A 57,181-nucleotide genomic window follows, 5' to 3' on the forward strand; every position below is an offset into this window, starting at 1 on the left:
TGCGGCGCCCAGCGCGGTAAGCCGGTTCGCGAAGCCGCGGGCGGTGCGGCCCGAGATGGCCTGCGTGAAGGTGGTCGGGCGCGGCTGTTCGGCGGTAAGTGCGGCAGCCAATGCGGCGCGATAAGCGGCATCGGCGGACGATTCCTGGGTGCCGACGAATGCCGTGCCAAGTTGCGCGGCCTGCGCGCCCAGCGCCAGTACCGCCGCGATGCCCGCGCCGTCCATGATGCCGCCCGCCGCAATGATGGGCAGGCTGGTGCGCTCGACCAGTACGCGCACCAGTGCCAGTGTCCCCAGTCCCTCGTCTTCGCCATATGCATCGAATACGCCGCGATGGCCGCCGGCTTCGATACCTTGCGCCACGATCGCATCGATGCCCGCCGCTTCGATCAGTCGCGCCTCCCGCAACGATGTGGCGCTGGCCAGCAGCACGATGCCCGCCGCGCGCAGCGCGTCGATCTTCTCCTGCGCGGGAAGCCCGAAGTGGAAGCTGACCACGGCAGGCTTTTCCTCGAGCAGCATCTGGAACATGGCCTCGTCGGTCAGGAATGTCTTGTAGATCTCGTTCAGGCTGGCAGGCGCGGCGGCGCCGAACTTCTTGAATTCCGGCGCGAGGTATTCGAGCCAGGCGCGCTCGCGCGCCGCATCGGGCGCGTCGGGGACATGGCAGAACAGGTTGATGTTGAACGGCTTGCTGGTCAGCGCGCGGGTTTCGCGGATCGCCTTGCGCGCGCCGTCCACGTTCATCGCGCCGACACCCAGCGAGCCCAGGCCGCCCGCTTCGGAAACGGCGGCCGCCATCGCTGGCGTGCTGACGCCGGCCATGGGCGCCTGAATGATCGGTGTGGAGAGGTTGAGCCGCGCGAGCAGGTTCTGACGCGGGCTGCGGGAGGTGGTGTTCATGGCGGATTCCCCGGTTGGAGTGTCGAGCTTACGAATGGGTCTGGTGGGTCTGGCGGGTCTGGCTGGGCTGGCTGGGCTGGCTGGGCTGGCGGATCTCGCAGATGCCGGCGGCGATCAGCAGGGCGGCGGAGGCGATCTCCATCGCGCCGTTGAAGCTGCCGCCGTGAGACATCAGGGCCGAGGCCATCAGCGGTCCCGCGATCTGGCCCACGCCGTAGGCGGCGGTCATGGCCGCCACCAGATTGAATCGGACCAGATGCGCCGCGTGTCGGGCGGCGGGTACGGCGATGGTCACGGTGCCGACGAACGTGCCGCCAACCAGCACCGCGCTCGCCAGATAGGCGGCCGCAGAGTGATTGATGGCCGGCAGCGCCACACCTACCGCCTGGACCACGAGGTTCCATTGCATGGCACGCCGCGTGCCCAGCCGTTCGTGCACCGTGTGCCACAGGAAGCAGGAGGGCACCGCTGCCAGCCCGAACATGGCCCAGATGTGAAGTGGATTGACGTCGTGGAGCGCGCCGTGGATCAGCAGTGGCAGATAGGTTGCGGTGATGATGTAGCCAAGACCTGCCAGGCCATAGCTGGCGACCAGCGGCCACGCGCCCAGCGCGTGCCGGGGCCGATGCTGGTGCGCCGCCGAAGCCGTGGCGGCTTGTGCCGAAGGCTGGCGGATCGGCCGCCATGCCAGTACCGACAGCGCTAGCGCGCCGACTGTCAGCACCAGCCACAGCACGCTGCTACCCGGTGTCGACAGATTGCCGATCGCGATCAGCTCGGCCGAAACCGCGATGCCCGTGCCCACGCCAGCAAAGAGCAGCGGGGCGCCATTGTGCCGGCCCACGACGTGCAATAGCCAGACCGAGGCGCAGACAAGGCCCACGGCGCTGGCCACGCCCGCAAGAAAGCGCAGCGCCACGAAAACGGCAGGCGGAATGGGCGCGGCGAGCACGAGGATGCACAGGACGGTGGCAACGAGCGCGGCGCGCGTCCAGTCGCTGGCGGTGCGCGCCGGGATCTTCGTGGCAAGCAGCGCGCCGGCCAGATAGCCCGCGTAGTTGGCGGAGGCCGCGAGCGAGCCGGTGCCAACGGACATGGCTCCTTCCTGGACCATCAGCGGATACATGCCGGTGAACGCGAAGCGGCCGAAGCCCATGACCACGGCCAACGCCAGCGCGGCGGCGACGGGTTCCTGCCACGATGCCGGCGTGGCGTGGCTACTGCCGCGCGCAACCGAAGACGGGTGCGGGGAATGCAGGCAATCAGACATGACGCAACTCCCGCTGGAATGCTTCAAAGGCCGACGTGGTGAATCCGGCGCGCTTGACCAGGAACGTGTGGGCGGGCCTGACCGGTACGGTCTGGAATTCGGCATGGTCGGGATGCAATGCCAGCAACGCGCGAGGCACGATCCCCACCGCCGACCCGGCGGCCACGGACGCGAGGATCGCGTGGTAGGACGGCATCTCCATGACCGACAGCGAGCGGCGTACCTCGTCGCCGCCTTCCTCCAGCCATTCCTCGGCGCAGCGGCGGTATGTGCAGCCACGCGCGAACGCGGCGAGGTGGCGCAACGTTACGTCCTGCGGACCGCGCACCTTCGGATGCGTGGCCGGCAGCACGAGCACCAGTTCCTCGGTCCGGATGAACGTGCCTTCCAGTCCGGCACCCATCTCCGCGATATCGAGATCGCGCGCGGCGCCCTTGCCAGGGTGCGCTACCACCGCGCAGTCCAGACGGCGATCCAGCACGGCGTCGACAAGGCTTTGCGTGGTGCCCGTCGTCAGATCGAGTTCGACGTCGGGCCAGGCGGCGTGATAGCGCCCGAGTGGCTTCGGCAGCAGGGTGGCGGCGGAACTCTCCATGGACCCCACGCGAAGCGTGCCGCTCGGCGTATCGGCCCGCATCGATTGGCGGGCTTCCTCGGCCAGCGCGAGCATCTGTTCGGCATAGCCAAGCAGCCGCTGGCCTTCAGGCGTCAAGGTCATCTTCTTGCTGTCACGCTGGAACAGCGCGACGCCGAGGCTTTCCTCGAGCTGCTTCACGCGCGTGGTGACGTTGGATTGCACCCTGTCCAGCACGCGCGCCGCCCGGGTGATGCTCTGTTCCCGGGCCACCGCGCGAAAGATCTCCAGTTCGGCCAGTTCCACGTTGCCTTCACATCGCACGCGCGATGTTCTCCTTTTGAGAATAAATATGAGATAAGTATTGTAAAAAGAGAATGACGTGTCAAGGTCTGCTTTTGGTGCCCAGTGACGAGGAAGCCAGTTCGTGCAGGCGCCTCGACCCACAGAATCGGACAGGCAAGCGGCACCTTTGGAGCCAGGGCGACGATATCCATCGCCTGCGCGTCACATTTCCACATGGTTTTGTATCGCTGTGTATCTGGCGCCGGCGCAGATACGTGCGGTCACTGAAACCCCACATTTGCGCTACGGGCGCGATACATCGGTCTCCTTGAATACGTTGCGTGGCCCACGGCGAACCGCAACGAAGCGATCCCGGGGCACGCAGTTACCAACCCGATCCCGCTACTTCAAGGAGCATCATCATGACCTCGACCACCACCAAGCGTTTTGTTTTCGCGATCGCCCTGGCCGCTGCCGCCGCAGGCGCCCAGGCAGCTGGGCTTTCCCATGCCGGCGCGCGCGACCCGTTCACGGACGGTGCCCGTTCCGTGCAAGACGCGCGTGACGTGTACAGCGAGGGCGCGCACGGCGTGCAGGACCCGCGCAGCCCGTACACCGACGGCGCCCGCAACGTCGACACTTTCACCGACGGCGCCCGCACGCTGGCAGGTCTGGACCGCACCGGCGTATCCGCCGATCCGGCACGCTCGGTCGATCCGTACCTCGACGGTGCCCGCACGCTGGCAGGTCTGGACCGCACCGGCGTATCCGCCGATCCGGCGCGCTCGGTCGATCCGTACCTCGACGGTGCCCGCAGACTGGCAGGTCTGGATCGCACCGGTGTGTCCGCCGATCCGGCACGCTCGATCGATCCGTACCTCGATGGCGCCCGCACGCTGGCAGGTCTGGACCGCACCGGTGTATCTGCTGCTCCGGCGCGCTCGATCGATCCGTACCTCGACGGCGCCAATGCCTGAGCGACGGAGGCCCGCAGGCGCATCCCCGGGGCCTCGTCGACGCCGGCCCCCTGAGCTATCAGCATGGCGCGGGCGGCCGGCAGATTTGCAACGATTCCTGTATAAGACGGCTCCAGATAGAGAGCGATACAACGCGTCGCCTAAAGTGCTACACAAAGGCGCTGCACAATGGGCGGCATGGGGATGAATGCCGACTGTACCGAGGGGAGCCAGGAATGATCCGGCCTGACCATATTCTGATCGTCGATGACGACCGCGAGATCCGTGAGCTTGTTGCGACCTATCTCGATCGCAACGAAATGCGTGTCACGCTTGCGGCGAACGGGCGAGAAATGCGCACCGCGCTGGAGAAGGGGTCGGTCGACCTCATCGTGCTGGACCTGATGATGCCAGGCGAAGACGGCCTGGCCCTGTGCCGCGACTTGCGCGCCGGGCCACACAAGACCACTCCCGTACTGATGCTGACGGCCCGCAATGAGGAAGCCGATCGCATCCTCGGGCTGGAAATGGGCGCCGACGACTACCTCGTCAAGCCATTCGCCGCGCGCGAGCTGCTGGCGCGGATCCGTTCCGTGCTGCGGCGCACGCGCATGTTGCCGCCGAACCTGCAGATCACCGAGGCCGCCACGCTGCTGGCATTCGGTGACTGGCGGCTCGATACCACGGCACGCCATCTGCTCGACGAGAACGATGTGCTGGTGGCGCTGAGCGGCGCGGAATACCGGCTGCTGCGGGTCTTTCTCGACAACCCGCAGCGTGTGCTCAGCCGCGACCAGCTATTGAATCTCACACAGGGGCGCGACGCCGAACTGTTCGACCGTTCGATCGACCTGATGGTCAGCCGGTTGCGCCAGCGGCTGCGCGACGACGCCCGCGAGGCGCGTTACATCAAGACCGTGCGCAATGGCGGCTATGTGTTCACGGCGATCGTCGAGGTACGCGAGGAGCGGACGTGACTCACGCGAGCGCGCTGCGCGCATGGCCGCGCTCCCTGTTTGCCCGGCTGATGGTGATCCTGCTGGTCGGATTGGCGTTGGCGCAGGGGCTTTCCTTCGCGCTCGTGCTGAAAGAGCGCGAAGGCGCGGCCGATCGGCTGATGCTCTCGAACCTGGAGCAGGATGTGGCGAGTTCAGTGTCGATTCTCGACATGATGCCGGCGGCCGAGCGGCCGCGCTGGCTCGGCAAGCTCGAGCGCAAGAACTACAGCTACCAGCTCAACGCGGGCGTCAGCGGTGACGAGCCGCCGCGCGAGGCCCTGTCGCGGCAGGCGGTGGACACCATCACGCATGCGCTGCAAGGCCGCTACACGGTGCATGCGAATGCCGTGTCGGGCGACGCGGAGCACTTCCAGGTGCATATCCACCTGAGTGACGGCAGCCCGCTCACCATCGACATTCACCCGGCGCCCAAGCCACTGGCCATGTGGCTGCCCGCATTGCTCGCGGTGCAGCTTGTATTGCTGGGCGTCTGCGCCTGGCTCGCGGTGCGGGTGGTGACGCACCCGCTGAAGCAACTGGCCAGCGCGGCCGAAAACCTCGGTCCCGATCTCAAGGCCGAGCAGATTCCCGAATCAGGGCCGATGGAAGTGGCACATGCCGCGGCGGCTTTCAACGCCATGCAGCAGCGTATTGCTGGATACCTTGCCGAGCGGGTGCAGATCCTCGCCGCTATTTCGCACGACCTGCAGACCCCGATCACGCGAATGCGACTGCGACTGGACTTGATGGAGCCATCGGACACGCAGGAGCGCTTTCTTCAGGATCTGCGCGAGATGGAGCAGCTTGTGCGCGAAGGTGTGACCTATGCGCGCACGTTGCACGGCAGCTCGGAAACGCCGGTGCGCGTGGACGTCGATGCCTTCCTGGACAGCCTTGCGTTCGACTATCGCGATGGCGGGCAAGCGATCGAGGTGGAGGGCAAGGTCGGGGCGCCCATCGAGACGCGGCCGCAGGCATTGCGGCGCATCCTGATGAACCTGATCGACAACGCGCTCAAGTTCGGCAACGAGGTGCGTGTCGCTGTCTCGCGCGAGGCAGGCGGCAATCTGGCGATTGCGGTGCAGGACCGGGGTCCGGGCATTCCCGAAGCCGATCTCGAACGGGTCATGCAGCCGTTCTATCGCGTCGAGACGTCGCGCAACCGGGGTACCGGCGGCACCGGGCTGGGTTTGGCGATTGCCCAGCAACTGGCGCGTGCCATGGGTGGGCATCTGGTGCTGTCCAATCGCGAGGGCGGTGGCTTGCAGGCGACGCTTACGTTGCCACTTGCATCATCGGCCCCGGCGCAGCCTGCCGCGCGTCACTGACGCGACTGGTGACGGTGCGGCCATTGCCGCGCCGTCTCACCGCTTTCCCGCTATACCGCTCCACTGTTTTGTATCTCTCTGTATCGCAATGCCACGCCGATACGTGCGCACACGAAACCGGCCGATCCTGGCTACGGCGCTGATACATCCACCCGCTTAAATGCTCCTGTACGCAGCACGGCACGCATCGCAAACCGTGCAGGCGGCACCTTCGACATCAACCTATATGGCCCGGCAGCAATCCGGGTCAGAACGTTCATCCGATACCAGGAGCCCAGCATGACCAAGATCGAAAAAGTCCTCTACACCGGCAAGACCCACACCACTGGCGGCCGTGACGGCGCCGCGCGCAGCGACGACGGCAGGCTCGATATCCGCCTGACGCCCCCGGGCGCGGCAGGTCACGGCACCAACCCCGAGCAACTGTTCGCGGCCGGCTGGTCGGCCTGCTTCATCGGCGCGCTCGGCAAGGCGGCACAGGCGCGGAAGATTGCACTGCCCGCTGGCGTGGCCGTCGATGCGGAAGTCGACCTCGGCATGGCTGGCGATCAATATTTCCTGCAGGCACGGCTCAACGTGAACCTGCCGGGGTTCGACCGGGCCACCGCCCAGGCGCTGGCCGAGGATGCGCATCAGCGTTGCCCGTACTCGAAGGCCACACGCGGCAATATCGATGTCGTGATCAATGTGGTGTGAATGGCGTGGTGTGACTGGCGTGGCGGGCCGGGTTAGCCACCCGGCCCGCGCTCCAGAATCTTGTACAGGTGGGAGCGCGAGATCCGCAGTTGCTCGGCGGCGCGCTTCTTGTTGCCGCCGTGGCGTGAAATGGCCTCAAGCACCGCCGCATAGGCGAGTTCGCTCATGCCGGCGGACAACGCGCCGGATGGCGGGGCTGCAGGCAGCGACGATGCGTAGGACACTGGCGGTTCGATCCCAGCACTGCTCTGCGCACTGTTCCCCGCACCTGGCGGCAGCGGTGCCTCATCCGGCTGGGCACTGGCGGCCACCGGCACGATTGCTGATTCCCCGCGCGAGAAGTCCGTCACGCGCAGCGTGCGGCCATCGCAGAACACCAGTGCTTCCTCGATGCGTTGCCGCAACTGGCGCACATTGCCGGGCCACGGCTGGCTGGCGATATGCCGGGCCACGTCCTGGTCGATCGCGGGGGCGGGGATGTTGTTGCGCTGGCAGAACGCGTTGACGAAGTGATGCAGCAGCGCGGGAATGTCCTCGCGCCGCTGGCGCAGTGAAGGAATACGCAGCACCACGCCGCTCAGCCGGTAGTAGAGGTCGAGGCGGAAACGCCCGGCGTCGATCAGCGCGGGTATATCGCGGTTGGTGGCGGAGATCAGGCGGAAATCCACCCGTTCCGGTCGATGGCTGCCCAGCCGTTCGACCATGTGGTCCTCCAGCACGCGCAGCAGCTTGACCTGCACCTCCATCGGCACGTCGGCCACTTCATCGAGAAACACGGTGCCGCCGGCTGCAGTCGCCAGCTTCCCGGCCTGTCCTTTGCGCTGGCTCCCCGTGAAGGCACCCGGCACATGGCCGAACAGTTCCGATTCGATCAGCGTGGCGGGCAGGGCGGCCAGGTTCAGGCTGACCAGCGGCCGTTCGCGCGCGGGCTCGCTGCCTGCAGCGTGAATGGCGCGGGCCACCAGTTCCTTGCCGGTGCCGCTTTCGCCCAGGATCAGCACTGGCACGTCCAGACGTGCCACGGTCTCGATCTCGCGGCGCAGTCGCTGCATCGGCGCGCTTTCCCCGATCAAGCCGTATGGCGATGGGCTTTCACGCAAGCCATCCAGTTCGCGCCGGTAACGCACGACCTGAGAGCGCAGCTCCGACAGTTCTTCGTGCATTCGCGTAATGGCTTCCGGTCCCTTGAACATGATCTGCCCGATGGCGCCAACCACTTCGCCGGCCTCGCGGATAGGGATGCGGTTGACCACGCGTGTCACGCCGTTCATCTGCTGCAGTTGCCCGATTTCGGCCTTGCCACTGGCCGCTACCTGGGGCAGCCGCGAATTCGGGATGACGTTCGCGGCCGGACGCCCAATGCCTTCGCCGGTGTTCAGGCCGAGGAATTTCTCGTGGACCGGGCTGACGTAGCGCACCTGTCCGGCGCGGTCCGCCACGACGATGGCTTCGTATGGGCTGGTCAGGAAGTGGTCGAGGATCGCACCAGCGAACGGCACCGAGCCCAGGAAATCGAACAGCGCCGTGCTCGCGTCCGCGCGATGCAGAAGGATCAGTCGATGCTGGTCGTCTTCCTGGCACAGGCCGATGTAGCGGTGGAGGCCCGTCTCGACGGGGAAGAGCCGCCGCCCGGTTTCCCGGTCCGCCGACTGCGCCCATGCCTGCTCGGCCGCATCCGCGATGTTGCTGTCGGCGCACACGCCGACAGCGGCCACCCGGCCGCCGTCGCGGGATAGCACCAGTGCGCCGAGCGCGACGGCTTCGGTGGCCGGACGCTGTGTGTTCTCTGAGGACACTGCCTGTCTCCATGTGTGTCCTCGTTGAGGACGCGAGCTGTCGTTATGGCGGACATGATAGTGGCGACTGAGAAAATCCTCAATGAAATCATGGTGCTGGCGAGTGTCTTCGGGGTGGCATGGATCGTGCGCTAGTGGAGTCAATGCGTACGCCGCCAAAGAGGAAACACGCCGTGACCTGGCAACCAGAGATTGATGAACTTGCCTACCGGAGGCGACTGGCCGCCCGCATGGGCGGTGAGGAAAAGGTGGCGCGCCATAAGGCGGCCGGCAAGCTTTCCGTGCGGGAGCGGATTGCCGGTATCGCCGATCCCGGTACGTTCCGGGAGGTTGGCGGACTGAGCGGCAGCGGCCGCTACGACAGCAACGGCCGGCTCGTGGACCTGGTGCCGTCCAACCTGGTGATGGGCCGGGCGAATGTCGGCGGGCGCCCGGTGGTGCTCGTGGGCGATGACTTCACCGTGCGTGGTGGCGCCAATGACGGCGCGGTGGGCGACAAGCTGATCCACGCGGAGAAGATGGCCCATGACCTGCGCCTGCCGATGGTGCGGCTGGTCGATGGCACGGGCGGTGGCGGCTCGGTGCGCAATGTCGAGATCAAGGGCCATACGCTGATCCCCACCATGAAGGTGTGGGAGCACGTGGTCGAGAACATGGCCGTGGTGCCCGTAGTGTCGCTTGCACTGGGGTCGGTGGCGGGCATGGGCGCGGCGCGCGTGGCAGCCAGCCACTACTCGGTGATGGTCCGCGAGACGTCGCAGCTCTTTTATGCCGGCCCGCCAGCGGCGGCGCCCAATGAGCAGGGGCTGACGAAGAACGAACTGGGTGGCAGTCACATCCACAGCCGCAATGGCGTGGTCGATGACGAGGTGGCCACCGAGCAGGAGGCGTTCGCGCGGGCGCGTGATTTTCTGTCTTACCTGCCGGCATCGGTGCACGAACTGCCGCCGCGTGTGACACCAGCAGACGACCCCGCCCGCCGTGATGAATGGCTGCTGGCCGCCATCCCGCGTGATGGCCGGGCGACGTACGAGATCCGTCCGATCCTGGAAGCACTGGTCGACGCTGGCTCCTTCTTCGAGATCGGCAGGCACTGGGGCTGCGCCATCGTTACGGGCCTGGCCCGGCTCGATGGTTGGCCGGTGGCGGTGGTTGCCAGCGATCCGCGCGTGCAGGGTGGCAGTTGGGATAGCGATACCGCCGAGAAATTTACGCGCATTGTCGATCTGGCCCAGGCGTTCCACCTGCCCGTGGTGAATCTGGTGGACACCCCCGGATTCCAGTCCGGCCTGGACGCTGAGCGAGCCGGTACCACACGGCGCGGTGTACGCGCGCTGGCGGCGGTCTATCAGGCCACCGTGCCGTGGTGCTCGATCATCCTGCGCCGCGCGTATGGCGTGGCGGCCGCCGCGCATCAGCACATGGGGCGCTTCAATTTCCGCTACGCCTGGCCATCAGCCAACTGGGGCGAGGTGCCGATCGAAGGCGGGCTGGAAGTTGCCTACAAGTCCGAGATCGAAGGGGCGGACGACCCGGTGCAGAAACGCGCCGAGATCATGTTGCGCGTGCGCAGCCTGACCTCGCCGTTCCGCAGCGCGGAGGCCTTTGTCATCGAAGACATCATCGATCCGCGTGAAACACGTGCGCTGCTGTGCGAGTTCGCCAATCTGGCGGCGCCGCTGCGCGAGGCAGGCGTGAGCCGGTTCGGCATCCGGCCCTGATTGACGTACGAACTGAATTCCCAAGACAGAAGCAGAAACGAGGAGACTGAATTGAAGAAGCTGTTGATCGCCAACCGCGGAGAGATCGCATTGCGCGTCCAGCGCGCCGCACGCGACCTGGATATCGGCACCGTCGCGGTGTACTCGCAGGACGACGCGGGCTGCCGGCATCGGATGCTGGCCGACGAGGCCATTGCGCTGGACGGTGCAGGCCCGGCTGCGTACATCGACATCGCGGGAATCATCGCTGTCGCGAAGGCATCGGGCAGCGATGCCGTACACCCGGGCTACGGTTTTCTGAGTGAGCGGGCCGATTTTGCGCAGGCGTGCATCGATGCCGGCATCCGGTTCGTCGGACCGACGGTCGAGCATCTCGCTCTGTTTGGCGACAAGGGCCGCGCGCTGCAACTGGCGGCCGAGTGCGACGTGCCGGTCATGCCCGCCACGCATGGCGGCGCGTCTCTGGAGGAGATCGAACGCTTCTTCGATGCCCAGGGCGACGCCGGCATCGTCATCAAGGCGGTTGGCGGTGGCGGCGGGCGCGGTATGCGCGTGGTGCGCAGACGCGAGGATCTGGCGGAGGCTTATGCGCGCTGCCGGTCCGAGGCCAGTTCCGCGTTTGGCGTGGATGCGCTGTACGCCGAGCGGCTGGTCAGCCGGGCACGCCATATCGAAGTGCAGATCGCTGGCGACGGCCAGCACGTTATCGCGCTCGGCGAGCGGGACTGCACGCTGCAGCGCCGTTTCCAGAAACTGGTGGAGATTGCCCCGAGCCCGGTGCTCAAGCCGGAGCTGCGCGCGGAGATTATCAAGGCCGCGCTGCGGCTGGCGCGTCGCGTCAACTACCAGAGCCTGGGCACGTTCGAATTTCTGGTCGAGGAAAGCGAGTCGGGCGAGCAGAAGCGCTTCGTCTTTATCGAAGCCAATCCCCGGCTGCAGGTGGAGCACACCATCACCGAGCAGGTGACCGGCGTGGATCTCGTGGCGCTGCAGATCGGGCTGGCCTCGGGGCGGACGCTTGCCGAGCTTGGACTCGATCCGGCTTCGCCGCCGCAACCCCGGGGCTATGCGATCCAGGTGCGCGTCAATGCCGAAATGACCGATGCGCAAGGGCTGGCGCGTCCAGCATTTGGCCGTCTGGAGCGTTTCGAGCCGCCCGCCGGTCCTGATGTACGGGTGGACTCCCACGGCTACGCTGGCTACGAGCCGTCGCCGAACTTCGACACCCTGCTGGCCAAGCTGATCGTGAGCAGCGCCGCACCCGGGTTCGAAGCTGCCGTGCGCCGGCTGCAGCGCAGCCTCGCGGAATTCCGCATTGTTGGCGTGCCGACCAACCTCAACCTGCTGCGGGCGCTTGCCCAGCGCGAGGACTTCCTGACGCAGGACGTCCACACGCGGCTTTTCGAGTCGATCCTGCCGGCGTTGATGGCGTCGGCGGAAACCATCGCCGAAGCCGAGCGCGCGCAGGACGCGCGTTTCGGCGGCGCATCCCATGCAACGCCCGCCCACGCGACCCGCGCGCCGGAGGCCGAAGAGGAATTGGAAGAAGGGCTCGTGGCGATCCGTGCGCCGCTGACTGGCCGCGTGGTCGACATCCCGGTGCAACTGGACGAGATCGTCAAGCCGGGGCAGACGGTGGCCGTGCTCGATGCGATGAAGATGGAGCACGCGATTGTCGCGCCGTGCGCGGGCCGTGTGGTCGATCTGCGCCCGGAGAAGGGTGCGCTGGTGTCCGAAGGCCACATGCTGATCGTGCTCGAGCAGGCAGAGGCCGACGGCGTGGCCGTGGATGCCGCGCGGAATGTCGATCCGAATGCGATCCGAGCGGATCTGCAGCGTGTGCTGGACCGGCACGCCTATCTGTATGACGCGGCGCGTCCCGATGCCGTCGCCAAACGCCGTTCGCGCGGGCAGCGCACGGCGCGGGAGAACATCGCCGACCTGTGCGATGGCGACTCCTTCGTGGAATATGGCGCGCTCGCGCTGGCCGCGCAGGCATCCCGCCGCAGCAAGGAAGACCTGATCGTCAACACGCCCGCGGATGGCCTGATCACCGGTATCGGCGAGATCAACCGCGAGCTGGTTGCGAAGGAACGGGCACGCAGCGCGGTGATGGCGTACGACGCCACGGTGCTGGCCGGCACGCAGGGCAAGCGCAATCACATCAAGACGGACCGTATCGTCGAGGTGGCGCTCCGTGATGAATTGCCGCTCGTGCTGTTTGCCGAGGGTGGCGGCGGGCGGCCTGGTGACGTGGATTTCCCGTCCGTCTCCGGCCTGTATCAGCCGTCGTTCGCGGCGTTCGCCGAACTCAGCGGACACGTGCCGGTGGTCGGCATCGTGTCGGGCCGTTGCTTTGCCGGCAATGCGGCGTTCCTGGGCTGCTGCGATGTGATCATCGCCGATCGCTCGGCGAACATCGGCATGGCCGGGCCGGCGATGATCGAGGGCGGCGGCCTTGGCATCTTCCGTCCGGAAGACGTGGGTCCCGCGTCGGTGCAGTTCGCCAATGGCGTGGTCGACGTGCTGGTCGAGAACGAGGCCGAGGCGGTGGTGGTCGCCAAGCACTACCTGTCGATGTTCCAGGGCCGCGTGGCGCACTGGAGCGCGCCTGACGCGCTGGCGTTGCGCCAGGTCGTGCCCGAGAACCGCCTGCGCGTGTACGACACCCGCAAGGCCATCGAAGGCATCGCCGACGTCGGCAGCGTGCTGATGCTGCGCGGCGGGTTCGGCGCGGGCATTCACACCGCGCTGGCCCGTGTGGAGGGGCAGCCGGTCGGCATCATGGCCAACAACCCGTATCACCTTGGTGGCGCGATCGACGCGGATGCCGCGGACAAGGCAACGCGCTTCATGCAACTCTGCGATGCGCATGGCTTGCCGATCATCTCGCTGATCGATACCCCGGGGTTCATGGTCGGACCCGAGATCGAGGCCCAGGCCCAGGTGCGTCACGTGTCACGGATGTTCCTGGCTGCCGCCAAGCTGCGCGTGGCGCTGCTGGCCGTCACGCTGCGCAAGGGCTACGGCCTCGGCGCGATGGCGATGGCAGGCGGTGGTTTCCGCTCGGCAAACTTCACGATCTCGTGGCCCACCGGCGAATTCGGTCCGATGGGGCTGGAGGGTGCGGTCAGGCTCGGCTTCAAGAAGGAACTTGAAGCGGTGCCCGATGGCCCGGAGCGCAAGGCGCTGTTCGACAAGCTGGTGGCGCAGTCCTACGAGCGTGGCCACGCGATCAACACGGCCGCAGCGGTGGAGATCGATGCCGTGATCGACCCAGCCGAGACGCGCAAATGGATCGCCCAGGGCATTGCCTCGGCTGATGTCCGCAGCCGCAGGGCGCGCCAGTCGTTCGTCGATGCATGGTGAGCGTGGTGATTGTCACTGTGATGAGTGAAACGCGGGCACTGTTCGGCAGGCCCGATCCACGTCCACACGCGAGGGATTCAAGATGAAGGATGCTGCTGCCCCGGCGCCGCTTGCGCTGGGTGGGCTGCGCGTACTCGAGGTCGGCACCGGTCCGGCGCTTGCGTACGCGGGCAAGTTGTTCGCCGATTTCGGCGCCGAAGTCATCAAGGTCGAGCGCCCGGAGGGCGATGTCTGGCGGCAGATGCCGCCGCTGGTTTCCGGTGCCGAAGCGCAGCCGGAAAGCGCGCTCTTCGCCTGGCTGAACACCAACAAGCGCAGCGTGACCGCTGATTCGGCAGATGCCGCTGACCGCGCGTGGCTTGCCCGGCTGGCAAGAACCTGCGACGTTGTTCTCGATGCCCGCGCGCTGATCGAAGGCGTGGGCGTGCTGTCCGCACCCGTCTGGGCCGCGGCCGCAGACGCAGAGGGCAACGGGGGGCACGAGCCAATCGAGGTCGCGCTCACGTGGTTCGGCGAAAGCGGACCATATAGCGAGTTCGCGGGTTCGGAAGCCGTGTGCCGCTGCCTGGCTGGCGCCGTGCACGGAAGCGGTCCGGTGGACGGGCCGCCGCACATGCCGCACGACGTGCAGACCGCGATCGTGGGTGGGCTGATGGCGTACTCGGCTGCGGTGGCCGCCCTGATCGGCGGTGCGCAAGGCAGCCGTCGCTATGTGCTGAGCCTGCATGAAGCGGTGTTCAGCGTGGTCGAGATGGAAGCCGGCATGGTGCCCGACAAGCGGCACCCGCTGCGCCGTCTGGGCGTCAACCGTTTCTGCGGCACGCATCCGGCCGGTATCTACGAGACCGCATCGGGCTGGATCGGCATCTTCACGCACACGCTGCCACAGTGGACGGCGCTGTGCGAAGCCATCGGACGGCCCGAACTGGCCCGCGACCCGCGTTTCGCGAACGGCCAGGAGCGCATGAACCGGGCCGACGAGATCGACGCCATCCTGATCCCGGCGTTCCGCACGCGCACGGCGCAGGCGTGGTTCGAGCTGCTCGGGGACATGAAGCATCCCACCGTGCTGGTGCCAACGATGCAGGAACTGCTCGGCCAGGCGGTGCACCGGGAACGTGGGGCGTTCGTGCCGGTGCGAATCGACGGGACGACGTTCGAAGGTCCCGTGGTGCCACTCCGGCTCGACGCAGCGGGTCCGCTGGCCGGTGGCGACGCGCCGCTGAAGGGCGCGGACGATGCGTTCTATCGCGCGTCGGGTCTCGATCATCGACCGCTGCGCCAGCTTCAGCGCGCCACCACGGCCAAGGGTCCGCTGGAAGGCATCCGTGTCATCGACCTGACGATGGGCTGGGCCGGGCCGCTTGCATCGCGCACGCTGGCCGATTTCGGCGCCGAGGTCATCAAGGTCGAGAGCACGAGCTACCCCGACTGGTGGCGCGGCGCGAACTTCACCGAGGAGTTCTATCGGGAGCGGTTGTACGAGAAGAACTCGAACTTCAACCTGATGAACCGCAACAAGCAGGGCATCACGCTCGACCTGACGCGCGAGGAGGGCAAGCGGCTGTTGCTCGAACTGGTGGAGGGCGCGGACGCCGTCATCGAGAACTACTCGGCGGAGGTGTTGCCGAAGCTCGGGCTTGACTACGAGGCCTTGCGCGCCCGGAACAAGCGGTTGGTCATGGTGTCGATGCCGGCCTTCGGGCTCGGCAACGCGTGGAGCAATACCCGGGCCTACGGCGGCACGCTCGAACAGGCCAGCGGGCTGCCGCTCTACACCGGGCACCCGGATGGGCCGCCCGCCATGACCTCCTATGCCTACGGCGACCCGATTGGCGGGCTGAACGCGGGTGCGGCGATGCTGCTGGCGCTGTTCGCGCAGCAGACCACGGGCGAGGGGCGGCACGTCAACCTGTCGCAGGTGGAGGCCATGCTGCCGATGGCCGCGCCGTTCATGATCGAGCAGTCGATCTCCGGAGCGGTATCGCCGCGACAGGGTAATCGTCATCCGATGCTGTTTCCGCACGGGTGCTTCCGCTGCGACGGGGACGATGCGTGGGTCGTCCTGTCCGCCACGGACGCGCACTGGCCCGCCCTTTGTCGCGTCATTGGGCGGGACGATCTCGCCGCTGACGCGCACCTCGCCAGCGTGTCTGGCCGACGCGCGCGGGGGAATGAGATCGACGCGGCAATCAGCGCCTGGTGCGCGGGCCGCGATCCGGAGGCAGCGATGCAGACGCTGCAGCAGGCCGGTATCCCGGCGGGCGTGGTGCGTCCCATGTCGCAGGTACTTCAGGATGCCCATCTGCACGTACGCGGATTCTGGCGCGACATTGACCGTGCCCATAGCGGGCCGTACAGGGCCACGACCGCCTGGTTCCGCGCGGGCAGCGAGCCGCAGGCAATCCGATACGCCGCCCCAACGCTTGGAGAGCACACCGAATCGGTGCTGGCGCGCGTGCTCGCGCTCGGCCCGGCTCAGATCGCGGAACTGGAGCGTATCGGCGTGACAGGGAAAACCGCGCAGCCCAAGGTATCGAAGGGGCGCGCATGACGCAGGAACTCAGCAGGACCACCGAGAACGACATCGAGAACGACAAGGAGACACACATGAAAGAACGCGAAATCACCGCACGCCGCCGCGCCATCAAGGGCGGGATGAAGCTGGTGGCAGCGGCGCTGGCCGTCATGGCAGGGACGATGGCGGCGCCGGCTGGCGCGCAGACGGCCACACAGACGGCCAACTGGCCCAACAAGCCGATCCGGATCGTCGTGCCGTTCCCGGCAGGGTCCACCACCGATACCGTCGCGCGCGTGCTGTCGGAGCAGCTCAGCAAGTCGCTGGGGCAGCCGGTCATCGTCGAGAACAAGCCGGGCGCGAACGGCCTGATCGGCGTTGCCGAAGTCGCCAAGTCGCCCGCGGACGGTTATACGCTGCTGGTCACGAACTCGAGCAGCATCACCATCAACCCGCAGGTGTACAAGCGGAGCAACTACAAGCCCAAGGATCTGGCGCCGGTCGCGCTGGTAGTGGAGGCGCCGTTCGTGCTGGTGGCGAACCCCGAGTGGGCAAAGAAGAACAGTATCGGTTCGGTTGGCGATCTGGTTCGCTATGCCACGCGCAATCCGGGCAAGCTCAGCTATGGCTCGGCGGGGCCGGGCAACATCGCGCATCTGAGCTTCGCCATGCTGAACAACCGCGAGAAGATCCAGACCACGCACGTGCCGTACAAATCGGCCTCGCAGGCGGAGATGGCTGTGATCAGCGGTGAACTGGAGACTGCCTTCGACGCGTGGAACGGGCTGCCGCAGATCAAGGCTGGCAAGCTGAAGCCGCTTGCAGTGACGTCGCCCAAGCGGATGCCGCAGTTGCCAGACGTGCCGTCGCTGGAGGAAGCCGGTGTCAAGCCGTTCGATGTCAGCTTCTGGCTCGGCATGCTGGCGCCGGCCGGCACGCCGCCGCAGATCGTGCAGAAGCTGTATGAGATCACCAAGGGTCTGGCCAACGATGCCCGTGCAAAGTCTGTCCTGAGTCAGCAGGGTGAAGTCGTCATGATCGACCCGGCGAACTTTGCCAAGCGCATCGAGAAGGAAGATGCCAACTGGGCAGTGGTGATTCAGCGCGAGGGCATCACCCTGGACTGACGCGCCGTTGATGTACTGCTGACGCACTATGGGTGACGGGCCAGCCGGGTATGCCAATCGTTCGGCGACGATGGGCATGTCCGACTGGCTGCGGCGCATCGGGATGAAATCGAGCCCGATTTGATATGTGTCGTACCCGTTCGTTTCATCCTCCAAAGCGGTTGATAGCTATCAACACCTGGATGGAACCAAAAGTGCCTAATCCGGCTTGCGGACCGCGCTGCGCGGTCCGACCCACAAGACGGAGTCCCCATGAAATCCAGCCGAAGCAGAGTCCTGTCGACGTTTTCGACGGCGACGTTTATGACGGTGCTGTTTGCCGCCGCCGTATCCAGTGCGCACGCCGCCGAGCCGCAAGCCGAACCTATCCAGCCCATTGCGCCTGCCAAGGTCCAGCACCCGGAACGCGTGGCGCTGGGCGAAAAGCTCTGGTTCGATCCTCGTCTTTCGCGCTCTGGCTTTATCTCGTGCAACTCGTGCCACAACCTCAGCATGGGTGGCTCGGATAACCTCAAGACGTCCATCGGCGACAAGTGGAAGCAGGGCGGCATCAATTCGCCGACCGTCCTGAATTCCAGCCTGAATTTCGTGCAGTTCTGGGATGGCCGCGCGAAGGATTTGCCAGAGCAGGCGCGCGGGCCGATTGCCAACCCAATCGAGATGGCCTTCACGCACGAGTTGGCGGTCGACACGCTCCGATCCATCCCCGGGTACGTCGATGAGTTCCGCAAGGTCTTCAAGTCGGACAAGCTGACGATATCCGAAATCACACTGGCCATTGCCGCGTTCGAGGAAACGCTGGTCACGCCGAACGCGCGCTTCGACAAATGGCTGAAGGGTGACAAGAAGGCCATCAACGCGCAGGAGTTGCGCGGCTACCAGTTGTTCAAGGGCTCTGGCTGCGTTGCCTGCCACAACGGCCAGAACATCGGCGGCAACTCGTTCCAGAAGATGGGTCTCGTGGAGCCGTACAAGACCAGGAATCCGTCGGAGGGCCGGGCAGGCGTGACGGGCAAGGACGCTGACCGGTTCAATTTCAAGGTGCCGACCCTGCGTAATGTTGCGCTGACTTATCCGTACTTCCACGATGGCGAGGCGGCCACGCTGAGTCAGGCGGTGGATACGATGGGGCGCCTGCAACTGGCGCGCAAGTTCACGCCGGAAGAGAACGCCGATATCGTGGCGTTCCTGAAGACGCTGACCGGCGATCAGCCGAAGATAGTGCTGCCTATGCTGCCGCCGTCGAGCGACAAGACGCCGAAGCCGAAGCCTTTCGAGTAAGGCGCCGCTGACGGCGCCCGCGCGCGTTGGGGCCCCGTCCCGTCCCCGTCCGCTTTCCCCCTTGGGGGCCCCGCGTCAACGTGCTTGCGCCTCGGCGGGTTTGGCCGCTGCGTCGGACCCCTTGCCGAACCGCGCGGCGATCTGATCCTGGACCTTGGCCAGCGCGTCGGCCTGAGCCTTGGCGTCTTGAGCCTCCTTGGCCTTCCTGGCTTCGGCCGCCTGCTGTTGTTCCGGCGTTGGCGGCGGGAGTTTGGCGATGGCCGGTGCGGCCAGCAGGCAGCCGAGAGACAGCGCGAGCGCGCGCAGCGAAGCAGGAACGGACGCGGATTCGTGTTTCATGTGTTTCGTCTCCCAGAGGTGGTTGGGACGCTATCCAGCAGCTTGCGCGCGCGGGTCAGTGTCTGCCGTACTCCATTGTAGCCATCCCATGGATCATGGCGGGCGAGCTCCTCAAGCCGCGCGCCGCGACATGACGAGGCATCAGCCCTGGCTCGCCGTGGCAGCGGCCTCGTCGATGAACGCTGCGATCTCCGCGGGCCGGGAGGCCAGCGATGCATGACTGGCGTCCAGCGTGATGACCTTCCTGGCATTGAGCCGGGTGGACATCATGGCTTGGTTGTCCGGCGCAATCATCCTGTCCTCGCTGGAGATCTGGTACCACGATGGTTTGGTCTTCCATGCCGGCACGGCGATGGTGTCGCCAAAGGTGCTGGCAACGGGCGCCTTCTGGGTGACGGCCATGACCAGGGCCTCGTCGGCGGAAAGATCCTGGCAGAAGCTCTCATGAAACTTGTCGGCCTTCAGCCACAGATACCCGTCGCTGTCGGGCGCAAGGTTGGGCGCTGCGGCCGGCAGGCATTGCTGTGTGATGCCGCTGGGACTTTCTCCGGCATCCGGCGCGAATGCCGCGATATAGACGAGCCCCACCACATTCGGCTGATTGCCCACCTGTGTGATCACGGCGCCACCGTACGAGTGGCCCACCAGCAGCACGGGGCCCGCCTGCTGCGCAATCATCTTTCGGGTACGTTCGGCATCGTCGGCCAGCGAGGTCAGCGGCATTTCGACGGCGTGAAGGGACGTATGCCCTTTGCGTGCAAGCTCGACGATGACTTTGCCCCAGTGGGCGGCGCCTCCCCAGAACCCATGTACCAGAATGATGGTGGGCTTGTTGCTCATGATGCGACTCCTGTCTGTCTACGGTCTTGCTGGTCACCGAGGTCTTTCGACGCGCGCGGCCCTTCGGCGGGGGCGAACCGCGCTCGCATCCGGTCCGCGAAGTCGGATCCGGAATGCCGGAACAACTATAGAAGCCGGTTACCGATGCATGCCAGCCATCTGCATGAGCAGGCGGAGCACCAGGGCCGCCACGCCCAGCCCGGCCACGCTGCAGGTCCAGATGAGCAGAAGCCAGCCAGTCCGGCGCGCCCAGTCAGGTAAGTGCGACATGTCGGGTCTCCTAGTGGTAGCCATCGCCGACGCGGACCTTGCCGCGGAACACGTAGTAGGACCACACCGTGTACATCAGGATGAACGGAATCACGAACAGCGCGCCGACCAGCGCGAAGCCCTGGCTTTGCGGCGGCGCGGCGGCGGCCCAGATCGAGACCGATGGCGGCACGATGTTGGGCCACACACTGATGGCCAGGCCGCTGTATCCCAGAAAAACCAGCCCGAGCGTGAAGAGGAACGGTTGCGCATGGGTGTCTCGGCGCAACGCACGCAGCAGGAGCACGGCGCACAGCAGCACAAGCAGGGGGACCGGCGCGAACCAGAAGAGGTTGGGCAGGCTGAACCAGCGTTCGGCGATGCGTGGCTGGGCAATCGGCGTCCAGATGCTGATGACCGCGATGATCGCGAGCAGCGCCCACACCAGCCGGGACGTCAGGGCTTTCATCCGGTCGTGCAGCGGGCCCTCGGTCTTCAGGATCAGCCACGTGCCACCCAACAGCGTGTAGGCGACGACCACGCCGACGCCGCAGAACAGCGGGAACGGGGCGAGCCAGCCCATGGAACTGCCCACGAAGGCGCCGTCCTTGACGGGCAGGCCATCGACGTAGGCCCCCAGCGCCACCCCCTGGAAGAACGCGGCCACCAGTGATCCGCCCATGAACGACAGATCCCATACCGGGCGTTCGCGGTCGTTGGCCTTGAAGCGGAATTCGAACGCCACGCCACGAAAGATCAGCCCCAGCAGCATCAGGACGATCGGCAGGTAGAGCGCGGACAGGACCACGGAATAGGCCAGCGGGAACGCCGCCAGCAGGCCCGCGCCGCCCAGCACCAGCCAGGTCTCGTTGCCGTCCCAGACGGGCGCCACGGTGTTCATCATCACATCGCGGTCATGCCGGGCGGGCACGAACGGAAACAGGATGCCGATGCCGAGATCGAAGCCGTCCATCACGACGTACATCATCACGCCGAAAAAGATGATCAGAATCCAGAGCAGAGAGAGATCGATACCCATGATGTCAGCTCCTTGCTTCCGCGGGGTTCAGGCGCGTGTCGTCGTCGATGGCCGATAGCGGCCGCGCGGGTTTGTGGTCCGTTGGCGGTTCGGCATCGGATTCGAACACGTCGCCCTCGGACGGCTTCGGCCCCTTGCGTACCAGCCGCAACATGTAGGCAATGCCCACGCCGAAGACGAAGAAGTACGTAATGACGAACAGCGCCAGCGAGATCGTCAGTTGCGTGACGCTGTGCGGCGTCGCGGCATCGGCCGTCCGCATCAGGCCATACACCACCCAGGGCTGGCGGCCGATCTCCGTGGTGAACCACCCCGCGAGCAGGGCGACCAATCCTGTGGGGCCCATCCAGAGCGCCATGCGCAGGAAGCCGCGATGTTCATACAGCCGCCCGCGCCAGCGTAGCCATTGACTCCAGAGGCCGAGCAGGATCATCAGCAGGCCCAGGCCAACCATCACGCGGAAGCTCCAGAACAGGATCGCGGCATTGGGTCGGTCTTGCGGCGGGAAGGATTTCAGGCCCTTGATCTGCCCGTCCAGCGTGTGCGTCAGGATCAGGCTGCCCAGGCGAGGGATGCCGACTGCGAAGCGAGTTTCCTCCCGCTCCATATCCGGCCAGCCGAATACCAGCAACGGCAGCGGCTCGTCGCCGTGCGATTCCCAATGGCCTTCCAGCGCGGCGATCTTCGCGGGCTGATGCTCAAGCGTGTTCAGGCCGTGCATGTCACCCACCACGGCCTGGATGGGCGCGACGATCAGCAGCATTCCCATCGCCATCGACAGCATCTTGCGAATGGCTGGATTGTCGTTGCCGCGCAGCAGATGCCATGCGGCCGATGCAGCGACGAACAGCGCCGTGGAGAGGAAGGCCGCGATGCTCATATGCACCAGGCGATAGGGGAACGACGGATTGAAGATCACGGCGAGCCAGTCGGTCGGCACCACGCGGCCATCGATGATCTCGAATCCCTGCGGGGTCTGCATCCAGCTATTGGACGCCAGAATCCACGTGGCCGAGATCAGCGTGCCCAGTGCCACCATCAGCGTGGCGAAGAAGTGCAGCCCCGGGCCGACCCGCTTCCAGCCGAACAGCATGACGCCGAGGAAGCCCGCTTCGAGGAAGAAGGCCGTCAGCACCTCGTACGCCAGCAGGGGCCCGGTAATGCTGCCCGCGAATTCGGAGAAGAAACTCCAGTTGGTACCGAACTGGTAGGCCATCACCAGTCCGGAGACCACGCCCATGCCGAAGTTCAGCGCGAAGATCTTGGACCAGAAATGGTAGAGGTCGCGATAGACGGTGTTCCCGGTGCGTAGCCAGCACCCTTCCAGCACGGCCAGGTAGGACGCCATCCCGATCGTGATGGCCGGAAAAATGATGTGGAACGAGACGGTGAAGGCAAACTGAAACCGCGCCAGATCAAGGGCTTCGAATGCAGACATGGACAAATTCTCCTGGGCTCATCCCGATCCGCGCCTCGCCTGTCTGGCGGCTTGCGACACCGTGAGCCCGTGGCAAATACTCCATACAGTGATAAACTGTATGTGTTTGTGTATGGACTGTATGCGTATACTATGCCTCGGGTTCCGGGTTTGCAATGGACGATTGAAGGATGTCGACGATGAGTGACACGAAAGCCGAACGCCATGTGGAATGGCTGCGCCCGCTGACGCCGGGCGCCGGGCCGCGCTATGTGCAGATCGCGGACCTGATTGCGCGGGCGGTGCAGACGGGCGAACTCGCCGTGGGCGACCAGATCCCGTCGCAGCGGTGGCTGGCGACGCAGCTCGGGGTGGATCTCACCACGGTGACGCGTGCCTATACGGAGGCACGCAATCGCGGCCTGATCTCGTCGTTCAGCGGGCGTGGCTCGTTCGTCGCGGGCGTTGGCGAGGCGGGCGATGAGATGCGTATCGACCTGTCGATGAACACCCCACCGCAGCCGGCTAGTGGAAACATGGGTGACGCGCTCAAGTTGGCCATTGACGAAGTGCTGGCCCGGCAAGGCATCGAGGCGATGTCCGCCTACCAGGACACGTGGTCCGGCGCCTCGATCGTCCAGGCGGGCAGGGCGTGGCTGCGGCCCGCGGTTGGTGCGATGGCCGGGCAGCAGGAACTGATTGTCTGCGCGGGTACCCAGGCCGCGATCTTCAGCCTGTTGCAGTCGCGCACGCAGCGTGGGGATGCCGTCCTTGCCGAGCCGCTGACCTATCCCGGCTTTCTGCTTACCGCGCAGCAGCTCGGTTTGCGTGTCGTCGCGCTCGAAGTCGACCAGGATGGGGTGTTGCCGGACGCGATCGAACGAAGCCATCGCGAAACCGGCGCGCAGGTGATCTATCTGAATCCGACGCTCCAGAACCCGACGGCGAGCACCATGCCCGAGCCCCGGCGCAAGGCCATCGGGGCCATGCTGCGCAAGCTCGGCATGACGCTGATCGAGGACGATCCCTACCGCTACCTGCTCAACGACGCGCCGCCGCCGATCGTCACCTACGAAGGGGGCGAGCGTGCGTACTATCTGACCTCGCTGTCGAAATGCCTCTGGCCGAGCCTGCGCACGTCGTTCGTCCTGTTGCCGCGCCAGCACGATGCCTCAATGCTGCAGGATGCGTTGCGCGCCTCCAGCATGGGGTGTTCGCTATTGCTGACCGCGGTGGCCGAGCACTGGATGCGCAGTGGCCAGGCCAGGCACCTGATGCTCGACATCCAGCGCGAGGTACGCGCGCGGCAGACGCTGGCGCGCAGCCTGTTGCCGAAGGACGTCAACGCACATCCCACCGGCCTGCACTTGTGGATGACGCTGCCGCCCCACTGGAATCGCCAGTTGTTCGCGCTCGCGCTCGAGCAGCAGGGTGTGCTGGTGGCCTGCTCGGACGCGTTCAGCGTGGATGCGAATCCCGTGGATGCGGTGCGTCTGTCGGTCGGTGGCGCGCGTAGCCAGACGGATCTGGCTCAAGCGCTGCAGCGGATCGCCACATTGCTGCGGGAGGATCGCCGTCGCGGCGTGCGGGCCATTGTCTAGTTGTCATCCATACGGATCCTGGGTGTATGGATGGAACCGGCGGTCGCTGATCGGGCGCGTGGCAGGGCTCGTGGCCCACGTGATCGAGGAGCGCGAGCACCCGATCGCACAGGACATCTGGGAGATGGCCACGGCGCAAAGCCATCGGTGAGGCCGGGTCGGACGCCGTCGCGGGCGGTCGCCGACGCTGGGGCCGACATTTTTGTCAGCGCTATGGCAACATGGGGCGTCCTGTGTCAGCGTGCGGCAGCTCTCGATTGCACTGCAACATGACTTGAAAGACGTCCGCGCGCGCGTCTACGATCAAGTCAGGACAGTTCGGCGTTGGTAGGTTTCAGCTCGCATGTGGCGCCGGAGATACGTCTCGCTTGTCAGTCCAACCCTTTGGTCAGGAGGAGTTGCCCATGAGTCCCATGGACCAGCAGACACCGCCCGCGGGCGCATCCGAACGCAGGGCCGCCATCATCGGCAATGTGAACCAGAAGCCCGGCAAGTGCGGGCCGTTCGTGATGGCCGCCGACACCCTGGAAGGCAACAAGGTCGTGGACCCTGCCGGCGACGAGCTCGGGACGATCGATCACATCATGCTGGACATCGTTGGGGGACGGATTGCCTATGCGGTGCTGGCGATGGGCGGATTCCTTGGCATCGGGGAAAAGCTGCACGCGCTGCCCTGGTCAGCGCTGACCCTCGATACGCGCCGCAAGTGCTTTGTGCTGGGTGTCGAGAAGGAACGTCTCAAGGCGTCGCCGGGTTTTGACAAGGAACACTGGCCCACCATGGCCAACTCCGAGTGGGCCACCAGCATTCACGAGTACTACGGGATCTCTCCGTACTGGGAGAAGGACGGCTACGATCCCTGGGCCTGAGATGGCACCCGCGTGACGAGCAGGTTGGTGACGCCGAGAATGCCCGGCGGCGTTGCCGCGGCCTGCGCGATGCGGCGGGACAGGTCCGAATCTTCCACGCGCCCGGTGATGGTCACCTGGCGGTCTACCACGTGCACGGCAACGCCATCGGGCATATCGCCGCCGCATGCCTCGGCAATACACGTGCCGATGCGCTCACGTAGCAGTTCGTCTTCCTCGTCGGGGCTGGTCCAGGTGGATGCCTGGATTTCGGTCTGCATCATGGCAGTTCCTTGCAGGTGGTGAGGTACGCGTTGCTGGTATTAACGACGTGTCACGGGCCGGCGGCATCCTTGTAGGACACCGCAGGCAGGTAGCGCCCTGGTAGCGCTCTAGAGGCGCTATCAAAATGATTCTGGCGTCGTTGCGCGGCCTTGCCGTACCACTTGTACTGTCTGCGGCCGCGCGTCTAGCCAGAACCGCTTCGCTTCATTTTGATAGCGCCTCTTACACTGTAGTCCTAATGCGGTTTCATGGTGGTCGCATCGTGGGCCCGTTGCCGGGGCGCGTCAGAATGCCGCGCTGTAGATCGCGAATGCGTCGGCCTCGGTGACCTCGCGCGGATTGTTGACCAGCAGGCGTGTCTGCAGCATGGCATCGCGGGCCAGACGGCCCAGATCATTTTCCTTGACGCCAACCTCGCGCAAGGTGCGCGGGATGCCCGTGGCCAGCACCAGTCCCTCGATATGGGCGATCAGCGCGGCTGTCTTGGTTTCGCAGCTACCGGTGGTGCCCGGCAGTATCACGTCGGCCAGTTCCGCATACAGCTTGCTGGCCGCCGGTGCGTTGAACTTCATGACGTGCGGCAGCACGAGCGCGTTGGAGAGCCCGTGCGCGACATGGAAGATGCCACCGATCGGATAGGCCAGCGCGTGCACGGCCGCCACCGGCGAGTTGGCAAAGGCCTGGCCGGCGAACATCGCGCCGAGCAGCATGGCTTCGCGCGCGCCGTGGTCGTGGCCATTGTCACAGGCAAGCATCAGGTTCTGCGATAGCAGTTCCAGCGCGCGCACGGCCAGCATGTCCGAGATCGGGTTCTTCAGATGCGCGCTCGTATAGGCCTCGATCGCGTGCACCATCGCGTCGATACCGGTGGCTGCGGTAGCGGCGCGTGGCAGGCCCAGCGTGAGTTCGGCGTCGAGAATGGCCAGGTCGGCCAGAAGCTGCGGCGCCACCACTCCCATCTTGGTGGTCTCTCCCGTGGTGACGATCGACACTGCAGTCACTTCGGAGCCGGTGCCGGCGGTGGTCGGCATTTGCACGAGTGGCAGCCGCGTGCCCGTGACCTTCTTCACGCCGTACATGTCCTTGAGCGACTGCGCGGCAGGAAGCAGCACGGCAATCAGCTTGGCGACGTCCATCGACGATCCGCCGCCGAGCCCGAGTACGACTTCCGCATCGGCTTGCCGCGCGCGCTCGGTGGCTTCGAGCACGATGTGCTCGGGCGGGTCGGCGATCACGTCGTCGATCAGGGTCACCTGCCAGCCGTGCTTGCCCAGGTCATCGAGGGCCGGGGTCAGCAGGCCGCTCTTCGAGAGAAAGCCGTCGGTCACCACGCAGAGGCGTTGCGCTTGCGGAAAGGCCTCGCGCAGCAACGCTCCCAGCCGGCGCGCGGCGCCAAGCTCGACGATGACCGTCGGCACGGTCTGGAAACGGAACGGGTTCATGGGGTCTCCGGTGTGTGGTTTTCTGGGTTGTCTTCCCTCTCCCCTGTGAGCGAGCGGGAGAGGGAGACGCAATCACATCTGCAGGCAAAGATACTTGATCTCGAGGTATTCCTCGATGCCGTGGCGCGAGCCTTCGCGGCCGACGCCGGATTGCTTGATGCCGCCGAACGGTGCCACCTCGTTGGAGATCAGGCCCGTGTTCAGGCCGACCATGCCGTACTCCAGTGCCTCGGCGGTGCGCCATGCGCGCGAGATATCGCGGGTGTAGAGATAGGCGGCCAGGCCATACTCGGTGGCGTTCGCGGCGGCAACGGCTTCGTCGTCCTGCTTGAAGCGGAACAGCGGTGCCACCGGCCCGAAGATTTCCTCGCGCGCCATGCGCATGTCAGCGGTGGCATTGCCGATCACGGTCGGCGTGTAATACGTGCCGCCGAGCGGGTGCTTGCCGCCACCGACCAGTACCTTGCCGCCCTTGGACGTGGCATCCTCGACCAGCGAATTCACCTTCTCGATCGCGGCGTCCTCGATCAGCGGGCCGATCACCACGCCTGCCTCGAGCCCGTTGCCGACACGCAGCTGAGCGGTGCGCTCGGCAAACTTGGCGGCGAACGCATCGTAAATACTGTCCTGGATGTAGAAGCGGTTCGCGCATACGCAGGTCTGGCCGCCGTTGCGATACTTGGCAACGATTGCGCCTTCCACGGCCGCATCGACGTCGGCATCGTCGAAGACGATGAACGGCGCATTGCCGCCGAGTTCGAGCGACAGGCGCTTGATGGTCGGCGCCGACTGAGCCATCAGGATGCGGCCCACTTCCGTCGAGCCCGTGAACGACAGCTTGCGCACGATCGGGCTGGCCGTCAGCACGCCGCCAATGTTCCGGGCGTCGCCGGTGACAACTTGCAGCACGCCTGCCGGCACGCCGGCGCGATGCGCGAGTTCGGCCAGCGCGAATGCGGACAGCGGCGTCAGTTCGGCCGGCTTGATCACGATCGCGCAGCCCGCGGCCAGCGCTGGCGCCACCTTGCGCGTGATCATCGCAGCCGGAAAGTTCCACGGGGTGATGGCGGCGCACACGCCCACCGGCTGGCGCAGCGTGACCAGCCGTTTGTCGGCGGCAGGCGTGGCCAGCACTTCACCGTCCACGCGCTTGGCTTCCTCGGCGAACCATTCGATGAAACTGGCGGCGTAGGCGATTTCGCCCTTGGCTTCGGCCAGCGGCTTGCCCTGCTCGCGCGTCATCAGGTAGGCCAGGTCGTCGGTATTGGCCAGCATCAGGTCGAACCAGCGGCGCAGGATATTGGCGCGCTCCTTGCCGGTCTTTGCCGCCCAGGCTTTCTGGGCGACTTCCGCGGCAGCAACGGCGCGCGTGGTCTCGGCGGCACCCAGGTCGGCCACCCGGGCGATGACCTCGCCAGTGGCCGGGTCCGTGACGTCAAACGTGGCGCCCGAATCGGCGCCGATCCATTGACCGTCGACATAGGCCAGTTGCTTGAACAGCGAAGGGTCCTTGAGTTGCATGGCGAAATCCTCGGGTTGCATTCGTCGGGTTTGCGGTGTTTAATATCGTTCAATAGATTGAACGATATTCGATATGCGGAACGATGGAATATCTTACGCCCTCGTCGGAAAGACCGCCAGAGGGCAAGAACCGTTCCGATAGCAGCCAGCCGATGCCAAAGACAGCCTATGCCATTCCCGCCGCAGATGCGGCGGACGCCGCGCCAGCGCTCAAGTCCACTTCGCCTGCCGTGGTGCGCGCGGTCCAGGTGATGGATGCCGTGGCGGCAGCGCCGGAGCCGCTGACGCTGGCCGACCTGACCCGGCTGACCGGCGCGCCCAAGAGTTCGCTGCACGGCATGTGCGACACGCTCGTCCAGCTTCAATTGCTCAAGCGCTTGCCGGGCGGAGCGATGGCGCTGGGGCCACATGTGATGAGCTGGGCCAATGCCTTCCTGTCGCAGACGCAGATCACGGAAGAATTCCGGGCGCTGTGGGACGAGACCGATGCCTTTCACGACGCCACGGTCACGCTGTCGATGCTCGATGGCGCCGAGGTTGTGTACCTGGCCTGCCAGAATGGCGACCGCCCGTTGGGCGTGACCTTCCGCATCGGCATGCGGCTGCCTGCGCCATATACGGCCACGGGCAAGGCCATGCTCAGCACCGTACCAGCGGCGGAAGTCAGGCATCTGTTCGATGGGGGGATGCCCGTGCCGCTGACGCGCGCGAGCGTGGCCACGGTCGCGGCGCTGGTGGATGAACTCGAACAGGTTCGTGCACTCGGGTACTCGATCGACAACGGCCAGATGCGCGATGGCATGACCTGCTTTGGCGCACCCGTGTTCGACGCCACGCGTTCGCGCGCGGTGGGCGCCATCGCGGTAAGCTACCTGACCAGTGAGATCGACGCGCCGACCGGCGAGCAAATCGGCGGACAGGTCCGTGCGTTGGCCGACCAGCTTTCCGCGCGGCTCGGCGCGGTTCGCATGTCGCGCGCAGTGGGCTGATACAGCGGCCAACGCAGCAGCCAACACTACGACCAACGCGGGCAAACGCCGGCAAACGCCGGCTAACGCGGCGCGACGCTTTCGTTTCGTTTGCGCCGAGTCAAAGGCCCACTATCAGCGTATCGCTAGCATCCGGGAACTCCCTTTCCGGACCCGATGCGATGAATCCACCCTTGGCGGCGCCCGTGCGCCGCCCTCAACTTGTCGCACCCGCAGGCTCGCTAGCAGCGCTGCGCATGGCGCTGCAGCACGGCGCCGACGCGGTGTATCTGGGCCTGCGAGATGCCACCAACGCCCGTAACTTCGGCGGTCTGAATTTCAGCGAGGACGATATCCGCACCGGTGTGGCCGAGGCCCATGCACGCGGTGCCGAAGTGCTGTTCGCGATCAACACGTTCGCGCAGATGGGCCACGTCGAGCAATGGCACCACGCTGTCGACGCGGCGGCCGCGCTCGGCGCGGACGCGGTGATCATGGCCGACCCCGGTCTTATTGCCTATGCCGCGAAACGCCATCCGTCCCTGCGCATCCACCTTTCCGTCCAGGGCTCCGCCACCCACGCCGACGCCATCGAGCTGATGCGCGAGCAGTTCGGCATCCGGCGGGTCGTGCTGCCGCGAGTGCTCACGGTCACGCAGATTGCGAAGCTTGCCCGCCAGACCGATATCGAACTCGAAGTCTTTGGATTCGGCAGTCTCTGCGTGATGGCGGAGGGCCGGTGCCTGCTGTCGTCCTACGCTACCGGCGACTCGCCCAATAACAAGGGCGTCTGCTCTCCGGCTCATGCGGTGCGCTGGGACGAGCAGGACGGCACGATGCAGGCGCGACTGTCCGGCATCCTGATCGACAGCTACGCCCCTGGCGAGCCGGCAGGCTATCCGACCCTGTGCAAGGGACGTTTCACCGTCGAAGGCGAACGCGGCTACGTGCTGGAGGAACCGACCAGTCTCAATGCGGTATCGCTGCTGCCCACGCTGATCGATATTGGCATTGCCGCGATCAAGATCGAAGGCCGGCAGCGCAGCCCGCGCTACGTGGCTGACGTGGTGGGTGTGCTGCGCGCGGCCATCGACGATGCATGCCGCGATCCGAAGCGGTTCGCGCCGCGGCAGGAATGGCAGGCCACGCTGGGACGCCACGCCGAAGGCGACCAGGTCACGCAAGGTGCGTACGAGCGGCCCTGGCGCTGAGCGGCGTCCAACCATCACAAGCCAGGATTCCATATGGCAATGCCCACACAGCAATCTCCCTTGTTTCGAATTTCCCTCGGCCCCTTGCTTTACTACTGGCCGCGCGCGACGGTGCTGCAGTTCTACGCGTCGGTCGCGGACAGCCCCGTCGACCGTGTCCATCTCGGCGAAGCCGTCTGCACGCGGCGGCACGAACTACGTCATGCGGACTGGCTCGAAATCGCGCAGATGTTGCGCGAGGCAGGCAAGCAGGTGGTGCTGTCGACGCCGGTGCTGGTCGAATCCGACAGCGATATCGCAGTCATGCGCCGGGTTTGCGGGCAGGACGACTACCTGGTCGAAGCCAACGACCTTGGCGCGGTGCGCTGCATGGGCGGGCGTCCGTTCGTGGGCGGCCCACACCTGAACGTCTATCAGGGCGACACGCTGGCATGGCTGGCATCGCTCGGCGCGGTAGGTTGCACGGTGCCGGTCGAAATGGATGGCCGCACCATGGCCGCGCTGGCCGCGGCGCGCCCGGCTGGTCTCGATCTGGAAGCGCTGGTCTGGGGGCGTATGCCGTTGGCGTTTTCCGCGCGCTGCTTTACCGCACGCCATCACCGTCTGCGCAAGGACGCCTGCGAATTCCGCTGCCTGGACTATCCGGACGGGCTGGTGGCGGACACGGGCGAGGGGCAGGCGTTCTTCACGCTCAACGGCATCCAGACGCAGTCTGCTACTTGCCTCGACCTCTGCGCTGAAGTGTCGCGGATGGCGGAGGCCGGTGTTGGTCTGATGCGTGTCAGCCCCCATTCCACAGGCACTTTCGAAGCGATTGCCCATCTCGATGGCATTCGCCACGGAATGCCGGCGGCGCCGAGTCCGGTCATGCCTGCGGACGCGGCACCCAGTAACGGGTATTGGACAGGCAAGCCGGGCATTCGATGGATTGAGAGCGAGGAGGCTACGGCATGACGATGCTGACCGGATTGATGTTGCGGGTGCACCGGCACATGCCGGCGCCCGCGCGCGCGTTGCCCTTCGTGTTGGCCGTGGAGGCCATGCGCCGCTCGGGATGGCTGGAGCCGCCGGCCGCGCTGAATGGCCATACGTTTCGGCTGACGGTCGAGGATATCGGCTTGGAAGTGCGCTTTCGATGTGTCGATGGCCGGTTTGCGCCGGGGCCGTTCGATGGTTCCGCATCGGACCTGACCTTGCGTGCCAAGGTGGCGGACTACCTGCGCCTGATCAGCGGCGATGCCGACACGGACACGCTGTTTTTCCAGCGCCGCCTGTCGATCAGCGGCGACACCGAACTGGGGCTGGAAGTCAAATACTGGCTGGATGCCGCGCCACGCCCGACGTGGGTGGGGCCATTCGCCGCGCGGTTGTCCGTGCTGTTTCCCGCGCCGGCCTCGGCGTCCTGAATGGAAACCTGAATGGAAGATTAAGGCCCGCGCAAGCGGGCGGGCGAGGGCTCAGACCCTCGCCGGAATATTGCCGTAGCGCGTGCCGCGCTGCTTGAAGCAATGGCTGGCACGTAGTACAGCGTGCGGCATGGCGGTTAACCCGCCAATCGCATCGAAGCGCGACAGCGTCGTCTCGAGTTCGTGCATCCCGCGTGCGTGCACCATGGCAAAGAGGTTGTATTGCCAGTTTGGCAGGCGTCGGGGGCGTCGGTAGCACAGCGTGACATGCGGCAGGCTGGCGATGCGCATCCCGATGGCATCGACGCGCGCATCGGGCACATTCCACACGCACATCGCATTGTGCGAATACCCAAATGGCCGATGGTGCAGGATGACACCAAAGCGGCGGATCACACCGTTCTTGCGCCACTGCTGCAGGCGCTGCAGCGTCTCGGTCAGTGGCAGGCCACAACGTTCGGCCAGCGCGTGATAGGGCTCCGGCGTCAGAGACAGGCCAGGTTCCAGCGCGGCCACCAGACGCCAGTCGCACTCGTCCATGTCTGGCTTGGGCACGGATGCTGGCGGTGCTCGCCGGGTTGGTTTGCTGGCTTCCCGACCCTTGCCAAGGGGAAAACCGAGGTCGATGTGATATTCGCGTTCGAGTGGCAGATCAATCGGCTGGTACCCCACGTCGTCGGCGATGTGCTGCAGCACGGCATCGAGCATCATGCGATCGCGCGCGCCGGCGACAAACCAGAGGTTGTAGCGGTGACCGGTACGGGCATAGTTGTGACTGATCGCCGGGTCCGCGTTCAGACGTTCCGCTACCTGCTTCATTTCATTCGGCGGCACCGCCAGCGCGGCCAGCGTGCTTGTCCCGATCGAGTTGGGGGCGAACACCGCGCCGATGCGGCTGATGCGTCCGTTCCCGAGGTCTCGTGCGAGCAGGCTCAGTACCGTTCGCTCGGAGAGGCCGAGTAGCGATGCTGCGCGTTGATAGGGACGGGTGTCGAGCGGGAAATCGTGCTGAATGCGGTCGTAGAGTTGGGTTTCATCAATCATGGCGACGATCGGGCTATCCACTTGGATTGGCCCGGGCGCCAGGTGTCAAAGCCGAAGCATCAAGGTCGATGCGGTGGCCGCGGGTCCGAGGAGGGACCGATGTCGCCCGAGACATGGGGGCATCATCGTGAAGTTCCGCGTAGTCACGGTTGACCGGTGTCAACGGAGGCGGAGATGCCCTGTCCCACGGCCGCGGAAGCAAGCGCGCAGCGTGCTGGCAGGCGGGAGTCCGAACTTGGGGCGGAGGCGTTCCTGATCTACATTGACCAGTTCCGGCGTCGTGCTATCGGCAGGGCTGCCTAAATCTTGTGCAGTCCAGTGCGGTGCCGTACATAAAGGGCTAGCGCGAACCGCTCGGTGAGGATATCCACAGAACCTGTGGATATCCTCACCGACCACAGGGTCATCCCCTGGGCTGGACGGCGCCACCCGGCTTTCGCATCATCGTCGGTCAACTGTCATCTTCGTACGCCCTATGCGTCTGAACCGGTCCGCTGCAGTGCTCTGTATCCCCTGCGCTCTCGTGCTGGGCGGTTGCGTGAGCCATTATCGGGTACCGCCCGACGCGCCCTACGCGATGGTACGGGTGACAACCAGCACCGATGACCGCACGACCTTCAGCGTGCTGGACCCCGCGAGCTGTCCCAAGGCCCCGTGGCCGCTCGTGCTGGCGGGAACCGGCAAGCAATTGGCTGCGATGGGGCGCGACGGAGAGCTGGATATGGTCGGAAGCTCTCCGGAACCGCCGTCGCGAACGCGTGAGCGGAAGGTAGCGGTGGACAAGCGGATTTACGTGGCCGTGACGTCGACGGCCGCGCCACCGGCCGAGGAGGTTCGTTGCGCGGCGGGGGTGTCTTTCATCCCGCGAACGGGCGCGCAGTACGAGATCCGGTACACGAGGGATGAGACCGCCCAGCATTGCTCGGCGCGGGTGCTCCGACTGGAGCCAAGGAGGGATGGGGGCGCGAATGTCGCGCCCGAGCCAACGCAACTCGGATTCCGGGCGTTGCGTAGCGAATATCTTTGCGAGGCGCGCTGAGCAGCGCGCCTCATGCGGCAGCCCGGCGTTTGCCGGACTGCCCGCTGAACTTTCTTACGCCTGTTCGATCAGGAAGCGCTCGGGGCGCTTGCCGAGCCATGCCGGCGCGCGGCCACGGCCCGACCAGGTCTTGCCGGTTTTCGGGTCAAGGTACTTCGGCGGCAGGGACGACGTCTTGCGTGCCACGGTGGCGCCGCTGGCCGGACGACCGCGACGGCGCTTGGGGGCGATGTCTTCGACGGTCAGATCATAATCGGCCATCAATTGGCGAATTTGCTCGATCACGCCAGCCACTTCATTGGCGCGAACTTCATTGAGCTTGGCTTCGAGTGCTTCTTTTTCCGCTAGCAACTGCTTGTAGGTCGGCATTTTTGGATCCCCGATAGATTTGTGGCGGAATGTTACAGGACATCGCAACGCACCCGCACAACAAAAATATTACAAAAAATATCTGAAAAAGCACGGATCAAACGCTAATTTGCGAACAAAAAATTCGCTTTGCATCGCGTCTATTAGACATATGGCGCAGGCAAGCCCGCCCATTATTGTGATTGGGTTGTGCGCGGCGGCGGAGGCGGATAGCCATCGGTACCGAACGGCATCCTAACCAAAACGCGGCAAGATAGCCACCCGGGATTTTATGGCGCTGTTTCCGGGCAATCTGGATAAGCGGCTGAGGGAGGTTGAGCCACCCGGATTTCAATCCACGATTGAGGAGTCATCGTGGTCAGCGAATGGCGCGATGATATTTCTGTCGGGTTTTCGAATGACTCTGTATCGATTCTTCGGAGCTTTCCGATACGGTGCCGACAATAACTAACAGGAGAACGAGAGGAAGAAAAAAGCCTCCGGGGGGAAAGTCCCCGGAGGCCGGCAAATCCACCGGTCATCCCAGGTGGAGGAGACAAGATTCTCGGTGTTGGGTGCGATCAGATCGCCCAGCCACCTGCATAGAACGCGGCCAGCGCGACAGCAATCGCGACCGTGCCGATATTGAGCTTGCGCCATTCGCCCGAGACGATCCGGCCGATCACCAGCGTGCAGAAGCCGAGCATGATGCCGGTGACGATATTGCAGGTCAGCACGATGAACACGGCGCAGACCAGGCCCGAGAGCGCGTCGACCAGGTCGTCCATGTGCAGGCGCGACACGCTCGACAGCATCAGCAGACCCACGTACATCAGCGCGGGAGCGGTGGCGTACGACGGCACCAGGCCAGCCAGCGGCGAGAAGAACATCACGGCCAGGAACAGCGCGCCGACGGTCACGGCAGCCAGGCCGGTGCGGGCGCCAGCGGCCACGCCGACGGTCGATTCGATATAGGCCGCAGCCGGGGCGCCGCCGAAGAAGGCCGAGAAGATCGAGCTCACGGAGTCGGCGGTCAGGGCGCGGCCACCGTTGTGGATGCGGCCCGTGGCGTCGAGCTGGTTGGCCTGACCGGCCACCGCGCGGATCGTGCCAGTGGCGTCGAAGACGGCGGTCATCACCAGTGCCAGCACACTCGGCAGCACCGCGGCGGACAGCGCGCCGCGAATATCCATGGCGCCAATCAGCGAGGTGTGACCCGGCGCGGAGAGCGTCGGCAGCGCGAAGATGCCGGTGAACTTGACCGATGGATCGAAAACAAGCCCGAGCGTCGAGATCGCCACGATCACCAGCAGGATGCCACCCGGCACGCGGCGACGCTCAAGGCCGAAGATCGCGGCCAGTCCGAGGATCGACATCATCACCGGGAAGGCGGTGATATTGCCGAGCGAGACGGGCAGTCCGGGTCCGGGGTTCTTGATGACGAGGCCGACTTCGTTCGAGGCGATCAGCAGCAGGAACAGGCCGATACCGATGCCGGCGCCGTGTGCCACGCCAGCGGGCAGGTTGCGCAGGATCCAGGTGCGCACGCCGGTCACCGAGATCGCGGTGAAGACCACGCCCATCAGGAACACGGCGCCCAGCGCCACGGCGGGGGACAGATGCTGGCCCAGCACCAGGCCAAAGGCCATGAACGCGGTCAGCGAGATCGCGCAACCGATGGCAATCGGCAGCTTGGCCCAGAGGCCCATCAATAGCGACCCGAATGCGGTGGTGAGGCAGACGGCGACAAAGACCGCGCTGGTATCGAAGCCGGCCTTGCCGAGCATCCCAGGCACGACGAAAACGGCATACACCATCGCCATGAAGGTGGTGATGCCGGCGACGACCTCTCGGCGCTGCGTGCTGCCGCGCGCGCTGATCTGGAAGTACTGGTCGATTTTGCCTTGGGCAGTGGGGGGCGCGGCATCCGTGTCCGCGACGGACGGATAGGGCTGTTCGATCATGATGTTGTGTCTCCTTGCAGGGGGCGCTGCGCGCGTCCGCGTACGGATCAGGCGTCAGCCTCGTCTCACATGGTTCCGGGTGTGAGGGCGGAGGTCCCGTGGGCATCGGGCAAGGGGTGCGGTCGCTCTTTCCTCGGTGTCCGGCCCTTGGGCCGGGGCCGGTCGGCCACCTCTGACGGGCGGGATCCGGCGAGGCTCAAAGGTAGGCGAGCGTGACGTTGTCTTCATCATCGAGCGAACATGCGGAACATGCCCGGGGCTGAATAACCCCGGGTTTGCAGTGCATTGCGAGGCTCAGGGATTTCCCTTGGTGCATGTGCGGCGGCGGTTGGAGAGCGGTATGCGTCACAAGTGCGTCATGGACGCGTCACTGGTACGTCATTCGAGCGCGGGCGCTGCGCCACGGGTCGTGCCGGAGGCTAAAGGTTGATGCCTCCCGGCCGTTAGTTCTTCGGCATTACACGTATTCACCCCATCCAGCGGAGCTAGAGCATGACCAGCGCGATGAGAGACATCGACGAGCGCACCAACCTGACCAACAACAACCAGTTCGAGTTGCTGTTGTTCCGACTGGGTGATGCGGCACACACCGGGCAGTCCGAACTGTTCGGCATCAATGTGTTCAAGGTCCGTGAAATCCTGGTGATGCCGCCGGTGACCAGCGTGGTCGGCGCGGAGCCGTCGATCCTGGGCATGTCCGATATCCGGGGTCAGGTGATTCCGGTTATCGACCTGCCGCGCCTGCTCGAGTGCAATCCGAAGTCGGGCCTGAACATCATGCTCGTGACCGAGTACGCGCGGTCCACGCAGGGCTTCGCGGTGGAAGCGGTCGAGGAAATCGTCCGCCTGGACTGGAACCAGGTGATCTCCGCCGAGACCAGCGTGAAGGGCGGGCTGGTGACCAGCATCGCCAAGCTCGATGCGGGTGGCGAGAACCCGCGGCTGGTGCAGGTGCTGGATGTCGAGCAGATCCTGCGCGACGTGTTGCCCTCGCGCCAGCCAGACGTAGATCCGTCGACCGTCGGCCCGGCGTTGTCGATCCGCCCCGGCAGCAAGATTCTCTGCGCGGACGATTCCGCGCTGGCGCGCGGCCTGATCGAAAACGGTCTCAAGGCAATGGGCGTGCAAGTCGTGATGACCAAGTCCGGTCAGGAAGCCTGGGACATGCTCGGCGAGATCGCAGACCTGACCGCCAGCAAGGGCGCCACGGTCCGCGACGAGATCGCGCTGGTGCTGACCGATCTGGAAATGCCGGAGATGGATGGCTTCACCCTGACGCGCAAGATCAAGGCCGACGCCCGGCTGAAGTCGCTGCCGGTGGTGATCCACTCATCGCTCTCGGGCGAGGCCAGTGAGGAGCACGTGCGCAAGGTTGGCGCCGATGCCTATGTGTCGAAGTTCCTGGCGAAAGATCTGGCCGATACGATTCGGGGTGTGCTCGCGCGGCATCCGTGATGCCGTACTGAATGGCGTTGTTGCCGGTTGATGCTGGTTGATGCGCCACGGGCTGGCGCATCACCCCCCCCCGCCTGCTTACAGCCCCAGCACGATCTTTCCGCCCTTCGCCGCTCGCGAGCAGCAGGCCATCATCCGGTTGTTCGCTTCACGCTCGCCGCGCGTTAGCACGACGTCGCGGTGGTCGATCTCGCCGGCCAGCACGCGCACTTCGCACGATCCACACAGGCCTTCCTCGCAATCGCTTTGCACGTCGATGTTTGCGGCGCGCAGGGTGGCGAGCAGGGTCTGGTCCGGAGGGACTTCAAGCGTCAGACCCGAGTCTTTCAGTTCGACCGTGAACGGCTGTTCCAGCGAAGGATCGAGCGTTCCAAGTTTCGAACTGAAGTGTTCCACGCGCAGCGAATCCTCGGGCCATGTCGCGCACAAGGCTTCCAGCGCCTCGACCATCCGGGCCGGTCCACAAGCGTAGATCTGCGTGTTCGCATCGGGCGCGCCGAGCACTTGCGCGAGATCGGCGCGCTGGCCTTCATCCGCGGCATGAATCCGCACGCGATCACCATGCAAGGCGCGCAGCTCATCGATCATCGCCATGGAGGCACGGCTGCGGCCGCAATAGTGGAAGGTGTAGTCGACGCCCAGTTCTTTCGCACGCCTTGCCATGGCGCTGACCGGGGTCACGCCAATGCCACCGGCGATGAAGATCGCGCGACGGCAGGTCTCGTCGAGTCGGAAGTGATTGCGCGGGCCGCGCACCTTGAGCTTGTCGCCTGCGTGCAGGCTGGCATGAATCCACGCCGATCCGCCACGGCTTTCGGGCTCGCGCAGCACCGCGATCTCGAAGGCGCCGGTATCGGCGGGGTCGCCGCACAGCGAATACTGGCGCGAGATGCCGGTGTGGCCGCATTCGACGTCGATATGCGAGCCCGGCGACCAGCGCGGTAGCGCGCGGCCATCGGGCGAAACCAGGCGGATCCTCACCACCCCTTGCGCGGCCGTCTCGACGCGCTCGACAACGAGCGTGCGGCCGGTGGTGCCGCCAGTCGGTTCGCCGATGCGGACCGCGTCACGTGGCGCCAGCACGGTCGGATCGGTCCGCTCGGGGTTGCGTGCGGGGTCCCACTCGACCCAGAGATGCTCCGGGCCACGGAACGAGGTGTTCGGCACGTAGGTGAAGCGCTGCGCGGCCAGACGCATATGGGGCAGCCGGCTGGTCAGTTCCTCCAGGAAGATCTGCATCTCCATGCGCGCGAGGTTCTTGCCCATGCACTGGTGCGAGCCGTAGCCGAACGTAAGCTGGTCGCTGGCATTGTCACGATGGATGTCGAACAGGTCGGGATCGGCGAAATGATGTTCGTCGTGGTTGGCCGACGACGTGACGATCAGCAATTTGCTGCCAGCCGCGAGCGACATGCCGCCCACTTCGGTGTCGCGCGTGACGAGGCGCCGCCAGGCCGCCACCGAGCCGTTGTGCCGCAGGCATTCTTCCACCGCGTTTGGAATCAATGCCGGGTCTTCGCAGATCTCCCGCCAGACATCGGGATGTTGCAGCAGCAGCTTGATCGCGTTGGCAGATGCATTGGCCGTGGTCTCGTGTGCGGCCACGATGCCGGCCATCATCATCGAGTGCAGGTACGAATCGGTAACCACCTCGGGCAGTTCGCGCTGCTTGCGCAGGCCGTACTGCATCCAGCCCGGGCCGGATGGATCTTCGCGCATCTTGTCGAGAATGCGGCCGGCCAGTTGCCAGAAGTTGCCCACGGCGTGGGCCACGGCCACCTGCTCCTCGGGCTTCGGGCGGCCCCATGTATTGACCGTATGGGCGATCGAGTACTGGCGCAACAGGTCCATGTCTTCCTCGGGCACGCCGAGGAAATGCAGCGCCACCGTCAGCGGCACCTCCCAGAGCATCTCGTCCACCAGATCCGCGCGCCCGGTGTCGATGAAACGGTCGACATACTCGCGTGTGAGTTTGCGCACCATCGGTTCGTGGTGGGCCAGTTCGGCGGGTGTGAACGGCTCCATCAACGCGCGGCGGCGCGGCATGTGCGCGGGTTCGTCTTCGTTGACGAGCGTGCGATTCATTGCGTAGCCGTACGAGGCCAGCACCGCATTGGCCGCCTCACCCGTGGGCGTGATCTTCTCGAGCGCAATCGACGGGCTGAAGGTGATGTTGTCGCGGAAGATCGCCTTGATGTCGTCGTAGCGCGTGACCACCCAGTAGCCGAGCTTCGGGCTGTAGAACACCGGCTCCTGCGCGCGCGACCAGCGCACGTACTCGGGCGGGTCCTGCTGGTAGCCGTCCTCGAAGGGATCGAACGCCGCCGCCTGGTGGCTGACCGGGCAACCGTTGGGCGCGCGCAGGGCGCTGTGGTCGATCGGGCAGCTTCCACTGCTGGCGGGTGCGTTCGTCTGCGGCATGGTTCAGTCCAGCGAGATTAGTCCAACGTGATCTTCAGATCGTGAATCAGCTTGGTCCAGCGCGTGCTCTCGGCACGCAGCAGGTCGCTGTATTGCGTGGGGGAATTGCCTACTGGCTCCACGCCGAAATCCACCAGCTTCTTGTTGATGGCGGGGTCCTTGATCGACGCCACCACTTGCTTGTTCAGCGTGGCGATGACATCGGGCGGCGTGCCGGCCGGCACGACCATCCCGACCAGCGCGGCGGCCTCGACATTCTTGTAGCCAAGTTCCGCGAACGTCGGCACGTCAGGCAGTTGCGCCAGACGGGTGGGATTCGCCACGGCCAGCGGGCGTACCTTTCCACCCTTGATGAAGCCCGCGCCGGCGGCGTAGTCGACCATCATCGCGGGAATCTGGCCCGCGGCCACGTCGGAGAGAGCCGGGCCCGCGCCGCGATAGGGCGCGTGTGTCATCGTCAGGTGCGCTTCCACCTTGAGGAGTTCCATCGCCAGATGGTGAGGGCTGCCCGCGCCGGCGGAGCCATAGTTGATGCCACCGGGCGCGGCCTTGACCTGTGCGATGAACTCCTGCGCTGTCTTCGCGGTGCTACCCGGTCCCACCACCAGGATCATCGGGAAGCGGCCAATCAGCGTCACCGGCGCGAGGTCGCGGGTAGGGTTATAGGACAGCGTCTTGTACAGCACGGGGTTGAATACCAGCGTGCCGTTGTCGGCGGAGAGCACCGTGTAGCCATCTGCGGGCGAGCGCGCGGTTTCCGATGCGCCGATCGCCGTGTTGCCGCCGGGCTTGTTGTCCACCACCACCGGCTGGCCGATCTTTGCCGACAACCCCTGTCCGATTGTGCGTGCCAGGAAATCCGAACCGCCACCGGCTGCATACGGCACGATCCAGCGGATCGGCTTGGTCGGATAGCTATCGGCGGCATGTGCCGCGCTGGCGGCAAATGCCATGGACGTCACAGACACAATGGATGCAGCGAACAGCGCTGCAGGCTGAGAGGGGCGCATCAGGTTGTCTCCTTGGTATTTGGCCGGATGGTATTTGGCCTGTTTTGCGTAAATCATATACGCATTGCGTAATCATTGAATGAGGGTTAACCGCAGACGCTATGCCCAGGACACCCGCCATGCCAGCCATACCTGCCGAATCCACCCCCGCGCCGCGCCCGCGAGCGCGGCGCCAGCGCGTGCAGGCTGCCGAGACCGGCATGGCCGTGCTCAAGGGGCTCGCCCGCCTGGGTGGCCGCGCCAGCCTGACGGCCATCGCCGCGCAGCTCGACGAAAGTCCGGCCAAGGTGCACCGATATCTGGTGAGCCTGATGGAGGAAGGGTTTGTGGCGCAGGAGGCAGGCACGCAGCAGTACCACCTCGGGATCGAGGCGCTGCAGATCGGGCTGGCAGCGATGCGGCAGGCCGATCCGCTGCGGCTGTCGGAAGCGGCCCTGATCCGCCTGCGCGAGCGGCTGGAAGTGACGTGCTTCGTCGCGGTGATGGGAACCCGGGGGGCGACCATCGTACGCATCGAGGAACCGGGTTTGCCGGTCACGGTGAATGCGCGCGTCGGCTCGGTGATGCCGTTGCTGTCTTCGGCCACCGGACGCGTGTTTCTGGGGCTGCTCGATGAATCCAGCGTGGAGGCGCTGGCGCAGGAGGAACTGCAGATGCTGCCGCCTGACCGAAGGGCGCTGCTCGATGCTGTCGATCCGCTCGGCAACTTGCGCGAGCCAGTTCGCGCGCAGGATTGCGCATCGGTGCGTGACACGAACCTGAAGGGCATCAGCGCCGTGGCGGCGCCGGTGCGTGACTATACGGGCCGTGTATGCGCGGTGCTGACGGCATTGGGCGCGACCGGTGGGTTCGATCCTTCGATCGACGGACCCGTCGGCCGCGCCGTGCGCGAGGAAGCCGCGGCGATCAGCGCGTTGCTGGGCTACGCCGCGTAATGCGCCACGTATGCGCCACGTATGCGCCACGTATGCGCCACGTAATACGCCTTATCCGGCATTAGTCCGGATCATTCAGGGCGCTTCGGGATATTGATTGCGCGTTGCACGGCCGGGCGGGCCACGAACGCATCGAGCACGCGCGTGACGTCGGGGAAGTCCTGAATGCCGACCAGATCGCCGGCTTCATAGAAGCCCAGCAGGTTGCGGATCCACGGAAAGGTGACCATGTCGGCGATCGTGTAGTCGTCGCCCATGATCCATTGGCGCCCCTTCAGGCGTTCATTCAGCACATTCAACAAGCGGCGCGATTCGCTGACATAGCGGTCACGCGGACGCTTGTCCTCGAAGTCCTTGCCGGCGAACCGGTTGAAGAAGCCAACCTGTCCGAACATCGGGCCGATGCCGCCCATCTGGAACATGACCCACTGGATCGTCTCGTAGCGCAGAGCCGGATCGGCGGACATGAACTTGCCGGTCTTCTCGGCCAGGTAGAGCAGGATCGCGCCTGATTCCCACAGTGCCAGCGGCTTGCCGCCGGGGCCATTCGGGTCGAGGATGGCCGGGATCTTGTTGTTCGGATTCAGCGACAGGAATTCCGGCGTCATCTGGTCGTTCTTGTCGAAGCGGACCAGATGCGGTTCGTAGGGGAGGCCGGTTTCCTCGAGCATCAGCGATACCTTGATGCCGTTGGGGGTATTCAGCGAGTACAACTGCAGGCGATCCGGATGTTGCGCCGGCCATCGCTTGGTAATGGGGAAGGCGGACAGGTCTGCCATGAGATCCTCGTAACGTTGAAGGCTAGACGAGGATGGTAAACGCTTCGGCGGAAGGTTGCCGGAGCCCCCGGTCACCCGGGGGCTTCGGTATGCCGTGCTATTCGGCCGATGCCGGGGCCAGAGGCCGCGTCGCCGGTGAATCGTCCGTTTCGATCTCCGGCAGGGCCGGGAATTTCATTTCGGCATACGGCACGAAGTGCGTCTTGCGCACGAGCCGGTAGCCGAGCCAGATCAGCAGGAAGATCGGAATGCCCACATAGGTAGCCGTCACGGCCACCCAGTCGATCTTGCCTTCGCTGAAGGCCTGGTAGTTCTGGCCGAGCGTGACGATCATGCACAGCGCGAACGCGAAGATCGGCCCGTAAGGAAAGAACGGCGAGCGATAAGGCAGGCGGTTCAGGTCGAGGCCCTGCGCCATGAAGCCCCGGCGAAACCGGTAGTGGCTCACCGCGATGCCCAGCCACGCAATGAAGCCGGTCATGCCCGACAGGTTCAGCAGCCACAGGTAGACCGACTTGCTTTCGAACAGCGACGTCAGGAAGCACAGGCCACCGACGGCCGTGGTAGCCAGCAGCGCGACCAGGGGCACGCCATTGCGGGTGAGTTGCGCGAAGATGCGCGGCGCGCGGCCCTCGGTGGCCAGGTTGTAGAGCATCCGCGTGGACGCGTACATGCCAGAGTTGCCGGCCGAGAGCACGGCAGTCAGGATCACGGCGTTCATCACGCCCGCGGCAAACGCAAGACCCGCGTGGCGGAACACTAGCGTGAACGGGCTCACGCCTACGGTTTCCACGTCGGTCTTGAGCAGGCTGGGGTCGGTGTACGGAATCAGGATGCCGATGATCAGGATCGCCAGCACGTAGAACAGCAGGATGCGCCAGAACACCTGACGCACCGCGCGCGGGATGTTCTTGGCCGGCTCGTCGGATTCCCCGGCGGCCACGCCGATCAGTTCGGTGCCCTGGAACGAGAAGCCCGCGATCATCGCCACCCCGATCATGGCGGGCAGGCCGCCGACGAACGGCGCATCGCCGATGCTGAGGTTGGCCAGTCCGCCTGCGTGGGAGAAATCGCCGCGCATGATGCCGAAGATCATCAAGGTGCCGATGACGATGAAGGCGATCACCGTGAGGACCTTGATCAGCGCGCACCAGTATTCCGCTTCGCCGAAACCACGCACGGAGATCGCGTTGAGCGCGAACATGAGGCCAAGGAACAGGGCGCTCCAGAGCACGCCTGGCGTGTCGGGGAACCAGTACTGCATGACTAGCTGCGCCGCGGCCAGCTCCACGGCGATCGTGACGGCCCAGTTGTACCAGTAGTTCCAGCCAAGCGCGAAACCGAAGCCCTCGTCGACGTACAGCGCGCCATAGGTGGCAAAGGACCCGGACACGGGCATGTACGCGGCCAGTTCGCCCAGGCTGGTCATCAGGAAGTAGACCATCGCGCCGATCAGGATGTAGGCGGCCAGCGCGCCGCCGGGGCCGGCCTGGGCGATGGTGGCGCCCGAGGCGACGAAGAGTCCGGTGCCAATCGACCCGCCGATGGCGATCATGGTCAGATGGCGCGCGCGCAGTTCGCGGCGCAGGCCGGGAACGGGGACGGCTGGAGTTGTATTGGTATTGGACATAGGCTGCCGGCCATGGAGGTGGGCGGCATCATAAGACAAAAACGCCGGACGGGAAAAGAACAAGGCCACCCGAGGGTGTAATGCCGTTCCGTTAAGTCCGAACGGCATTTTTTCTGGCAGGGGTTGTAAACAAAATATCGAGCTGTTAACTAGCTGTCCCGATGCTATCGGAACAGATCCACGCCACCCTTGAGCTCGCTGAGCCGGCCAGTTTTGCCCGGCTCAGCGAGCATCTGCCGGCGGCCTGGATTGGGCAGGCGCTGGCAGCCACAGGAACAGCATCCGTTCGCCGGCACGGACTGCCAGCAGAGAAGGTAGCCTGGCTTTTGAAACGGTCTCTTAGAAGTCGTATGTTAACTTGTTGACCCGGCAGGCAAAGGAGTTCAGATCCGTGTACTGTCGCTGGTGTTGCCTCATCGCAGCGAACACATCAACCATATGTGCCTTACCGTGCGGTGCCACTGTAATGAGATCAAATTGTGCATTCGGCATCAGCGCTGTCGCCATCTCGTTGTAAGTTAGTGAGTAGTTGACGATCCCTCTTCCTCCAAGAACGGTTTCCATCGGCCGAATGTTTGCGCCGGCAAGCAGATGCACCCCATGAGTAAAGACCGCGACGAAATCTGGGAGGGCATGGAAATGCAAAGCAGTGTATGAAGGCACCTGACAGCATCCAGAACCAAGAAAAATGCGATTCCTCGGCGGTGTATAGCCGCCGTGGGCCATTAGAATGGCCCGACTGGCGTTGCCTGCGATTGTTCGAATAATCACATTCCTATACCGAAGTATCTGCACAACTTCTCTCCATCAATGGGATTGTGTTAAGGATGGTGTTCAAAACTGAGCGTGCCCTCGAATTTCGTATCCGATAGCCAAGGCTAACATCATGCCGCACCGCTGGTGCTGAGCGGCGGACCAGGACCACTCGAATTGCATCGGGCTGAGATAGCCCAATGTCGAATGCAGACGCCGATGATTGTAAAAGCGCAACCAGTCGATCACCTCGTCCATCGCCTCGCTCCGCGTGGCGAAGCGCTTGCCGCGCAGGCGTGCAACCTTGAGCGATTCCCACAGGTTTTCAGTCGTCGCATTGACGCTCCTATGTCAAGCGGCGTGCTCAAGCGGCGCGCGTCGAATCGGCCAGACCGGCCAGGATGAGTGGATACAATTCCCTGACGATATAGCGCTTGAGGCAGCGATGGGTTTCCTTTTTCGACATGCCTTCCTTCGTCCGGCGTTCGACGTATTCCCGCGTCCTGGGATCGCTGCGCATTCGCACCATGGCGATGGTCCACAAGGCGTTATTTGCCGAACGATCTCCGCCCCTGTTCAAGCGACGCCGGACCGTTTTGCCAGACGAAGCCTGCAAAGGACTTGTGCCACAAAGGGCTGCCAGTGCAGCTTCGCTTTTCAGGCGTTCCGGGTTGTCACCTGCAACGACAACCAGAACCGCAGCGGTCTGAGGCCCGACACCGAATCGTTCCCGCAGCCACTTGGTATGCTGACTGGCAGGCCATCAAGCATGCCGTCGAGGGTGCTCAGTTCCTCTTCCAGTGCCAACCAGCGCGTGGCCAGCAGGCGTAGGGTGGCGGTCAAAGTTTGCAGCATTGGGGTATCGCGCTAACGAGCGCAAGCGGGCGCAGCTCGCTACGCATTCCGCCGTCTTCCCAACTTCATGAACCGGCTGGTACGGGACGCCAGGCGCAAGGTCTACCTGATACTGGACAATCTGCGCGTGCATCACGGCAAGCCGGTCTGGGGGCGCTGCTTGCGTACAACCTTGAGCGTCTGGAGATGGCCAAGGCTGCGCTTGAGGCCCGCGTCGAGCCTACCGACCTGAGCTTTTTGCGGGCCTTGCGCCTGATACAGGGTGAGCAGATCTGGGCGGCCGACATGGCCCCAGGCAAGCTGCCAGCACACCCGCGGCGCATGCGCGCCAAACTTCAGTTGGCGATCGTACAAAAACGACGGGGGCGTACTTGCCCCCGTGTTGTCAAGGCCCTGCCTAAGCGCTATACCGTTCGGCACCTCAGAAAGGACCTTAACTGAACGGCATTACACCCGAGGGTGGCCTTGTGACTGCAAAGGCGTGCTTCAGGCGTTTCAGCCCTTCAGCACCTTCCCGATGGCGTTGGCGACGACGCCGACGTTGCGCTCGTTCAGACCGGCCACGCACATGCGGCCCGAGCGCAGCACGTACACGCCGTGCTCGTTCTTCAGGCGGTCGACCTGGTCGGCCGACAGACCGGTGTACGTGAACATGCCGCGCTGGGTGATGTAGCGCGAGAGCTTTTCGCCGCTCACATGCTCACGCAGATGGTCGTGGATGGCCTGGCGCATGCGGGTGATGCGCTGGCACATCGCAGCCAGTTCCTGCTCCCAGTTCGCGCGCAGCGCCGGCGTGGTCAGCACACGGGCCACCACACGGGCGCCGTGGGTCGGCGGGTTGCTGTAGTTGGCGCGCACGGCGCCGGTAAGCTGGCCGAGCACACGGCTGGCTTCGTCGGCGCTCTGGCAGACCACCGAAAGGCCGCCGCAACGCTCGCCGTACAGCGAGAAGTTCTTCGAGAACGAATTGGCCACCAGGCAGGGCACATTCTGGCGCGCCAGTTCGCGCACGGCGAAGGCGTCATCGTCCAGGCCCGAGCCGAAACCCTGGTAGGCCATGTCGACGAACGGCAGCAGCTTGCGCGCCTTGAGCACGCCGATCACCTGGCGCCACTGGTCCTGATTCAGGTCGACGCCGGTCGGGTTGTGGCAGCACGCGTGCAGCAGCACGATGTCGCCTTGCGGGATCGCTTCGATCGCGGCAAGCATCGCGTCGAATTTCAGGCCGCCGGTGGCCGGATCGTAGTACGGGTAGGTGTTGACCTTGAAGCCGGCACGCTCGAAGACCACGCGGTGATTCTCCCAGCTCGGATCGCTGATCCACATCTCCGCCTTCGGGAAGTAGCGCTTCAGGAAATCGGCGCCGACGCGCAGCGCGCCCGAGCCGCCCAGCGTCTGCAACGTGGCGACGCGGCCTTCGGCACGGGCGGCGCAATCCTCGCCGAACACCAGCGCCTGCACGGCCTGACGATACGCGGCCATGCCGGACATCGGCAGGTACGGGCGCGGACCCATGTCCGACAGCAGCGCGGCCTCGGCTTCCGCCACGGCCTTCATCACCGGCAGGCGGCCTTCGTCGTCGAAGTAGATGCCGATGCTCAGATTGACCTTGTTGGTACGCGGGTCCTGCTGAAAGTCCTCGTTGAGCGAGAGGATCGGATCACCCGGAAAGGCTTCTATATGTTCGAACATGGGATGCGTCTGGCTGTTTGGTTCAGAAGGGCGGCGGCCCGGAGGCCGCACCGGCAATTACTGGATCTGGGCGCTGGCGGCGGGCATGGCCGAACCGGCGTTTTTCTGCCGGAGGCGATAGCTTACGCCAAGTACGCCCAGCCATACCGGAATCAGGTAGACCGAGATGCGCAGGCCGGGCGTCAGGAACATCACCACGAGGATGCCTGCCAGGAAGGCCAGCGTCACGTAGTTGGTCAGCGGGTAGCCCAGGCTCTGGAAGCGCGTGGTCTTGCCGGCGGCCGCCTTGGCGCGACGGAACATCAGGTGGATGATGCTGATCATCGCCCAGTTGATGATCAGGGCCGAGACCACCAGGCCCATCAGCAGTTCGAAGGCCTCGCCAGGCATGAAGTAGTTGATCACCACGCAGATGCCGGTGGCGATGGCCGAGACGGCCAGCGCGGTCAGCGGAATGCCGCGGCGGTTCACGCGCATCAGCGAGCGCGGGGCGTTACCTTGCTGCGCCAGGCCCAGCAGCATGCGGCTGTTGCAATAGACGCCGCTGTTATAGACCGACAGGGCGGCGGTCAGCACCACGATATTGAGCACGGTAGCTACCACGTTGCTGTTCATCGCGTGGAAGATCAGCACGAACGGGCTGCCGCCGGTCACGACCTTTTCCCACGGATAGAGCGACAGCAGCACGGCCAGCGCGCCGACGTAGAAGATCAGGATGCGGTAGATGACCTGATTGGTCGCCTTCGGGATGCTCTTCTCGGGGCTGTCCGCTTCCGCAGCGGTGATGCCCACGAGTTCGAGGCCGCCAAACGAGAACATGATCACGGCCATAGCCATCACCAGGCCGCTGAAGCCGTTCGGGAAGAAGCCGCCGTGTTGCCACAGGTTGGCGATGCTGGCGTCGGGGCCCGCGGTGCCGGTGGCCAGCAGGTAGCCGCCGAAACCGATCATGCCGACGATGGCTGCCACCTTGATGATCGAGAACCAGAATTCCATCTCGCCGAACGACTTCACGCTGGCAAGGTTGATCGCGTTGATGATCAGGAAGAAGGCCAGCGCGGAAATCCAGGTCGGAATGCCGGGCCACCAGTACTGGACGTAGATGCCGACGGCCGATAGCTCGGCCATGCTGACGAGGATGTAGAGCACCCAGTAGTTCCAGCCGGACATGAAGCCGGCGAAGTGTCCGCAGTACTTGTTGGCGAAGTAGCTGAACGAGCCGGCGACGGGCTCGTCCACGACCATTTCGCCGAGCTGGCGCATGATGAAGAAGGCGACCACGCCGGCCAGCGCGTAGCCCAGCAGCACCGAGGGGCCGGCCAGCTTGATAGTCTGGGCGATGCCCAGGAACAGGCCGGTGCCGATGGCGCCGCCCAGCGCGATGAGCTGGATATGACGATTCTTCAGGCCACGCTGGAGCGTGCCTTGATTGTCGGGAGCGTGCATGAGTTGTTTCCTCTACCCATTCTTGTGGAATGTCGGGCGCGTCTCTCTTGAGGCGGACGCTTGTCAATAAAGCGCGCCGGCGTGGGTGACGCCGGGCGCAGGGTGCGCGCCGCCATCCGGGGGATGCCGGCGCAAATCTGTATCAAGCGGGGAGTCGGGGGCGAAAGCCCCCGGAAGATCAGACCTTCAGCGTGCCGCGTTCGATCTGGTCGCGTTCGAGCGATTCGAACAGCGCCTTGAAATTGCCTTCGCCGAAACCATCGTCGCCGGAGCGCTGGATGTATTCGAAGAACACCGGGCCGAGCACGGTCTTCGAGAAGATCTGCAGCAGCAGGCGCGGCTTGCCGCCTTCTGTCGTGCCGTCCAGCAGGATGCCGCGGGCCTTGAGCTGGTCCACCGGCTGGCCATGGCCTGGCAGACGGGTGTCCAGGGCCTGGTAGTAGTAGTCGTTCGGTGCCGTCATCAGCTCGACGCCGGCCATCTGCAGGCTGTCGATGACTTCGAGCAGGTTGTCGACGGAGAAGGCGATGTGCTGGATGCCTTCGCCATTGAACGCCATCAGGAATTCCTCGATCTGGCCGGCGCCCTTCGACGACTCTTCGTTCAGCGGGATGCGGATCTTGCCGTCCGGCGCGGTCATCGCCTTCGAGGTCAGGCCCGTGTATTCGCCCTGGATGTCGAAGTAACGGATTTCGCGGAAGTTGAACAGGCGTTCGTAGAAACTCGCCCAGTACGCCATGCGGCCACGGTAGACGTTGTGCGTCAGGTGGTCGATCAGCTTCAGGCCGTGGCCCTTCGGGTGGCGGTCCACGCCCTCGATGAATTCGAAGTCGATGTCATAGATCGACTTGCCGTCTTCGAAACGGTCGATCAGGTAGAGCGGCGCGCCGCCGATGCCCTTGATCGCGGGCAGGCGCAGTTCCATCGGGCCGGTAGCGATTTCCACCGGCTGGGCGCCCAGCATCAGCGCGCGGTTGTAGGCCTGGTGGGAATCCTTGACGCGGAATGCCATGCCACAGGCGCTCGGGCCGTGCTCGGCGGCGAAATACGCGGCGGGGCTATGCGGCTCGTTGTTGACGATGAAATTGATGTCGCCCTGGCGGTACAGCACGACATCCTTCGAGCGGTGACGGGCCACCAGGGTGAAGCCCATTTTCTCGAACAGCGGTTCCAGGACGTTGGGCGTGGGCGAGGCGAATTCAACGAACTCGAAGCCCATCAGCTTCATCGGGTTTTCAAAGAGGTCGGCCATGGTCAGTGCTCGGGGGCGGATGCGGGGGTGGAAATAATATTGCGGCGGGGAAACGGATTGGGGGCACCCGGAGGCGCTTCCCACGCTGCTCGACATGCGAAAAGTTTATATGCCGGCCAGCTAAATAGGATTTCCTTAGAGGCGCAGGAAAACCCTCGGATATGAGATAAGATTTCGTCAAACCGCTAGTTTGGGAAACGAAAATGCAACATCCGGAACTTGATCGCACGGATCGCCGCTTGCTGGGCGTGCTGCAGGAAAACGGCCGCGCGTCCAACCTGGAACTGGCGGAGGCCATCAGCCTTTCCCCCGCGCAGACTTTGCGGCGTCACCGCCGCCTGGAGGAGGGCGGGATCATCAAGCGCTACGAGGCGCGGCTGGATAGTTCTGCACTTGGCTTCGGCGTCACGGCATTCATCCATGTGACGATGGAGCGTGGGCATATCCGCGACCTGTCCAAGTTCAAGGGACTGGTGGCCGAACTGGCGCAAATCCAGGAGTGCTTCTCCGTCACCGGAGATATCGACTACGTGCTGAAGGTGGTGGCCAAGGACCTGAAGTCCTTGTCTGACTTCCTGCTCGACACCCTGATGCGCATCCCGGGTGTGAGCGGGGTGAAGTCGAGCGTGTGCCTTGACGAGATCAAGTGCACGAGTGCGATGCCGCTGGAGATCTAGGCGGGTTCCAGTCCTCAGTCCCCAGTCTTCAGCGGTGGGCGTATCTGGGCCCTGCTGCCTTATGGGAGGATGCGCCGCATCGCCGCGGCGATGTCCTTGGCACTTTCCGGCCTTACCAGCCGTGCTACTTCCTTGCCATCCCGCAGGAAAACCAGGGTCGGCCAGAGCTTGACGCGGAACGAGCGACCCAGCGGCCGACCGCTCCCATCCTCGACCTTCACGTGATCGATGGCCGGGTAGCCGCCGAACGCTTCCTCGATCAACGGCTGGGCACGCATGCAGTAGCCGCACCACGGGGCGCCGAACTCCAGCAGCGTGGCGCCCGACAGGGCATCGATCTCGTCGCGGGTCGGTTCGGTGGCGGCAAAGCTCCTGGTCATGCTCATCGCGGTCTGGCTCCTCGTGTGCGTGCAGATGTACGCCCGGACGCGCGCCCCGATGGGCGCGACCGGCGTGGCCATCATTCTGCCAGCACCGGGGCGTCGGTGTGCGGCATCGTTTTCGTGGCGGTTCAGGCATGTCAACGGCTTTGACGGGATCGTCGGGATGCTGGTCTGATCTGTATCAAACGGCTCCGGATTGCGCTCACTACTATTGATGCAATTTAAATGCATCTTTATGGATGCCATACCCAGCCGAAAGGAATTCCATGTCTCAGACCACTTCCAACCCGCAACTCGACCTCCGCACGATTCCGCCGCGTGACCGCCATCCGCTGATTTTCTCGACGTTTACCGGGCTTGAGATCGGCCAGGCGCTGGAGCTGGTCAATGACCATGATCCGCGTCCGCTTCAGATGCAATTCCAGATCGAGCGGCCCGGCCAGTTTGCCTGGGACTACCTGGAACAAGGCCCCGCCACTTGGCGCGTGGCCATCAAGAAGGTTGCATCGGCCGCCAAGGCTGGTCAGTGCTGCGGCGGTTGCGGCGGCGCCTGATCACGACGGCCGAACCGTTCCCACTCCCCCTGTCAGGCGCCCGATCCGGCGCCTATTTTCCTTTGTCCGCCGAGTTCATGATGTCTACGTCCGATCGCTCCAGACTCCCTTTGGTCTACGCCTGCTCAGGGTGTTCAAGTGTCGCCCAACTGGCCAACGCCTTTGCCGTCCGGCTGGATCGCAGCGGCCAAGCCGAGATGTCCTGTATCAGTGGGGTGGGTGGCCGCGTGCCCGCGCTGACGCGGATCGCGCAGTCGGGGCGCCCGATTCTGGCGATCGACGGCTGTCAGCTTGCGTGCGTGAAGGCTTGTCTTGAGGGTGTCGGGGTGGTTGCCTCGCGTCACCTGGTGCTGAACAGGATCGGGGCGACCAAGCGCCAGCACGGAGAATGTACCGAGGCCGAAGAGGCGGCAACCTGGCAGAGCATCAAGCTCGCGCTCTCGGAGATCTTGCCGGTCCCCGAGAGCATGGCGGGCAATTAAAGCTGTTTCAGATTGAAGCGAAGCGGTTCTGGCAAGGCCCCGCAACGACGCCAGAATTGTCTTGAAACGGCTTTCTAGGGCCGAGCGGCCTGGGCGAGCATGGTGGCAATCTGCTCGTCCTTTTCTTCCCAGACCTGTCCCAGCCAGCGGTGAAACTCGCCGCGGAAGGTTGCATCGCTGGTGTAGTCGCTGGTGCAGAAGTCCGGCGGGATCGGCAGTTCCCGGACATGCACCATCACCCTGCCAGCCTGACCGCTGGCAAGTTGCCAGAAAGTGGGTGTGCCATCCGGGTAGGCAATGCTGACATCCAGCAGCGCGTGGAACTGTTCTCCCATCGCGTTGAGCGCCATGGCGAGAGAGCCAGCCTTGGGTTTGAGCAGATGGCGATACGGGGACGATTGCGCTCGATGCTTGACCGGGGTGTAGCGCGTGCCTTCCGCAAAGGTCATCACGCTGGTCGGAATCCGGGCGAACTTGGCGCACGCGCGTCGCGCGGTCTCGCGATCCTGGTTACGCAGTTCAGGATTCTTGCGCAGCGCGGCTTTCGAATGCCGCCGCATGAACGGGAAATCCAGTGCCCACCAGGCCAGGCCAATAACCGGCACGTAGATGAGCTGCTGCTTCAGGAAGAACTTCAGCAACGGAATCCGCCGGTTCAGTACGCGCTGAAGCACGAAGATGTCGACCCAGGAGCGGTGGTTGCAGTTAACCAGATACCAGCTGTCCGGGCGCAACGAACCGAGACCTTCCACGGCCCAGGGCTCACGCTGGAGCAGGCCGATCCAGGCGCTGTTGCAGGTAACCCAGCTTGTCGCGATGCGGTTGAGAATGGGGTCGATCAGCCGTCGCACGCCGGCGAACGGCAACAGCAATTTGATCACGGCGAGCACGAACAGTGGCGTGCACCAGAAAATCGTATTCAGGGCGAGCAACGTCAGACTGAGCGTACCCAGGAGGAAAGCAAGCAAGCGTTTCAACAGCAACTCCGGTGAGTCTCTGCACCTGTTTAGGGCGGAGGGGGCGTTTAGAGACAGGTAGAGACACCATCAAAATGATCCCGGCGTCGTTGCGCGGCCTTGACCGGTCCTAGCGGACTGTCTTCGGCCGCACCCCGAACCGGGGCCGCTCTGCTTCATTCTGCTAGCGTCTCTGCGTCAGGAGTGGGAGGGTAGCGCGGCTCCCCGCGTGAAGCCATGCGCTAAATCATAGTTTCACGACCGCATACGGGTCGCCATGCCTTCGGACATCCATGGATGAGACCCGGGCCCGACAATCAGAGCATCCACGTTAGCCATGGGCCCCAGCAGGCTCCGTCCTGCCGCTGTACCAGCCACCATGATAGCGGCCCCGAGGCCGTTGACGTCACTTGTTTTGCGCGCGACCAGCGTGACCCCGTGCGGCCCCCGGGTTGGCAGGCCGGTTCGAGGATCAAGAATGTGGTGATAGCGCTGGCCATCACGGGCAAAGCAGCGTTCATAGTCACCCGACGACGCCACGACGCCATCGGTGAGCGTCACCACCCCCAGCAATCGCTCCGGCGCAAGCGGGTCGCGCAGGCCGATGCGCCAGTCGCGGCCTTGAAGCCCGCCGCTGACCAGCACGTCGCCGCCCCCGTTGAGCATCGCGTTCGAGATGCCGCGCTGCCGCAGCACGTCCATGCCGGCCTGCAGGATCGGGAGCTTGGCAATGCCGCCCAGATCCAGCTTCATGCCGGGACGCCGCAGATAGGCGCTACCGCGCGTTGAGTCCAGAACGACATCACGGTAGTTCACGAGTGGTCGCTCTTGCGTCAGTTCGGCTTGCCCGGGCACTTGCTCATGGCCCGGATCGAAGTTCCAGCCTTCAAACGCGCCGACCGTAATGTCGAAGGCGCCATGGCTGCGCGCGGAGACCTCGTTAGCCAACCTGAGCGCCGACATCAACTCGGGCGCGATGGGTACCGGGTGCTTGCCGGCAGCACGTGCCAGAGCACTGACCTGACTGTCCGGACGATAGCGGCTCATGATCCGTTCGAGCCTGCCCATCTCGGCGAACGCTGCGTCGATGGCCTGCGCGGCCGCATTCGCTGGCACGCCGTCGGTCACGATGTCCACCCGCGTGCCGAGCAGCCGGCGTGAGGCGTGCCGAACCGATGCATCGGCCAATGCCGGCAGGGCGAACATGCCGACGGCAAGCAGCGGTGCTGCCGTCAGGTAGCGCCGCCGGGCAAGGCCGGAAGGAGATAGCGCGTGCATGGCATCAGTGGGATTGTGCTGTCATGTAATCCACCGCTGCCTTGACAGCTTCATCCGGCAACGCCGTTGAGCCACCGCGCGCGGGCATCGATCCCTTGCTGCCGGTGAAGCCTTCCATTGCGTGCTTGTAAAGCGTGTCGTTGCCTTGGGCGATGCGCGGCCCCCAATCGGCCTTGTCACCTGGCTTGGGTGCGCCGGCCACGCCTGCCGCGTGGCACATCGAGCAAACCGAGCCATACGTGCGCTTGCCCAGCGCGTTCTCGGGTTCGCTGGTGGTGGCCGCAGTAGCGGCAGGTGCGGCAGCCGGTGCCGCGGCGGCCTCGGCCGGCGCAGGTGCGGCGCTTTCCTTTTGTCCGCAGGCCGCCAGAACGGCGCCGCAAATCAGTGTCAGCAACAGGGTCTTGATACGCATCGTTTTCTCCTTTTAGCGGGGCATCAAAGCTTCGTGAATCAACACGCTCCGCATTGTGGATGTTTTGCTCCTGCAAACATGCATTACAAATGCCTATTTTGTGATGCACATGACTTATGTCAAGCGCCTACCCCAAACGCAAGCGGAAGATCGCTCTGCCAAGAGAAGTTGAAGAACCGCAGAGGGGTCGAGATGTTGAAGAGAGACCGAGAAGGAAAAGACGGCTGGCGCGCTCGCGTCCGGCCATGTGAGATTCGATTCAAGGACCGATGATGACCAAGCAAGATTCGCTAACGACATCGCAGGACAATGCGCCCAGCGTGCTGGGGCGACGTCGCTTCATGAACACGGCGGCATTGGCCGGGCTGGCGACGGTGGTGGCCTGCACGGACAAGGGAACGCCAGCCGCGGGAGCCAGTGCCCAGGCGGCGGGCGCTGCGGCGCCGGCTGCAGCCGGACACGAAATCGCGGGCCTGCACCCGAAGCCAGGTGAACTTGATACGTACTACGGTCTTTGGAGCGGCGGCCATACCGGCGATATGCGCGTGTTCGGCATGCCATCAGGCCGCGAGATTCATCGTATCCCGTGCTTCGTGCCGGATGCGCTGGTGGGCTGGGGCATTACCAATGAGTCCAGGAAGGTAATGGGCACCAAGCCGGACGGCACGCTGAGATACACGGTGGGCGATACCCACCACGTCCACGCTTCCTATAAGGACGGCAACTACGATGGCCGCTACGCGTGGATCAACGACAAGATCAATGCGCGTCTGGCTCGCGTGCGGCTGGACTACTTCATCTGCGACAAGATTACGGAACTGCCCAACGTCCAGGGCTTCCACGGCATCTTTCCGGACAAGCGAGATCCGGTCGATCCGAAGATCAACTACACGACACGCGTGTTTTGCGGCGGCGAATTCTCGATCCCGTTGCCCAATGTGCCGACGGAAGACGGCAGCAAGTACCACTCGCTTTTCACCTGTGTCGATGCCGAGACCATGGAGGTGCGCTGGCAGGTGCTGATCGACGGCAACTGCGATCTGGTGGCGACGTCGTATGACGGCAAGCTCGCCGCCACCAACCAGTACAACACCGAGATGGGTGTGCACTACGAGGACATGATGTCCGCCGAGCGCGATGCCTGCCTGTTCTTCAACGTCGCCCGCATCGAGGAGGCCGTCAAGGCCGGCAAGTTCAAGACCATCGGTGATTCCAAGGTGCCGGTGGTGGACGGCACGCGTGCATCCAATGCAGACCCGATAACTGCGCTGACAGGCTATGTGTCGGTGCCCAAGAATCCACACGGTGTCAATGCCAGCCCGGACGGGAAGTATTTCATCTGTTCCGGCAAGCTTTCGCCGACCGGCACTGTGATCGAGCTGGCAAAGATCCTCGATTGGTTCGATGGCAAGCTTACAAAGATCGACGATGCCATCGTGGCCGAAGTCGAACTGGGTCTTGGGCCTCTCCACACCGCATTCGACGGGCGCGGCAATGCCTATACGACGCTGTTCCTTGACAGCCAGATCGTCAAGTGGAACGTCGACTCCGCAATCAAGTTCCACAAAGGTGACAAGTCCGCCAAGTACGTGGTCGACCGGCTGGACGTGCAATATCAGCCAGGCCACCTGAGTGCCTCGCAGTCCGAGACCATGGCGGCTGACGGCAAATTCCTGGCCGTGGGCTGCAAGTTTTCCAAGGACCGATTCCTGCCAGTTGGGCCGCTACACCCGGAGAACGAGCAGTTCATCGACATCTCCGGCGAGAAGATGATGCTGTTGCAGGATCATCCGGTTCGTTCGGAGCCGCACGACTTCATCATCTTCAA

General features: G+C 64.7%; 54 protein-coding genes and 2 pseudogenes (1 of these 56 cut by a window edge). 24 read left to right on the plus strand and 32 right to left on the minus strand.

Translation table 11 applies throughout. The features are described from left to right. The 3 genes from D769_RS25680 to D769_RS25690 form a co-directional block, all read right to left on the minus strand. Positions 1-903, minus strand: a 903-nt coding sequence (locus D769_RS25680) for a nitronate monooxygenase (protein WP_008650989.1), incomplete at its 3' end; no start/stop codon positions are given. A gap of 28 nt (positions 904-931) precedes the next feature. After that, positions 932-2,173 (minus strand): YbfB/YjiJ family MFS transporter, encoded by a 1,242-nt coding sequence (locus tag D769_RS25685; protein WP_008650991.1) that lies wholly within the window; start codon positions 2,171-2,173, stop codon positions 932-934. Next, positions 2,166-3,053, minus strand: coding sequence for a LysR substrate-binding domain-containing protein (locus tag D769_RS25690; RefSeq protein ID WP_017511822.1), 888 nt, complete (start codon positions 3,051-3,053; stop codon positions 2,166-2,168). The genes D769_RS25685 and D769_RS25690 overlap by 8 nt, the downstream gene beginning before the upstream one ends. Positions 3,054-3,454: 401 nt before the next feature. On the opposite strand from D769_RS25690, the gene D769_RS25695 reads away from it, so the two are divergent. The 4 genes from D769_RS25695 to D769_RS25710 all read left to right on the plus strand — a co-directional run bounded on the left by D769_RS25695 (position 3,455) and on the right by D769_RS25710 (position 7,010). Beyond that, positions 3,455-4,009 carry a hypothetical protein gene (locus D769_RS25695; protein WP_008650995.1) on the plus strand — a complete coding sequence of 185 codons (555 nt, stop codon included), beginning with the start codon at positions 3,455-3,457 and terminating at the stop codon, positions 4,007-4,009. Positions 4,010-4,224: 215 nt separating this feature from the next. Then, on the plus strand, positions 4,225-4,965 hold the full coding sequence (locus D769_RS25700) for a response regulator (RefSeq protein WP_008650998.1): 741 nt from the start codon (positions 4,225-4,227) through the stop codon (positions 4,963-4,965). Positions 4,966-5,015: 50 nt separating this feature from the next. Continuing rightward, positions 5,016-6,314 carry a HAMP domain-containing sensor histidine kinase gene (locus tag D769_RS25705; RefSeq protein ID WP_052018167.1) on the plus strand — a complete coding sequence of 433 codons (1,299 nt, stop codon included), beginning with the start codon at positions 5,016-5,018 and terminating at the stop codon, positions 6,312-6,314. Positions 6,315-6,593: 279 nt separating this feature from the next. Continuing rightward, a complete protein-coding gene (locus tag D769_RS25710) occupies positions 6,594-7,010 on the plus strand; it encodes an organic hydroperoxide resistance protein (RefSeq protein ID WP_008651001.1) in 417 nt (138 codons plus the stop codon). A 32-nt stretch (positions 7,011-7,042) separates the two neighbouring features. Here D769_RS25710 and D769_RS25715 read toward each other — a convergent pair whose 3' ends face one another. Continuing rightward, on the minus strand, positions 7,043-8,806 hold the full coding sequence (locus D769_RS25715; protein ID WP_008651005.1) for a sigma 54-interacting transcriptional regulator: 1,764 nt from the start codon (positions 8,804-8,806) through the stop codon (positions 7,043-7,045). A gap of 173 nt (positions 8,807-8,979) precedes the next feature. On the opposite strand from D769_RS25715, the gene D769_RS25720 reads away from it, so the two are divergent. From D769_RS25720 to D769_RS25740, 5 genes are all read left to right on the plus strand, one after another. Beyond that, positions 8,980-10,527 carry a carboxyl transferase domain-containing protein gene (locus D769_RS25720; protein ID WP_008651010.1) on the plus strand — a complete coding sequence of 516 codons (1,548 nt, stop codon included), beginning with the start codon at positions 8,980-8,982 and terminating at the stop codon, positions 10,525-10,527. 51 nt (positions 10,528-10,578) lie between these two features. Beyond that, a complete protein-coding gene (locus tag D769_RS25725; protein ID WP_008651011.1) occupies positions 10,579-13,896 on the plus strand; it encodes a carboxyl transferase domain-containing protein in 3,318 nt (1,105 codons plus the stop codon). Positions 13,897-13,978: 82 nt separating this feature from the next. Next, positions 13,979-16,450 carry a CoA transferase gene (locus D769_RS25730; RefSeq protein WP_008651013.1) on the plus strand — a complete coding sequence of 824 codons (2,472 nt, stop codon included), beginning with the start codon at positions 13,979-13,981 and terminating at the stop codon, positions 16,448-16,450. Then, on the plus strand, positions 16,447-17,541 hold the full coding sequence (locus D769_RS25735; protein ID WP_008651015.1) for a tripartite tricarboxylate transporter substrate binding protein: 1,095 nt from the start codon (positions 16,447-16,449) through the stop codon (positions 17,539-17,541). The genes D769_RS25730 and D769_RS25735 overlap by 4 nt, the downstream gene beginning before the upstream one ends. Before the next feature lie 303 nt (positions 17,542-17,844). After that, positions 17,845-18,822 carry a cytochrome-c peroxidase gene (locus D769_RS25740; protein ID WP_008651016.1) on the plus strand — a complete coding sequence of 326 codons (978 nt, stop codon included), beginning with the start codon at positions 17,845-17,847 and terminating at the stop codon, positions 18,820-18,822. 75 nt (positions 18,823-18,897) lie between these two features. Here the strand turns inward: D769_RS25740 and D769_RS25745 are convergent, their stop codons facing one another. From D769_RS25745 to D769_RS25760, 5 genes are all read right to left on the minus strand, one after another. Beyond that, a complete protein-coding gene (locus D769_RS25745; RefSeq protein WP_008651017.1) occupies positions 18,898-19,161 on the minus strand; it encodes a hypothetical protein in 264 nt (87 codons plus the stop codon). Positions 19,162-19,302: 141 nt separating this feature from the next. Beyond that, complete coding sequence (locus D769_RS25750; protein ID WP_008651018.1) at positions 19,303-20,001, minus strand: alpha/beta hydrolase; 699 nt, start codon at positions 19,999-20,001, stop codon at positions 19,303-19,305. A 138-nt stretch (positions 20,002-20,139) separates the two neighbouring features. Further along, complete coding sequence (locus D769_RS31440) at positions 20,140-20,271, minus strand: DUF2474 domain-containing protein (protein WP_008651019.1); 132 nt, start codon at positions 20,269-20,271, stop codon at positions 20,140-20,142. A gap of 10 nt (positions 20,272-20,281) precedes the next feature. Then, positions 20,282-21,289 (minus strand): cytochrome d ubiquinol oxidase subunit II, encoded by a 1,008-nt coding sequence (cydB, locus tag D769_RS25755; RefSeq protein WP_008651020.1) that lies wholly within the window; start codon positions 21,287-21,289, stop codon positions 20,282-20,284. Between the two features lie 4 nt (positions 21,290-21,293). After that, complete coding sequence (locus D769_RS25760) at positions 21,294-22,727, minus strand: cytochrome ubiquinol oxidase subunit I (protein ID WP_008651021.1); 1,434 nt, start codon at positions 22,725-22,727, stop codon at positions 21,294-21,296. A 179-nt stretch (positions 22,728-22,906) separates the two neighbouring features. Here D769_RS25760 and D769_RS25765 point away from each other — a divergent pair, with 179 nt between their 5' ends. From D769_RS25765 to D769_RS25770, 3 genes are all read left to right on the plus strand, one after another. Further along, a complete protein-coding gene (locus D769_RS25765; protein ID WP_008651023.1) occupies positions 22,907-24,307 on the plus strand; it encodes a PLP-dependent aminotransferase family protein in 1,401 nt (466 codons plus the stop codon). 22 nt (positions 24,308-24,329) lie between these two features. Further along, positions 24,330-24,458, plus strand: coding sequence for a citrate synthase (locus D769_RS32965; protein WP_008651025.1), 129 nt, complete (start codon positions 24,330-24,332; stop codon positions 24,456-24,458). A 253-nt stretch (positions 24,459-24,711) separates the two neighbouring features. Next, the gene (locus tag D769_RS25770; protein ID WP_011519366.1) at positions 24,712-25,176 is read left to right on the plus strand and encodes a PRC-barrel domain-containing protein; all 465 of its coding nucleotides are present in this window, start codon (positions 24,712-24,714) and stop codon (positions 25,174-25,176) included. Here D769_RS25770 and D769_RS25775 read toward each other — a convergent pair. The 3 genes from D769_RS25775 to D769_RS25785 all read right to left on the minus strand — a co-directional run bounded on the left by D769_RS25775 (position 25,158) and on the right by D769_RS25785 (position 28,403). After that, positions 25,158-25,439: a BON domain-containing protein gene (locus tag D769_RS25775; RefSeq protein WP_008651028.1), complete on the minus strand. Its 282-nt coding sequence runs from the start codon at positions 25,437-25,439 to the stop codon at positions 25,158-25,160. The two genes, D769_RS25770 and D769_RS25775, sit on opposite strands and share 19 nt — an antisense overlap. Before the next feature lie 285 nt (positions 25,440-25,724). Continuing rightward, positions 25,725-26,882, minus strand: coding sequence for an iron-containing alcohol dehydrogenase (locus D769_RS25780; protein WP_008651029.1), 1,158 nt, complete (start codon positions 26,880-26,882; stop codon positions 25,725-25,727). 72 nt (positions 26,883-26,954) lie between these two features. After that, complete coding sequence (locus D769_RS25785) at positions 26,955-28,403, minus strand: NAD-dependent succinate-semialdehyde dehydrogenase (protein WP_008651030.1); 1,449 nt, start codon at positions 28,401-28,403, stop codon at positions 26,955-26,957. A gap of 152 nt (positions 28,404-28,555) precedes the next feature. On the opposite strand from D769_RS25785, the gene D769_RS25790 reads away from it, so the two are divergent. The 4 genes from D769_RS25790 (at position 28,556) to D769_RS25805 (ending at position 31,988) form a co-directional block, all read left to right on the plus strand. Next, positions 28,556-29,392 carry an IclR family transcriptional regulator gene (locus D769_RS25790; protein WP_008651031.1) on the plus strand — a complete coding sequence of 279 codons (837 nt, stop codon included), beginning with the start codon at positions 28,556-28,558 and terminating at the stop codon, positions 29,390-29,392. A 161-nt stretch (positions 29,393-29,553) separates the two neighbouring features. After that, on the plus strand, positions 29,554-30,582 hold the full coding sequence (locus D769_RS25795; protein WP_051705473.1) for a peptidase U32 family protein: 1,029 nt from the start codon (positions 29,554-29,556) through the stop codon (positions 30,580-30,582). A 33-nt stretch (positions 30,583-30,615) separates the two neighbouring features. Then, on the plus strand, positions 30,616-31,536 hold the full coding sequence (locus D769_RS25800; protein WP_024570514.1) for a U32 family peptidase: 921 nt from the start codon (positions 30,616-30,618) through the stop codon (positions 31,534-31,536). Further along, complete coding sequence (locus D769_RS25805) at positions 31,533-31,988, plus strand: SCP2 sterol-binding domain-containing protein (protein WP_008651034.1); 456 nt, start codon at positions 31,533-31,535, stop codon at positions 31,986-31,988. The genes D769_RS25800 and D769_RS25805 overlap by 4 nt, the downstream gene beginning before the upstream one ends. Before the next feature lie 51 nt (positions 31,989-32,039). Here the strand turns inward: D769_RS25805 and D769_RS25810 are convergent, their stop codons facing one another. Beyond that, the gene (locus D769_RS25810) at positions 32,040-33,032 is read right to left on the minus strand and encodes an Lrp/AsnC family transcriptional regulator (RefSeq protein WP_008651036.1); all 993 of its coding nucleotides are present in this window, start codon (positions 33,030-33,032) and stop codon (positions 32,040-32,042) included. A 577-nt stretch (positions 33,033-33,609) separates the two neighbouring features. On the opposite strand from D769_RS25810, the gene D769_RS25815 reads away from it, so the two are divergent. Next, positions 33,610-34,071, plus strand: a complete 462-nt coding sequence (locus tag D769_RS25815) for a hypothetical protein (protein WP_008651041.1) — start codon at positions 33,610-33,612, stop codon at positions 34,069-34,071. 54 nt (positions 34,072-34,125) lie between these two features. Here D769_RS25815 and D769_RS25820 read toward each other — a convergent pair whose 3' ends face one another. Continuing rightward, positions 34,126-34,440: an H-NS histone family protein gene (locus D769_RS25820; RefSeq protein ID WP_008651043.1), complete on the minus strand. Its 315-nt coding sequence runs from the start codon at positions 34,438-34,440 to the stop codon at positions 34,126-34,128. A gap of 560 nt (positions 34,441-35,000) precedes the next feature. After that, complete coding sequence (locus D769_RS25825) at positions 35,001-36,383, minus strand: NCS2 family permease (RefSeq protein WP_008651044.1); 1,383 nt, start codon at positions 36,381-36,383, stop codon at positions 35,001-35,003. Between the two features lie 492 nt (positions 36,384-36,875). On the opposite strand from D769_RS25825, the gene D769_RS25830 reads away from it, so the two are divergent. Then, positions 36,876-37,838, plus strand: a complete 963-nt coding sequence (locus D769_RS25830; protein WP_008651045.1) for a chemotaxis protein — start codon at positions 36,876-36,878, stop codon at positions 37,836-37,838. A gap of 78 nt (positions 37,839-37,916) precedes the next feature. Here the strand turns inward: D769_RS25830 and D769_RS25835 are convergent, their stop codons facing one another. Further along, positions 37,917-40,259 (minus strand): cytochrome P450/oxidoreductase, encoded by a 2,343-nt coding sequence (locus tag D769_RS25835; RefSeq protein ID WP_008651046.1) that lies wholly within the window; start codon positions 40,257-40,259, stop codon positions 37,917-37,919. A 17-nt stretch (positions 40,260-40,276) separates the two neighbouring features. Continuing rightward, positions 40,277-41,269, minus strand: a complete 993-nt coding sequence (locus D769_RS25840) for a tripartite tricarboxylate transporter substrate binding protein (protein WP_008651047.1) — start codon at positions 41,267-41,269, stop codon at positions 40,277-40,279. Between the two features lie 119 nt (positions 41,270-41,388). Between D769_RS25840 and D769_RS25845 the strand changes: the two genes are divergently transcribed. Then, positions 41,389-42,204, plus strand: coding sequence for an IclR family transcriptional regulator (locus tag D769_RS25845; RefSeq protein WP_008651051.1), 816 nt, complete (start codon positions 41,389-41,391; stop codon positions 42,202-42,204). A 71-nt stretch (positions 42,205-42,275) separates the two neighbouring features. Here D769_RS25845 and D769_RS25850 read toward each other — a convergent pair whose 3' ends face one another. Continuing rightward, positions 42,276-42,983 carry a glutathione S-transferase N-terminal domain-containing protein gene (locus D769_RS25850; RefSeq protein WP_008651052.1) on the minus strand — a complete coding sequence of 236 codons (708 nt, stop codon included), beginning with the start codon at positions 42,981-42,983 and terminating at the stop codon, positions 42,276-42,278. Between the two features lie 97 nt (positions 42,984-43,080). Continuing rightward, the gene (locus D769_RS25855) at positions 43,081-44,613 is read right to left on the minus strand and encodes an amino acid permease (RefSeq protein ID WP_008651053.1); all 1,533 of its coding nucleotides are present in this window, start codon (positions 44,611-44,613) and stop codon (positions 43,081-43,083) included. Positions 44,614-44,774: 161 nt separating this feature from the next. Between D769_RS25855 and D769_RS31445 the strand changes: the two genes are divergently transcribed. Further along, positions 44,775-44,978, plus strand: a complete 204-nt coding sequence (locus D769_RS31445) for a transposase domain-containing protein (protein ID WP_241227905.1) — start codon at positions 44,775-44,777, stop codon at positions 44,976-44,978. On the opposite strand, the gene D769_RS32025 is transcribed toward D769_RS31445, so the two are convergent. The 9 genes and pseudogenes from D769_RS32025 to hppD all read right to left on the minus strand — a co-directional run bounded on the left by D769_RS32025 (position 44,953) and on the right by hppD (position 50,611). After that, the gene (locus tag D769_RS32025) at positions 44,953-45,408 is read right to left on the minus strand and encodes a putative adhesin (protein WP_152415070.1); all 456 of its coding nucleotides are present in this window, start codon (positions 45,406-45,408) and stop codon (positions 44,953-44,955) included. The two genes, D769_RS31445 and D769_RS32025, sit on opposite strands and share 26 nt — an antisense overlap. 39 nt (positions 45,409-45,447) lie before the next feature. Next, positions 45,448-45,705, minus strand: a pseudogene (locus D769_RS31450) (IS3 family transposase); the annotation flags it as partial. A gap of 25 nt (positions 45,706-45,730) precedes the next feature. Then, positions 45,731-45,910, minus strand: a complete 180-nt coding sequence (locus tag D769_RS32805) for a hypothetical protein (RefSeq protein WP_008651056.1) — start codon at positions 45,908-45,910, stop codon at positions 45,731-45,733. Between the two features lie 3 nt (positions 45,911-45,913). Beyond that, positions 45,914-46,102, minus strand: a pseudogene (locus tag D769_RS32810) (transposase); the annotation flags it as partial. Further along, positions 46,024-46,221, minus strand: coding sequence for a hypothetical protein (locus D769_RS32815; RefSeq protein WP_008651057.1), 198 nt, complete (start codon positions 46,219-46,221; stop codon positions 46,024-46,026). The pseudogene D769_RS32810 and the gene D769_RS32815, both read right to left, overlap by 79 nt. Before the next feature lie 132 nt (positions 46,222-46,353). Further along, positions 46,354-46,575 carry a hypothetical protein gene (locus D769_RS32465; protein WP_040011262.1) on the minus strand — a complete coding sequence of 74 codons (222 nt, stop codon included), beginning with the start codon at positions 46,573-46,575 and terminating at the stop codon, positions 46,354-46,356. A 141-nt stretch (positions 46,576-46,716) separates the two neighbouring features. Continuing rightward, positions 46,717-47,913 (minus strand): amino acid aminotransferase, encoded by a 1,197-nt coding sequence (locus D769_RS25880; RefSeq protein WP_008651059.1) that lies wholly within the window; start codon positions 47,911-47,913, stop codon positions 46,717-46,719. A 57-nt stretch (positions 47,914-47,970) separates the two neighbouring features. Then, a complete protein-coding gene (locus D769_RS25885; protein ID WP_008651060.1) occupies positions 47,971-49,359 on the minus strand; it encodes an amino acid permease in 1,389 nt (462 codons plus the stop codon). Between the two features lie 178 nt (positions 49,360-49,537). Beyond that, positions 49,538-50,611 carry a 4-hydroxyphenylpyruvate dioxygenase gene (hppD, locus tag D769_RS25890; RefSeq protein ID WP_008651062.1) on the minus strand — a complete coding sequence of 358 codons (1,074 nt, stop codon included), beginning with the start codon at positions 50,609-50,611 and terminating at the stop codon, positions 49,538-49,540. Positions 50,612-50,814: 203 nt separating this feature from the next. Between hppD and D769_RS25895 the strand changes: the two genes are divergently transcribed. Then, on the plus strand, positions 50,815-51,288 hold the full coding sequence (locus D769_RS25895; protein ID WP_008651063.1) for an Lrp/AsnC family transcriptional regulator: 474 nt from the start codon (positions 50,815-50,817) through the stop codon (positions 51,286-51,288). Positions 51,289-51,347: 59 nt separating this feature from the next. Here D769_RS25895 and D769_RS25900 read toward each other — a convergent pair whose 3' ends face one another. Beyond that, entirely contained in the window at positions 51,348-51,674 is a 327-nt protein-coding gene (locus D769_RS25900) for a thioredoxin family protein (protein ID WP_008651065.1), read from the minus strand. 263 nt (positions 51,675-51,937) lie between these two features. Between D769_RS25900 and D769_RS25910 the strand changes: the two genes are divergently transcribed. Then, positions 51,938-52,225, plus strand: a complete 288-nt coding sequence (locus D769_RS25910) for a DUF2249 domain-containing protein (RefSeq protein ID WP_008651066.1) — start codon at positions 51,938-51,940, stop codon at positions 52,223-52,225. Between the two features lie 77 nt (positions 52,226-52,302). Further along, positions 52,303-52,707: a putative zinc-binding protein gene (locus tag D769_RS25915; protein WP_085959096.1), complete on the plus strand. Its 405-nt coding sequence runs from the start codon at positions 52,303-52,305 to the stop codon at positions 52,705-52,707. Between the two features lie 74 nt (positions 52,708-52,781). Here D769_RS25915 and D769_RS25920 read toward each other — a convergent pair whose 3' ends face one another. The 3 genes from D769_RS25920 to D769_RS25930 all read right to left on the minus strand — a co-directional run bounded on the left by D769_RS25920 (position 52,782) and on the right by D769_RS25930 (position 55,353). Then, positions 52,782-53,687 carry an acyltransferase gene (locus D769_RS25920; protein ID WP_040011268.1) on the minus strand — a complete coding sequence of 302 codons (906 nt, stop codon included), beginning with the start codon at positions 53,685-53,687 and terminating at the stop codon, positions 52,782-52,784. A gap of 231 nt (positions 53,688-53,918) precedes the next feature. After that, on the minus strand, positions 53,919-54,941 hold the full coding sequence (locus tag D769_RS25925) for an FAD:protein FMN transferase (RefSeq protein WP_008651077.1): 1,023 nt from the start codon (positions 54,939-54,941) through the stop codon (positions 53,919-53,921). A 4-nt stretch (positions 54,942-54,945) separates the two neighbouring features. Next, the gene (locus D769_RS25930) at positions 54,946-55,353 is read right to left on the minus strand and encodes a c-type cytochrome (RefSeq protein ID WP_008651078.1); all 408 of its coding nucleotides are present in this window, start codon (positions 55,351-55,353) and stop codon (positions 54,946-54,948) included. 269 nt (positions 55,354-55,622) lie between these two features. Between D769_RS25930 and nosZ the strand changes: the two genes are divergently transcribed. Then, on the plus strand, positions 55,623-57,181 hold the 5' portion of the coding sequence (gene nosZ, locus D769_RS25935) for a TAT-dependent nitrous-oxide reductase (protein ID WP_040011264.1). Its footprint extends 385 nt past the window's final position; only the first 1,559 of its 1,944 coding nucleotides appear in the window; the start codon lies at positions 55,623-55,625; the stop codon falls past the right edge of the window.

The organism is Cupriavidus sp. HMR-1 (assembly GCF_000319775.1).
Taxonomy (GTDB): Bacteria; Pseudomonadota; Gammaproteobacteria; order Burkholderiales; family Burkholderiaceae; genus Cupriavidus; species Cupriavidus metallidurans.

Coding starts and splice junctions, on each gene's coding strand:
- D769_RS25790 (WP_008651031.1), top strand. CDS start 28,556: ATGCCAAAGACAGCCTATGCCATTCCCGCCGCAGATGCGGCGGACGCC.
- D769_RS25735 (WP_008651015.1), top strand. CDS start 16,447: ATGACGCAGGAACTCAGCAGGACCACCGAGAACGACATCGAGAACGAC.
- D769_RS25785 (WP_008651030.1), bottom strand. CDS start 28,403: ATGCAACTCAAGGACCCTTCGCTGTTCAAGCAACTGGCCTATGTCGAC.
- D769_RS25765 (WP_008651023.1), top strand. CDS start 22,907: ATGAGTGACACGAAAGCCGAACGCCATGTGGAATGGCTGCGCCCGCTG.
- D769_RS31445 (WP_241227905.1), top strand. CDS start 44,775: ATGCTATCGGAACAGATCCACGCCACCCTTGAGCTCGCTGAGCCGGCC.
- D769_RS25750 (WP_008651018.1), bottom strand. CDS start 20,001: ATGAGCAACAAGCCCACCATCATTCTGGTACATGGGTTCTGGGGAGGC.
- D769_RS25780 (WP_008651029.1), bottom strand. CDS start 26,882: ATGAACCCGTTCCGTTTCCAGACCGTGCCGACGGTCATCGTCGAGCTT.
- D769_RS25910 (WP_008651066.1), top strand. CDS start 51,938: ATGTCTCAGACCACTTCCAACCCGCAACTCGACCTCCGCACGATTCCG.
- D769_RS25840 (WP_008651047.1), bottom strand. CDS start 41,269: ATGCGCCCCTCTCAGCCTGCAGCGCTGTTCGCTGCATCCATTGTGTCT.
- D769_RS25830 (WP_008651045.1), top strand. CDS start 36,876: ATGACCAGCGCGATGAGAGACATCGACGAGCGCACCAACCTGACCAAC.
- D769_RS25775 (WP_008651028.1), bottom strand. CDS start 25,439: ATGATGCAGACCGAAATCCAGGCATCCACCTGGACCAGCCCCGACGAG.
- D769_RS25915 (WP_085959096.1), top strand. CDS start 52,303: ATGATGTCTACGTCCGATCGCTCCAGACTCCCTTTGGTCTACGCCTGC.
- D769_RS25850 (WP_008651052.1), bottom strand. CDS start 42,983: ATGGCAGACCTGTCCGCCTTCCCCATTACCAAGCGATGGCCGGCGCAA.
- D769_RS25745 (WP_008651017.1), bottom strand. CDS start 19,161: ATGAAACACGAATCCGCGTCCGTTCCTGCTTCGCTGCGCGCGCTCGCG.
- hppD (WP_008651062.1), bottom strand. CDS start 50,611: ATGGCCGACCTCTTTGAAAACCCGATGAAGCTGATGGGCTTCGAGTTC.
- D769_RS25880 (WP_008651059.1), bottom strand. CDS start 47,913: ATGTTCGAACATATAGAAGCCTTTCCGGGTGATCCGATCCTCTCGCTC.
- D769_RS25885 (WP_008651060.1), bottom strand. CDS start 49,359: ATGCACGCTCCCGACAATCAAGGCACGCTCCAGCGTGGCCTGAAGAAT.
- D769_RS25825 (WP_008651044.1), bottom strand. CDS start 36,383: ATGATCGAACAGCCCTATCCGTCCGTCGCGGACACGGATGCCGCGCCC.
- D769_RS25815 (WP_008651041.1), top strand. CDS start 33,610: ATGGTACGGGTGACAACCAGCACCGATGACCGCACGACCTTCAGCGTG.
- D769_RS25925 (WP_008651077.1), bottom strand. CDS start 54,941: ATGCACGCGCTATCTCCTTCCGGCCTTGCCCGGCGGCGCTACCTGACG.
- D769_RS32815 (WP_008651057.1), bottom strand. CDS start 46,221: ATGCTGCAAACTTTGACCGCCACCCTACGCCTGCTGGCCACGCGCTGG.
- D769_RS25770 (WP_011519366.1), top strand. CDS start 24,712: ATGAGTCCCATGGACCAGCAGACACCGCCCGCGGGCGCATCCGAACGC.
- D769_RS25800 (WP_024570514.1), top strand. CDS start 30,616: ATGGCAATGCCCACACAGCAATCTCCCTTGTTTCGAATTTCCCTCGGC.
- D769_RS25700 (WP_008650998.1), top strand. CDS start 4,225: ATGATCCGGCCTGACCATATTCTGATCGTCGATGACGACCGCGAGATC.
- D769_RS25805 (WP_008651034.1), top strand. CDS start 31,533: ATGACGATGCTGACCGGATTGATGTTGCGGGTGCACCGGCACATGCCG.
- D769_RS25685 (WP_008650991.1), bottom strand. CDS start 2,173: ATGTCTGATTGCCTGCATTCCCCGCACCCGTCTTCGGTTGCGCGCGGC.
- D769_RS25900 (WP_008651065.1), bottom strand. CDS start 51,674: ATGAGCATGACCAGGAGCTTTGCCGCCACCGAACCGACCCGCGACGAG.
- D769_RS25930 (WP_008651078.1), bottom strand. CDS start 55,353: ATGCGTATCAAGACCCTGTTGCTGACACTGATTTGCGGCGCCGTTCTG.
- D769_RS25695 (WP_008650995.1), top strand. CDS start 3,455: ATGACCTCGACCACCACCAAGCGTTTTGTTTTCGCGATCGCCCTGGCC.
- D769_RS25835 (WP_008651046.1), bottom strand. CDS start 40,259: ATGCCGCAGACGAACGCACCCGCCAGCAGTGGAAGCTGCCCGATCGAC.
- D769_RS25810 (WP_008651036.1), bottom strand. CDS start 33,032: ATGATTGATGAAACCCAACTCTACGACCGCATTCAGCACGATTTCCCG.
- D769_RS25710 (WP_008651001.1), top strand. CDS start 6,594: ATGACCAAGATCGAAAAAGTCCTCTACACCGGCAAGACCCACACCACT.
- D769_RS25845 (WP_008651051.1), top strand. CDS start 41,389: ATGCCAGCCATACCTGCCGAATCCACCCCCGCGCCGCGCCCGCGAGCG.
- D769_RS25740 (WP_008651016.1), top strand. CDS start 17,845: ATGACGGTGCTGTTTGCCGCCGCCGTATCCAGTGCGCACGCCGCCGAG.
- D769_RS25895 (WP_008651063.1), top strand. CDS start 50,815: ATGCAACATCCGGAACTTGATCGCACGGATCGCCGCTTGCTGGGCGTG.
- D769_RS25760 (WP_008651021.1), bottom strand. CDS start 22,727: ATGTCTGCATTCGAAGCCCTTGATCTGGCGCGGTTTCAGTTTGCCTTC.
- D769_RS25705 (WP_052018167.1), top strand. CDS start 5,016: ATGGTGATCCTGCTGGTCGGATTGGCGTTGGCGCAGGGGCTTTCCTTC.
- D769_RS25820 (WP_008651043.1), bottom strand. CDS start 34,440: ATGCCGACCTACAAGCAGTTGCTAGCGGAAAAAGAAGCACTCGAAGCC.
- cydB (WP_008651020.1), bottom strand. CDS start 21,289: ATGGGTATCGATCTCTCTCTGCTCTGGATTCTGATCATCTTTTTCGGC.
- D769_RS25795 (WP_051705473.1), top strand. CDS start 29,554: ATGAATCCACCCTTGGCGGCGCCCGTGCGCCGCCCTCAACTTGTCGCA.
- D769_RS31440 (WP_008651019.1), bottom strand. CDS start 20,271: ATGTCGCACTTACCTGACTGGGCGCGCCGGACTGGCTGGCTTCTGCTC.
- D769_RS25855 (WP_008651053.1), bottom strand. CDS start 44,613: ATGTCCAATACCAATACAACTCCAGCCGTCCCCGTTCCCGGCCTGCGC.
- D769_RS25730 (WP_008651013.1), top strand. CDS start 13,979: ATGAAGGATGCTGCTGCCCCGGCGCCGCTTGCGCTGGGTGGGCTGCGC.